54 protein-coding genes and 2 tRNA genes (2 of these 56 cut by a window edge) are annotated in these 55,854 nt (G+C 62.0%); 25 read left to right on the top strand and 31 right to left on the bottom strand.

Translation table 11 applies throughout. The features are described 5' to 3' along the window. The 7 genes from AB7F10_RS19320 to AB7F10_RS19290 form a co-directional block, all read right to left on the bottom strand. Nucleotides 1–754, bottom strand: the 5' portion of a protein-coding gene (locus AB7F10_RS19320) for an ABC transporter ATP-binding protein (protein ID WP_428563561.1). 104 nt of this gene lie to the left of the window's left edge; only the first 754 of its 858 coding nucleotides appear in the window; its start codon is at nt 752–754; the stop codon falls past the left edge of the window. A 146-nt stretch (nt 755–900) separates the two neighbouring features. Further along, the gene (locus tag AB7F10_RS19315) at nt 901–1,806 is read right to left on the bottom strand and encodes an amidohydrolase family protein (RefSeq protein ID WP_428563563.1); all 906 of its coding nucleotides are present in this window, start codon (nt 1,804–1,806) and stop codon (nt 901–903) included. Between the two features lie 2 nt (nt 1,807–1,808). Continuing rightward, nucleotides 1,809–3,137 (bottom strand): class-II fumarase/aspartase family protein, encoded by a 1,329-nt coding sequence (locus tag AB7F10_RS19310; protein ID WP_428563565.1) that lies wholly within the window; start codon nt 3,135–3,137, stop codon nt 1,809–1,811. 74 nt (nt 3,138–3,211) lie between these two features. Beyond that, nucleotides 3,212–3,928 (bottom strand): protocatechuate 3,4-dioxygenase subunit alpha, encoded by a 717-nt coding sequence (pcaG, locus tag AB7F10_RS19305; RefSeq protein ID WP_428563567.1) that lies wholly within the window; start codon nt 3,926–3,928, stop codon nt 3,212–3,214. 116 nt (nt 3,929–4,044) lie between these two features. Beyond that, a complete protein-coding gene (folP, locus tag AB7F10_RS19300) occupies nt 4,045–4,860 on the bottom strand; it encodes a dihydropteroate synthase (RefSeq protein ID WP_428563569.1) in 816 nt (271 codons plus the stop codon). 551 nt (nt 4,861–5,411) lie between these two features. Continuing rightward, complete coding sequence (locus AB7F10_RS19295) at nt 5,412–6,440, bottom strand: hypothetical protein (RefSeq protein ID WP_428563571.1); 1,029 nt, start codon at nt 6,438–6,440, stop codon at nt 5,412–5,414. 9 nt (nt 6,441–6,449) lie between these two features. After that, on the bottom strand, nt 6,450–7,805 hold the full coding sequence (locus tag AB7F10_RS19290) for a hypothetical protein (RefSeq protein ID WP_428563573.1): 1,356 nt from the start codon (nt 7,803–7,805) through the stop codon (nt 6,450–6,452). A 141-nt stretch (nt 7,806–7,946) separates the two neighbouring features. Between AB7F10_RS19290 and AB7F10_RS19285 the strand changes: the two genes are divergently transcribed. The 4 genes from AB7F10_RS19285 (at nt 7,947) to AB7F10_RS19270 (ending at nt 10,252) form a co-directional block, all read left to right on the top strand. After that, on the top strand, nt 7,947–8,297 hold the full coding sequence (locus AB7F10_RS19285; RefSeq protein WP_428563575.1) for a hypothetical protein: 351 nt from the start codon (nt 7,947–7,949) through the stop codon (nt 8,295–8,297). After that, complete coding sequence (locus AB7F10_RS19280) at nt 8,294–8,665, top strand: helix-turn-helix domain-containing protein (protein ID WP_428563577.1); 372 nt, start codon at nt 8,294–8,296, stop codon at nt 8,663–8,665. The genes AB7F10_RS19285 and AB7F10_RS19280 overlap by 4 nt, the downstream gene beginning before the upstream one ends. 5 nt (nt 8,666–8,670) lie before the next feature. Beyond that, nucleotides 8,671–9,657, top strand: coding sequence for an ImmA/IrrE family metallo-endopeptidase (locus tag AB7F10_RS19275; RefSeq protein ID WP_428563579.1), 987 nt, complete (start codon nt 8,671–8,673; stop codon nt 9,655–9,657). Nucleotides 9,658–9,922: 265 nt separating this feature from the next. Further along, nucleotides 9,923–10,252 carry a DUF3768 domain-containing protein gene (locus AB7F10_RS19270; protein WP_428563581.1) on the top strand — a complete coding sequence of 110 codons (330 nt, stop codon included), beginning with the start codon at nt 9,923–9,925 and terminating at the stop codon, nt 10,250–10,252. A 17-nt stretch (nt 10,253–10,269) separates the two neighbouring features. On the opposite strand, the gene AB7F10_RS19265 is transcribed toward AB7F10_RS19270, so the two are convergent. Continuing rightward, nucleotides 10,270–10,512 carry a helix-turn-helix domain-containing protein gene (locus AB7F10_RS19265; RefSeq protein ID WP_428563583.1) on the bottom strand — a complete coding sequence of 81 codons (243 nt, stop codon included), beginning with the start codon at nt 10,510–10,512 and terminating at the stop codon, nt 10,270–10,272. Between the two features lie 163 nt (nt 10,513–10,675). Here AB7F10_RS19265 and AB7F10_RS19260 point away from each other — a divergent pair, with 163 nt between their 5' ends. Together AB7F10_RS19260 and AB7F10_RS19255 are read left to right on the top strand one after the other, a co-directional pair. Further along, entirely contained in the window at nt 10,676–11,116 is a 441-nt protein-coding gene (locus tag AB7F10_RS19260) for a hypothetical protein (protein WP_428563585.1), read from the top strand. 235 nt (nt 11,117–11,351) lie between these two features. Continuing rightward, complete coding sequence (locus tag AB7F10_RS19255; RefSeq protein ID WP_428563587.1) at nt 11,352–12,329, top strand: tyrosine-type recombinase/integrase; 978 nt, start codon at nt 11,352–11,354, stop codon at nt 12,327–12,329. Nucleotides 12,330–12,346: 17 nt separating this feature from the next. Here AB7F10_RS19255 and AB7F10_RS19250 read toward each other — a convergent pair. Together AB7F10_RS19250 and AB7F10_RS19245 are read right to left on the bottom strand one after the other, a co-directional pair. Further along, nucleotides 12,347–12,422: transfer RNA gene (locus AB7F10_RS19250), tRNA-Ile, on the bottom strand. A gap of 90 nt (nt 12,423–12,512) precedes the next feature. Beyond that, nucleotides 12,513–13,478 (bottom strand): amidohydrolase family protein, encoded by a 966-nt coding sequence (locus AB7F10_RS19245; RefSeq protein ID WP_428563589.1) that lies wholly within the window; start codon nt 13,476–13,478, stop codon nt 12,513–12,515. A gap of 169 nt (nt 13,479–13,647) precedes the next feature. On the opposite strand from AB7F10_RS19245, the gene AB7F10_RS19240 reads away from it, so the two are divergent. After that, nucleotides 13,648–14,379, top strand: a complete 732-nt coding sequence (locus AB7F10_RS19240) for a hypothetical protein (RefSeq protein WP_428563591.1) — start codon at nt 13,648–13,650, stop codon at nt 14,377–14,379. Here AB7F10_RS19240 and AB7F10_RS19235 read toward each other — a convergent pair. After that, the gene (locus tag AB7F10_RS19235) at nt 14,373–14,954 is read right to left on the bottom strand and encodes a transglycosylase SLT domain-containing protein (protein ID WP_428563593.1); all 582 of its coding nucleotides are present in this window, start codon (nt 14,952–14,954) and stop codon (nt 14,373–14,375) included. The two genes, AB7F10_RS19240 and AB7F10_RS19235, sit on opposite strands and share 7 nt — an antisense overlap. A 165-nt stretch (nt 14,955–15,119) precedes the next feature. On the opposite strand from AB7F10_RS19235, the gene AB7F10_RS19230 reads away from it, so the two are divergent. Together AB7F10_RS19230 and AB7F10_RS19225 are read left to right on the top strand one after the other, a co-directional pair. Further along, entirely contained in the window at nt 15,120–16,415 is a 1,296-nt protein-coding gene (locus AB7F10_RS19230; RefSeq protein ID WP_428563595.1) for an MFS transporter, read from the top strand. Between the two features lie 76 nt (nt 16,416–16,491). Then, entirely contained in the window at nt 16,492–16,788 is a 297-nt protein-coding gene (locus AB7F10_RS19225; RefSeq protein ID WP_428563597.1) for a DUF1330 domain-containing protein, read from the top strand. Nucleotides 16,789–16,798: 10 nt separating this feature from the next. On the opposite strand, the gene AB7F10_RS19220 is transcribed toward AB7F10_RS19225, so the two are convergent. Together AB7F10_RS19220 and AB7F10_RS19215 are read right to left on the bottom strand one after the other, a co-directional pair. Beyond that, nucleotides 16,799–16,948: a hypothetical protein gene (locus AB7F10_RS19220; protein ID WP_428563599.1), complete on the bottom strand. Its 150-nt coding sequence runs from the start codon at nt 16,946–16,948 to the stop codon at nt 16,799–16,801. A gap of 117 nt (nt 16,949–17,065) precedes the next feature. Beyond that, the gene (locus tag AB7F10_RS19215) at nt 17,066–17,278 is read right to left on the bottom strand and encodes a hypothetical protein (RefSeq protein WP_428563601.1); all 213 of its coding nucleotides are present in this window, start codon (nt 17,276–17,278) and stop codon (nt 17,066–17,068) included. 412 nt (nt 17,279–17,690) lie between these two features. Between AB7F10_RS19215 and AB7F10_RS19210 the strand changes: the two genes are divergently transcribed. Then, nucleotides 17,691–18,644, top strand: coding sequence for an OmpA family protein (locus AB7F10_RS19210; protein WP_428563603.1), 954 nt, complete (start codon nt 17,691–17,693; stop codon nt 18,642–18,644). Nucleotides 18,645–18,647: 3 nt separating this feature from the next. Here AB7F10_RS19210 and AB7F10_RS19205 read toward each other — a convergent pair whose 3' ends face one another. Both AB7F10_RS19205 and AB7F10_RS19200 read right to left on the bottom strand, forming a co-directional pair. Beyond that, nucleotides 18,648–19,334, bottom strand: coding sequence for a nitroreductase family protein (locus AB7F10_RS19205; protein WP_428563605.1), 687 nt, complete (start codon nt 19,332–19,334; stop codon nt 18,648–18,650). Between the two features lie 11 nt (nt 19,335–19,345). Continuing rightward, nucleotides 19,346–19,732 carry an acyl-CoA thioesterase gene (locus AB7F10_RS19200; RefSeq protein WP_428563607.1) on the bottom strand — a complete coding sequence of 129 codons (387 nt, stop codon included), beginning with the start codon at nt 19,730–19,732 and terminating at the stop codon, nt 19,346–19,348. Between the two features lie 95 nt (nt 19,733–19,827). On the opposite strand from AB7F10_RS19200, the gene AB7F10_RS19195 reads away from it, so the two are divergent. After that, the gene (locus AB7F10_RS19195; RefSeq protein ID WP_428563609.1) at nt 19,828–20,454 is read left to right on the top strand and encodes a hypothetical protein; all 627 of its coding nucleotides are present in this window, start codon (nt 19,828–19,830) and stop codon (nt 20,452–20,454) included. A gap of 35 nt (nt 20,455–20,489) precedes the next feature. On the opposite strand, the gene AB7F10_RS19190 is transcribed toward AB7F10_RS19195, so the two are convergent. Beyond that, nucleotides 20,490–21,353: a DUF4344 domain-containing metallopeptidase gene (locus AB7F10_RS19190; RefSeq protein ID WP_428563611.1), complete on the bottom strand. Its 864-nt coding sequence runs from the start codon at nt 21,351–21,353 to the stop codon at nt 20,490–20,492. Nucleotides 21,354–21,499: 146 nt separating this feature from the next. Here AB7F10_RS19190 and AB7F10_RS19185 point away from each other — a divergent pair, with 146 nt between their 5' ends. From AB7F10_RS19185 to AB7F10_RS19175, 3 genes are all read left to right on the top strand, one after another. Then, a complete protein-coding gene (locus tag AB7F10_RS19185; RefSeq protein WP_428563613.1) occupies nt 21,500–21,775 on the top strand; it encodes a hypothetical protein in 276 nt (91 codons plus the stop codon). Nucleotides 21,776–22,796: 1,021 nt separating this feature from the next. Continuing rightward, entirely contained in the window at nt 22,797–23,600 is an 804-nt protein-coding gene (locus AB7F10_RS19180; RefSeq protein WP_428563615.1) for a hypothetical protein, read from the top strand. Then, nucleotides 23,597–25,456 carry a hypothetical protein gene (locus tag AB7F10_RS19175; protein ID WP_428563617.1) on the top strand — a complete coding sequence of 620 codons (1,860 nt, stop codon included), beginning with the start codon at nt 23,597–23,599 and terminating at the stop codon, nt 25,454–25,456. Before AB7F10_RS19180 ends, AB7F10_RS19175 begins: the two co-directional genes overlap by 4 nt. A gap of 119 nt (nt 25,457–25,575) precedes the next feature. Here AB7F10_RS19175 and rpoD read toward each other — a convergent pair whose 3' ends face one another. The 5 genes from rpoD to AB7F10_RS19150 form a co-directional block, all read right to left on the bottom strand. After that, nucleotides 25,576–27,810 carry an RNA polymerase sigma factor RpoD gene (gene rpoD, locus AB7F10_RS19170; RefSeq protein ID WP_428563810.1) on the bottom strand — a complete coding sequence of 745 codons (2,235 nt, stop codon included), beginning with the start codon at nt 27,808–27,810 and terminating at the stop codon, nt 25,576–25,578. Nucleotides 27,811–28,290: 480 nt separating this feature from the next. Then, the gene (dnaG, locus tag AB7F10_RS19165) at nt 28,291–30,261 is read right to left on the bottom strand and encodes a DNA primase (protein ID WP_428563619.1); all 1,971 of its coding nucleotides are present in this window, start codon (nt 30,259–30,261) and stop codon (nt 28,291–28,293) included. A gap of 160 nt (nt 30,262–30,421) precedes the next feature. Beyond that, nucleotides 30,422–30,877 (bottom strand): GatB/YqeY domain-containing protein, encoded by a 456-nt coding sequence (locus AB7F10_RS19160; protein ID WP_428563621.1) that lies wholly within the window; start codon nt 30,875–30,877, stop codon nt 30,422–30,424. Between the two features lie 102 nt (nt 30,878–30,979). Beyond that, complete coding sequence (locus AB7F10_RS19155) at nt 30,980–31,390, bottom strand: carboxymuconolactone decarboxylase family protein (protein ID WP_428563623.1); 411 nt, start codon at nt 31,388–31,390, stop codon at nt 30,980–30,982. A gap of 92 nt (nt 31,391–31,482) precedes the next feature. Further along, nucleotides 31,483–32,607 carry a cupin domain-containing protein gene (locus tag AB7F10_RS19150; RefSeq protein ID WP_428563625.1) on the bottom strand — a complete coding sequence of 375 codons (1,125 nt, stop codon included), beginning with the start codon at nt 32,605–32,607 and terminating at the stop codon, nt 31,483–31,485. 154 nt (nt 32,608–32,761) lie between these two features. Here AB7F10_RS19150 and carA point away from each other — a divergent pair, with 154 nt between their 5' ends. The 4 genes from carA (at nt 32,762) to AB7F10_RS19130 (ending at nt 35,481) form a co-directional block, all read left to right on the top strand. Beyond that, entirely contained in the window at nt 32,762–33,964 is a 1,203-nt protein-coding gene (gene carA / locus AB7F10_RS19145; RefSeq protein WP_428563627.1) for a glutamine-hydrolyzing carbamoyl-phosphate synthase small subunit, read from the top strand. 25 nt (nt 33,965–33,989) lie between these two features. Beyond that, entirely contained in the window at nt 33,990–34,523 is a 534-nt protein-coding gene (locus AB7F10_RS19140; RefSeq protein WP_428563629.1) for a cupin domain-containing protein, read from the top strand. 73 nt (nt 34,524–34,596) lie between these two features. Beyond that, entirely contained in the window at nt 34,597–35,301 is a 705-nt protein-coding gene (locus AB7F10_RS19135; RefSeq protein WP_428563631.1) for a class I SAM-dependent methyltransferase, read from the top strand. A gap of 105 nt (nt 35,302–35,406) precedes the next feature. Next, nucleotides 35,407–35,481 (top strand) — tRNA-Cys (locus AB7F10_RS19130). A 54-nt stretch (nt 35,482–35,535) separates the two neighbouring features. Here AB7F10_RS19130 and AB7F10_RS19125 read toward each other — a convergent pair. The 5 genes from AB7F10_RS19125 to AB7F10_RS19105 form a co-directional block, all read right to left on the bottom strand. After that, a complete protein-coding gene (locus AB7F10_RS19125; RefSeq protein ID WP_428563633.1) occupies nt 35,536–36,237 on the bottom strand; it encodes an ABC transporter ATP-binding protein in 702 nt (233 codons plus the stop codon). Between the two features lie 2 nt (nt 36,238–36,239). Further along, entirely contained in the window at nt 36,240–37,376 is a 1,137-nt protein-coding gene (locus AB7F10_RS19120; RefSeq protein ID WP_428563813.1) for an ABC transporter permease, read from the bottom strand. Between the two features lies 1 nt (nt 37,377). Next, nucleotides 37,378–38,499 (bottom strand): efflux RND transporter periplasmic adaptor subunit, encoded by a 1,122-nt coding sequence (locus AB7F10_RS19115; protein ID WP_428563635.1) that lies wholly within the window; start codon nt 38,497–38,499, stop codon nt 37,378–37,380. Between the two features lie 329 nt (nt 38,500–38,828). Beyond that, nucleotides 38,829–40,031, bottom strand: coding sequence for an ABC transporter substrate-binding protein (locus AB7F10_RS19110; RefSeq protein WP_428563637.1), 1,203 nt, complete (start codon nt 40,029–40,031; stop codon nt 38,829–38,831). Between the two features lie 35 nt (nt 40,032–40,066). Further along, nucleotides 40,067–41,110 carry a Rieske 2Fe-2S domain-containing protein gene (locus AB7F10_RS19105; RefSeq protein WP_428563639.1) on the bottom strand — a complete coding sequence of 348 codons (1,044 nt, stop codon included), beginning with the start codon at nt 41,108–41,110 and terminating at the stop codon, nt 40,067–40,069. Nucleotides 41,111–41,326: 216 nt separating this feature from the next. Here AB7F10_RS19105 and AB7F10_RS19100 point away from each other — a divergent pair, with 216 nt between their 5' ends. From AB7F10_RS19100 to greA, 3 genes are all read left to right on the top strand, one after another. Further along, entirely contained in the window at nt 41,327–42,040 is a 714-nt protein-coding gene (locus tag AB7F10_RS19100) for a TetR family transcriptional regulator (RefSeq protein ID WP_428563641.1), read from the top strand. 174 nt (nt 42,041–42,214) lie between these two features. Continuing rightward, nucleotides 42,215–45,514, top strand: a complete 3,300-nt coding sequence (gene carB, locus AB7F10_RS19095; RefSeq protein ID WP_428563643.1) for a carbamoyl-phosphate synthase large subunit — start codon at nt 42,215–42,217, stop codon at nt 45,512–45,514. 240 nt (nt 45,515–45,754) lie between these two features. After that, entirely contained in the window at nt 45,755–46,228 is a 474-nt protein-coding gene (gene greA / locus AB7F10_RS19090; RefSeq protein ID WP_428563645.1) for a transcription elongation factor GreA, read from the top strand. A 66-nt stretch (nt 46,229–46,294) separates the two neighbouring features. Here greA and AB7F10_RS19085 read toward each other — a convergent pair whose 3' ends face one another. From AB7F10_RS19085 to AB7F10_RS19070, 4 genes are all read right to left on the bottom strand, one after another. Then, entirely contained in the window at nt 46,295–47,482 is a 1,188-nt protein-coding gene (locus tag AB7F10_RS19085; RefSeq protein ID WP_428563647.1) for an MFS transporter, read from the bottom strand. A gap of 158 nt (nt 47,483–47,640) precedes the next feature. After that, the gene (locus AB7F10_RS19080; RefSeq protein WP_428563649.1) at nt 47,641–48,963 is read right to left on the bottom strand and encodes an amidohydrolase family protein; all 1,323 of its coding nucleotides are present in this window, start codon (nt 48,961–48,963) and stop codon (nt 47,641–47,643) included. A 248-nt stretch (nt 48,964–49,211) separates the two neighbouring features. Next, the gene (locus AB7F10_RS19075; RefSeq protein ID WP_428563651.1) at nt 49,212–50,231 is read right to left on the bottom strand and encodes an alpha/beta hydrolase; all 1,020 of its coding nucleotides are present in this window, start codon (nt 50,229–50,231) and stop codon (nt 49,212–49,214) included. A gap of 64 nt (nt 50,232–50,295) precedes the next feature. Beyond that, the gene (locus tag AB7F10_RS19070; RefSeq protein ID WP_428563653.1) at nt 50,296–50,757 is read right to left on the bottom strand and encodes an Lrp/AsnC family transcriptional regulator; all 462 of its coding nucleotides are present in this window, start codon (nt 50,755–50,757) and stop codon (nt 50,296–50,298) included. Nucleotides 50,758–51,039: 282 nt separating this feature from the next. Here AB7F10_RS19070 and trxB point away from each other — a divergent pair, with 282 nt between their 5' ends. Together trxB and AB7F10_RS19060 are read left to right on the top strand one after the other, a co-directional pair. Further along, complete coding sequence (gene trxB, locus AB7F10_RS19065; RefSeq protein ID WP_428563655.1) at nt 51,040–52,002, top strand: thioredoxin-disulfide reductase; 963 nt, start codon at nt 51,040–51,042, stop codon at nt 52,000–52,002. A 23-nt stretch (nt 52,003–52,025) separates the two neighbouring features. After that, the gene (locus AB7F10_RS19060) at nt 52,026–52,919 is read left to right on the top strand and encodes a LysR family transcriptional regulator (RefSeq protein WP_428563816.1); all 894 of its coding nucleotides are present in this window, start codon (nt 52,026–52,028) and stop codon (nt 52,917–52,919) included. 214 nt (nt 52,920–53,133) lie between these two features. Here AB7F10_RS19060 and AB7F10_RS19055 read toward each other — a convergent pair whose 3' ends face one another. Then, nucleotides 53,134–53,283 carry a hypothetical protein gene (locus tag AB7F10_RS19055; RefSeq protein WP_428563657.1) on the bottom strand — a complete coding sequence of 50 codons (150 nt, stop codon included), beginning with the start codon at nt 53,281–53,283 and terminating at the stop codon, nt 53,134–53,136. A 167-nt stretch (nt 53,284–53,450) separates the two neighbouring features. On the opposite strand from AB7F10_RS19055, the gene AB7F10_RS19050 reads away from it, so the two are divergent. Both AB7F10_RS19050 and AB7F10_RS19045 read left to right on the top strand, forming a co-directional pair. Then, nucleotides 53,451–54,326: a dioxygenase gene (locus AB7F10_RS19050; RefSeq protein WP_428563660.1), complete on the top strand. Its 876-nt coding sequence runs from the start codon at nt 53,451–53,453 to the stop codon at nt 54,324–54,326. A gap of 250 nt (nt 54,327–54,576) precedes the next feature. Beyond that, on the top strand, nt 54,577–55,854 hold the 5' portion of the coding sequence (locus AB7F10_RS19045; RefSeq protein ID WP_428563663.1) for a L,D-transpeptidase family protein. It continues 687 nt past the right edge of the window; 1,278 of the gene's 1,965 nt are visible here — the first part of the coding sequence; the start codon lies at nt 54,577–54,579; its stop codon lies off the right edge, out of view.

Raw genomic sequence — 55,854 nt, 5'->3', positions numbered from 1 at the left:
GGCGCAACTTGAGAAAGCGCGGATCTTCTCGCGTCTCCAGTTGGTCCCTGGGAAAGGTGAGGCTCACCTTGAAGTCGGCGATGACTTTTGAGGGCCGACGAGAGAGAACGCACACGCGGCTGCCCATGTATATGGCTTCCTCGATGTCGTGCGTAACCAAGATGCAGGTTTGCTTGAATTTTGCAAATACCCGCAGCACCAGGTCCTGCATATCTGCTCTTGTTTGAGCGTCAATCGATGCGAAAGGTTCGTCGAGCAGAACCAAATCCGATTGAGATGCCAACGCGCGCGCTATCGCGACGCGCTGTTGCATCCCGCCTGATACCTGCCAAGGATAGTGATATTCAAACGACTCAAGCCCAACAGTTTTCAAAAGTTCAGCTGCGATATCTCGCTTTTCGGACTTGCTCAGACCCTCAAGGCGCCGCATCCCAAACAGAACGTTGTCGATATTGTTCCGCCACGGAAAGAGACTACGACTGTAGTCCTGGAATACAACGGCTACACCCTTTGGTGATCCGCGAACGACTTCGCCTCTGAATAAAATTTTGCCACTCGTTAAGGCCTCAAGCCCAGACAAACAGAGCAGCAGAGTTGTTTTGCCACATCCGGACGGCCCGACGATTGATACGAATTCGCCCGCGCAAATCGAGAAGTTGAGCTGTTCAAAAATTTTGATTGGCGCGTCGACAGCGCCAAAAAACTTGACCGCATTGTCCGCCACCAGCAGTGCCGGTTTGTTGCTTGCCACCATTCTCAGCACGCCGCCTCTCCGCCTAGGAATGTTCGATATACGAACATTTGTCCGTTATATGAAGTTAGTATGACCGTGATCGCTGTACCGTCAAGAGGATGTTTAGTACCGTTCGCGGCTTCTTAGAATTTCGCTCGCCTGAATTTTCAGCCCCCAAATAACCGACGAGGGTTATCAATAAGGATCTGTTTTTGTTGCAGGTCGGTTGGGACGGCATCGATCAGAAAATCAAGCAGTTTTCCGTCGTCTGGCACTCTCGCTGAATCAAAATAAGCCGAGTGAGGCCAATCTGAGCCCCAGATGACACGCTGCGGCGATGCCTCAATTAACGCGCGCGCAAATGGCTTCACGTCCATGTAGGGCGGGCCTTCTTTTGTGATTCTATCCGCCCCACTCATTTTCACCCAAACGTGGTCATAGGATACGAGTTCGATCAATTCTCGGAATGGCTGCTGCTGCAGGCCAAGTACGGGGTTAACGCGAGCCATGTGGTCGATAACGACATTAGCGCCTGCTCGGGAGATGACATCGCAAAGGGGACCAAGGTCAGATGGCGCAAGGTGTAGATCCACGCACCAGCCCAGGTCGCCAGCCCAAAGGCAAACTTGTCGGAAAAGTTCGCTATCGAATTCGCCGCCATGCTCTGGATTGAACGCGAATCGCACACCGCGTGCGCCCCGGCGATGGAGTTGCTTAAGCTCAGGAAACGTTACGCTGTTCTCAACTTTAACAATTGCAAGAAAACGGCCATCAGACCGCTCCACGCAATCGAGTGTCACGCTGTTGTCTGCACCGTGCAGGTTTGGCTGGACGCAAACGCCACGTTCGATGCCAAGGAGATCGCAGAGGGCCTGAAACGACTCGAGCGTCGCTGTCGGCGGCGTATATTTTCGTTCAGAATAGTACGGAAACCGTTCGGGGGGGCCGAAAATATGAAAGTGCGTATCCCAACTTCCACGTGGAGCTCGAATACGCGGCGGAGTCGGTCGCGCAACGGGGCCAAGACACGTCGGTGGCTCACTGCGGGCTGGTTCGAAGGATGCTATTGTCATTATCACACGTTTAGCGTTGCTTGAGCTGCGGCGATTGCACGATCGATCTCGTCCGCAGTATCGCCAAGGTAGTTTTCTGGCTGCGTGATCTCATCGATCGCGGCTATTGATAAATGCTTTCTAATTGTTGAATGCGCCTTGATTTCTGCAACAAAATCATTGCCATTGACGCTACAATGCTTTGCGATTTCATGAAGGATGTCATGCGCACCAAGGCGGCCAACATGCGGTGCAAGTTTCATCATCACCGCTTCGGAAAGTATGGATCCATTTGTTAGTCTTAAGTTCGCCCGCATACGCGTAACGTCAACTTTCAATCCAGCAAGCAATTGATTAGCGCAATTGAGCGAGGACAGCGTGAGCACGCAGCACTGCGGGACAATCTCGTCCTCAATATAGCCTTGAGGCCCCCTCTCATGATCGTGCTGGAAGCTATCAAGGGACATCGACGCATAACGCGCCGACAGTTTTGAGGCAGCTATAATCTGACTACATGCGACCGGATTGCGCTTCTGTGGCAACGTGCTGCTTGTATCGCGGCCCGCCAAGTCTGCCTCAAAAACCTCACCTACCTCGGTCGACGAAAGCGCAGAGATATCAGCTGCAACCTTTCCGAGGGTCGTCATTACAAGCCCGAGGACACATACGGCCTCCGCGATAGAGTCGCGCGTTGAATGCCAGGTCGCGACCGGCGCCGACAAGCTGAGCCTTTGCATCAATTTCCGTCGTGTCTGCTCTCCGTGCTTACCTAGCGAGGCTGTAGTACCAACCGCCCCTCCGAGTTGGCCGACGCAGACACGCGGCAGACACTGTTTAATGCGAGAAGAGTGCCGACAAAGGGCCGCAAGCCATCGCGCAACTTTGCCTCCAAAGGTAATCGGTAAAGCGTGGCCACCAAATGTACGACCCACCATGACTGTCGCGCGGTGGGTGTCTGCCAATGCTACTGATGTTACAATTAGACGTGACAGTTCCTCCTGAACAATTTCAAATGTTGCCTTCAGTTCTATCGCAAGCCCGGTGTCCATAATGTCTTGGGTTGTTGCACCCCAATGGACAAAGCCTGCGGTTTCCTTGGAACACAATTCGGTCAATTGACGTACGAGAGGAGCAATTGGATACCCGATACGATCCGTTGCAGTTTTTAACTTATCAAGATCAATGTTTGCAATTTTCGCGACGGTGCGAATTTCTCTAGCTACTGAATCTGGCAAAATACCTAGTTCGGCTTGAACCTCGGCGAGCAATGCCTCGATTTCAAGATACCGTTCGATTCTCGATTGCTCGGAAAACAGCTGGCTAACCGCCGGCGGAGTTTTGGGTAGAGACATAACTTACTGTTACTCGAGGAACATCGTCACAGCATTGCCATTTGGACTGCGATGAAGTGGAATCTTGCGTCAAGCTATTCGTCGAAGAACGGAGTTTCATTTGTACCGCGCAGCACGATATCGAACACGTACTCGTCGCAGTTTTCGCCGCGTTCAACGATCGTTCTTGATGGACTAACAATCAACCGGTCTCGGGCGACCTGCTCGCTGACCGCATTGAGGATCATATCGACGTCGTTAAGGGGCTCCCCTGCGAAGTACATTTGCGTGATTAACCGCTGCATGACTCCGGCACCAAAGACCGAGAAGTGTATATGCGGCGGCCGCATCCAATCTTGATAGGTTGGAACAGGGTATGGACCCGGTTTAATTGTAAAGAACCGATACTGTCCGCCACTGTCGGTTAGGCAACGACCAAACCCCCTGAAATTGTCGTCCAGCGGCGCTTCATGCTCATCGTCAACCGGATGGCGGTATTTTCCATGGCGATTCGCTTGCCAGATTTCAACCAGCGCATATCGCAATGCATTGCCGTCTTCTCCGAGGACACGACCGGTAACGCTGATCAATTCACCTTCGGCACGCGTCGCATGACCAGACATGAATGCGAGATTGCTTTCCTCTGGATCAACGAGGCGCGGCGGAAAGTAAGGGCCGCTCGTCTGTGATGCAGTTGGCTCAAGATGGATAAGCGGCGCCGCGGGCGTCCGCAATTCGTTGAGCCCATATCCCGGAACGGTACCAATTCGCACGGTCCCTGATACCGGCGATTTTCCACGGCGGGTCGACATCCAGCACCTCAACGTTCGATATACGCACAATCGTTCATTGGACGAACAGTGTAAAGTCCTCTTTTGCACTGTCAAGCGCTACACACGCACTTCGCTTTATTCCGACTTTTTGGTCGTTATTGCGATTGCGCGCGGCGATCGCTTAACGCCCTCGTGACCAAGAGAGCATCACGCAGTGGAGCGGGCTCGTGCGTGCGCAAATAGCTAGCCCCGTGATTTGCGGCCCAGATTTCCGCGGCCAGTGTTGCGGCACCGGATTCGTCCACAGTACGGCTGACAAGATTACGAAGGAAAGATTTTCGCGATACCGAGATCAATATCGGCAATTGAAAGCGATCACAAAGGCGTCTCAAGTTTCCCAACACGAAGGCGGATGCCTCCGGGTTGCTGCTTAGGAAATAGCCCATGCCAGGATCAAGAATTATTCGTTTGGAAGATATTCCAGCCTTAAGCAGAGCGTTTGTCCGCTCAGAGAAAAAACGAATGATGTGATCCCACACAACGGACGGAGTTCTATCGTCTCGAGTTGCGATGCCGTCGCGCTGCATGGAATGCATGACAATGAGCTGGCAATTGCTATGTGCCAATTCTGGATAGAACCAAGCATGCGGAAACCCCCTAATATCGTTCAGAAAATGCACTCCTTGTGAGATTGCAAAGCGTTGCGTTTCGGGATGGAAACTGTCTACTGAGATCTGAGCTCTCTCTTCATGCAAAAACTTGATGAGCGGCGAGATTCGTTCGATCTCCTGCTGAACGCTGACTTTCTGAGCATCTGGATTGCTCGCAGCTGGACCTAAATCAATGATATTGGCCCCTTCGGCAATCAACGCCCTCGCATGAGCTAGTGCAGCCGTTGGCGTTACATATCTTCCGCCATCGGAGAACGAGTCCTCTGTAATATTAAGAATACCAAGAACTTGAACGTTCATGGACGAAGCAATTTTCTTGTTCGAGACCACATTCTCAATCGTCGAAAAATACTTGAGGTCCAATTACCGACTAGAAAAGTTGAGTGGCGGTTCATCTCTATCCGCTAATTGCCACTAAGTACCTTGTCAACTAACGTCGACCGGTGACGTTTGTTGTTTGCCAGCCCCTCAGAGACCGGCAGTAGTGGGCTTGAATGAAGTCGTCTCGGAATTAATGTCCGTCAAATATTGGAAAGTGAATTTACTGCGCGGCTTCGACATACTCGCTCCAAGCCTCGGCATATCCGCGCGACGAGCCACAGTTGAATAGTATTGAAGCTTAGCTCTTCTATTCACAGGCTGTACTGAAGGCCTCAAATACACAACAAGGTCTGCTACACTCGTGAACAATTGCTACTTTGTTCACGGCTTCAATAGATAAATAAAGACTGTTCGCCTGCAATATGATTGCGTGTTCGCCGCTTTTGCCAAATCGTTGCAGACTAGCCCATTCATACAGAAGGGATCGCAAGCTCAGTACCGCTGAATCCACTTTGGTCTACTGGAAAACTTCATATCGACTGCGCTACCCATTCCGCAGCTGGAGTCGAGACCCACTCGCAACGAGCGTGCGGCCCTGCAACTGATTCGATACGAACGGCAGCAGCGCGGTCCGGATTGATAATCGTTACTTCTGAAATGCCCGTCGCCTTTGTCCTCTTTCCATTAGGCTGCATTGCGCCACGCACTTGGTAATCGAACCCACAGCGCAAAATAAATTGAGCATGGATATCTGCCGTAGGCATTGAATAGCCCACAAACACAACCCTCTTTGCTGTGCTCAGCGTTGACGTGCATTTACGCCATAGGTTTCTGAACACAGGCTGCTCGAACCGCTTTAGGTGATGCGGGGGAACAATCAAAGGGAAATATGTACGCTTTGCAGAGATCGGTGACCTGAATTTAAGAAACGCGTGAACGGTTTCCCCCGCTTCCTTGTAAAGTACGGTCCGGCGATCGGATCCGATAAACTTGGCGCTCGGACCCGCAAACCAGTTTAACGAGCCATGCGGTTTGAGCAGAACGGGTGAGGACCACAAGTCGCCTCCAAAACCATAGCTACTTGCGTCAAGCTGAGAAGCGAAGAGAAGTTCATCAAGAATCAGATCCCAATTAAAAGAGATAATTGCCGCGTTTTCTGCGCGCACGAGGTTGCGAAATTTAACCAGCCATGCGGCGTCGGGCTTTTTTGGATTCACTTTTTTCGATAGCTCGTGAAACCATGCAGCAATCTGAGTTAACAGCTCACGCTGAATTTCTCGTAGATCGTTTATCGTGAATGATCCGTCGTATTCACGGCTCGCCTCAAACAGCTCCTCGTTCACAAACATTTCAGACAGAAGTTCCTCGACGTTCGGGAACGAGGAAAAGCGCCTCTCATCAAACCGTGGATGATGAAACTGAATGACTTTGACAAGACGCTTTTTGAAGTTGGCATCGAGACGTGGCCACAAACGTTGCAATAAATCATATGTTAGCGGGTACCCAAGTCCCGCCGAGAAACCGGCTCCAACTACATAAACACATTCTCGTCTGTCCATCTTGTTGCCTTACCAGTTACCGAGAATTTTCCTGAGCAATTTCCGAAATCTGACCACCAGGTGTGAAATCATGATCTCAAAGCGGATGTAGAAGCGGCTTCGATAGGTTTCAGCTCCAATGAGCTGCGCAAATTGACGATCCGATAGCGTATCGTGAAATGCGGGATAGTCAGCTGGATTGGAAGAAAAGCGTGATTTGGTATTGAAATATCCAAAAGCTGGGGCACCGATACCTTGAGCGGACTCAATGAAGCCGCGATATGGAGAAATATGTATTCCGGTAACATGCGAAGTTTCCGATCGCCGAAATAGCGCACCACAAAGGATTTCAGCTCGTCGTCGGAGGCTTGGGCTCAACAATTCATCGGGTGACAAGTCGTTAAACTGTACGGCAATGAAACTAGCTCGCGACCCTGAGAATTGCGTTGCAGCCTTCTCCATAGCTTCTAGCCAGGGCTTTGAGGTGTCGTCCTCAAGAGTGCTGCGCATAACGACGATACAGATACCTTCGTCTGTTATTGGACCGGCGACGTGAAGGCGCTCGCCATACAGACGGATGCAGGCACCGTATAAAGCGCGTTGCCCTTTTGACCTAGCAATCTCAATTGAGCTGTTAACTTTCTCACGTGTAAGGATAAAAAAATCGCCGACTATGCTGGGTAAATCAGTGCCCGAAACTGCGCGCAGTACCGCATCGACAAGAGTCTTCTGCTTTTCCGCATCAGAAGGCAATCGCTCGCTCAAGGTAATTAGCAGGACTTCCTTCGCGCCGGTCGCAGCGCGCCGTTCAAGTGCTTTCTCAATTTTATCAATGAATCTGTAAAAGTCCTTCCGATGTATTTTTCTTCCAGCATCTGCAGATTGGCTTTTGCATTCTACCTCACCCGAGACACCATTTCGCGAAAAACGGATGTCGTATTGTGCCGTCCCCTCCAGATCCGGAAAATCAACCTCATTGCCGCTGTCAAAAAGACGACGAGCAATATCCATTTCAAGGTAGAGAGCTGCGAACCCTGTCTCAGCGCCAAGCGCCGACCGAAGGCGGCCCTGCAACACTTTCTGCCCAGACGGCGTAAGGCGCGCGTGGACTTCGACCACCATCGCGATGAAATGTAAGACGGCCAAGTCCTCTACGATTAGAGGCGGGTTGAGATGTCCATACTTCGCGAGTGCCGCAGCTTGGTCGTTCAGAAGCAGCTCGAGCCAATGGTAGTCAGCCACAATCTTCTGTTGTGCGGGAGAACGTTCAAAATCACGCTTAAGTTGGTGCCACCGCTTGTTCCAGGCATCCTCCCCCGCCAACGCAAGAAATCGCGGAATTAACGACGACAACGCTTCCACATCAGGCGGTAAAAAAATTCGCATGAAATCATTAGCTTAGTTAGGGGCACAGCCTGGTTTTACGCATATCTAGGCGTCCGCAACTCCCAGAGAACAAAATCCTTGCATGTCTGATTTTCAGACATTATAACTATCCCAAAGTCGCCAATTGACACAGAGGGTCCTATGGCGGTCGGTACAGTCAGCAAGCCAGGAAGCACAACTTTAGCGTTTCCAAGGGGCACCGTCGAAGCAAAGCTTCGGGACTTACTTCTCGACGCTGCCCAATCTGATGCGGCTCTAAAAGGCACTACGCTTCCAGCGGACACGCCAGGCAAATGCCAGGCAGGAGTTCAGCTCGACTCACTCAATGTGGTCTCGCTGCTGTGCGAACTTGAGGACCTCGTCAAGTTCGAGCTGAAAGACAGCCTCGTCCGCGCTGGTGGCTACACCTCAGTCAATCAGGCAATGGATCATTTAATGCCGCGCATCGAACAAGCGTGGGTAAAAAATGGACCTAAAGGAGCCAAAAAATGAATGATCAATTCGCTCAGACAAATGAAGTCGCTGAGCGGCAACGGCTCGGCGAGCGGTTACGTGAAGCAAGGAAATATCTGGGACTAAAGCAAGAAGATGTTGCCTCGTACCTGAAAATTCCGCGCACTGCGCTTGGAGACATTGAAAGCGGCCAGCGACGCGTGGAGGCCATCGAGCTGACGCGTCTCGCAAAACTATACAAACAATCCATCAGCTATTTCACAGGCGAAGATGCTGCAGCCTCGGCACTACCTACAAGCGTTTTGTTTTTGGCAAAGCAAGCGGCTGATCTCTCAGATCGAGATCGAGAAGAGCTAAGCCGATTTGTCGAATATCTGCGAGCCCGGTCTCAGACAGCGGGACAGTGATAGCTATGGCGGACACCTACGCAGAGGCAGTTAGAAACGGAACGATGGCAGCGGCCCGACTGCACGTTCAATCCGATACGCGCGCCAAAATGCAAAAACAGGGAGGAAGTATCGACGTATTCAATGCTGCAGTTGCCGAAAACTTGCCGCTACTTCTGCGACCGCTGAAGGGCCTTTTGGGCGCGTATTTGCCTGAACCAACCCCCGGTGTCCTCATCACCACCGAACGTCCGTTGTCAATTCAGCGGTTCACCGCAGCGCACGAACTCGGTCATTTTCGCATGAGGCACAAGCCAAGCTTAGACAACGAGAACATCTTGCGTCGAATGGCGATGGCAAACCTGCCGAAATCAGAAGACCCAGAGTATCAGGAAGTCGAAGCGGATGCTTTCGCTGTCGCTTATCTAATGCCGCGATGGCAAATCGAATGGCACTGCGTGAAGCAAGGTTGGTTGGCGATCGACCTCAAGAAAGCCGATGTTGCGTATCAGCTCGCGTTGCGCTTGGGCGTTAGCTACGAAGCTATGACTTGGACCTTGCAAAGATACAACCTGATTTCAAGAGCTGATGGCAACGCACTGCGACGTATCGAGCCTAAGAGATTGAAGATGGAACTTCTGGAAGATCATCAGCCGAAAGACTATCGCGGCGACGTATGGCGTTTGACTGAGCGCGACGCGGAGACAAGGATTGACGGCAGCCGCAATGATCATTTCGTATTACGACTGAACGAGCATAGTGGCGGCGGTTACCTGTGGAACATCGATCAGTTGAGAGAAAGTGGATTCGCTATCATCCGGGACGGCCGCGAGAACTCGGACACAGTAGGGATCGGTGGACCCGTTGTTCGCCATGTTACGGCAGGTATGGAGCAGGGTCAGCGGGGCGCGGTTTCGCTCAATGAATGTCGGCCTTGGCAAGCCGTTCCAGCGGCATCGCAACACCCTTGCCCTGATGCACACCCCCGAGGCGACGCTGAAGGCGTCGGCTAGCAAATCGAAGGGTCCGAAGTCCTACCCCGCCGACTGGTCGTCAGTCGCTCCGCAGCACATCGTTCTCGCCAAGGAGGATGGCCCGTGTGAGCAGTGGTGGGAAGCGCGCGTCACCGAACAGTCTGCGGATACGCTGGTCCTCACCTGGCTGAACTTCCCGGCCCTGCCGCCTATTCGCCGCCCCCGCACTGACCTTGGCCTGATGCATCCGGCGCCCAAGACACGCTGAGCCGCTTCCTTTCACTCCCTCATCTGGAAACCGCACATGTCCTCACGGGCTGAACGGATCGCCGTACTCAACGATCAACTCCGTAACAATCTCGGAAAAGGTCACGCCCTCATTACATCAGGCGTTGCCGCTCTTGGCGATCACACCGTCTCTCAGATCCTAAAAGCCGTCGCCAGCTTCGATGAATTCTGCGAGGACAATGACCCGCATGGCGAGCGCGATTTTGGCAGCCTTGACGTTCAGGGGCACTCGATCTTCTTCAAAATCGACTACTACGACCTGAGCATGACCATGCACTCGCCCGACCCGGCGGACCCGAACGTTACGTGCCGGGTCATGACGCTGATGTTGGCTGACGAATATTGATAAGCCGCGAACAACGGTTACTTGCTAACCCTTCGTAGCTTGCGAAGGAAAGAAGCCGGGTCAAACCCAATCGCTTCGGCAAAATCGAGCAACTCAACAACATCGACCCGCCTCTGGCCAGTCTCAACTGTAGCAACAAAGGACTGATGTCGCCTTAGCGCCCTCGCGACATCTGTTTGCGTCATTTGAGCCTTACGGCGAGCTTCGATTAAAAGCCGCCGAAACGCTTCATGCCGGGGCGTACCTAGGGTCCTAGGCATCAGTTCGACCTCAGAAAACGGAGGTCAGAACCAATAATCGCGATTCCAGATTATCTAAAAATCAGATATTTTGAAAAGGAGACCATGCACCACCGAATCTCAAGTCGTCGAAAAAACGTACTCAAAATCAATCCTTCTCATCTGCGCTCCGGGGGAGAAACAAATGAAGCCCATTACCGTCATCACACTGTGCATCCTTGCAATTGCTGCAACGACGTCGGCCAACGCAGCCGGACATGCCGTACCGGCAAAATTGAAGTGCTCAAGCCTGTCTTCCGATTCCAAGAAGAACCCGGCGTTCGCCCGGCCCATCAAGCTCGTGATCGACGGTCAATCTTTGACTGGAGAACGCAACACCAAGAAACGTCCGGGGAAGGAAACATACACAGGTATCATCAATCCTGACGGCTCCGCACGGCTCGACGGCAAAGGAAAATTCGATGCGAAGAGAACCGGTTGGACAACGCGCCTGACCGGAGCTGTCAAGCCGAACGGCAAATTGGTTCTATTTCCGGCCTTCGCCGCGAAGCGGCACGAGGTCGCCTCGCGATCGAGCGCATCGCCGGCAAAGACTACACGACGCTCGCAAACATCGAAGAAATGAGGAAGCTATGCCGCGTCCAGGCAAAGGGCCACGGCTCTATTTGCGCGCCGCGAGACCAGATATCGGACGCAAGGCAGTCTGGATCATCCGGGATGGCTCTCGCGATTACGCCACAGGGTGCACTGGAAAGTCGACTTCTGGCGGACCTCCAGAACCTGCCCAAAAAGCCCTAGCGGAGTACATCGCGCGAAAATATCGCCCTGCCCGAAAGCACCGCGAGATTGAAGACATCGATGTGGCCGACGTGTTGGCGATCTATCTGCAGGATACCGAGAGCCGTCAGGCTAACCGCCGTCGATTCCTTGGTCGCATTTACCGTTTGAACGCGTTTTGGGGTGGTATGAAGTTGTCCGAGGTATCTACCGCAACATGTCAGGATTACGCGAGAAAGCGCGGAAACGTCGGCGGCGCTCGTCGTGATCTGGAGGATCTTCGCGCGGCGATCAAGCATCACGCCGCTGAGAATCTCCACCGCGAAGTCGTGTCGATTTGGCTCCCCCCAAAGGGAATGCCTCGCGACCGTTGGCTGACCCGTTCCGAGGTCGCACACCTTATCTGGACCTGCTGGCGATATCGCGAAGTGCAGCGACGGTATCGCGGGAACGAAAAAGGTCTCAACCTGCCGACCACAAAACGGCCGCTCCGGCATCTGGCGCGGTTCATTCTCATCGGCGTTTACACGGGCACGCGCGCGGGCGCGGTAGCATCGGCGTCACCGATCCAAGCCGAAGGTCGGTCATATGTCGATCTCGACCAAGGGGTCTTCTATCGCTTGGCACAGGGGAAACGGGCGACCAACAAGCGCCAGCCGCCCGCCCCTATCCCGCCTCGCCTGCTGGCCCATATGCGGCGGTGGCAGCGAATGGGCTTGGTCGGCGGCCACTTCGTTGAGTTCAACGGAAAGCCAATTTTGTCGGTGAAGACGGCTTTTGCACGGGCAGTCCGTCTCGCCAGACTTTCGACGGAAGGCGGCAAGATCGTCCCTCACACGCTCCGGCACACCGCAGCCAGTTGGTTATTACAGCGGGGTGTGCCGGTTTGGCAGGCGGCGGGTTATCTCGGCATGTCGGCTGCAACGCTCGAGCGCGTCTACGGCCACCATAGCCCCGATCACCTGAAAGGCGCTGCCGAGGCCATAACGAGAAAGGAACGGGAACGGGTTTCTGTGGTCGTATCTGTGGTCGAAGCATCGACCAAGGCCAAGCAGCAGTGACAACGCATTGAATTCATTGGTGGGCCCGGGAGGACTCGAACCTCCAACCAGACCGTTATGAGCGGTCGGCTCTAACCATTGAGCTACAGGCCCCGGAGGACTTATAGCGGAGAATCGCGGGAAACCGCCATGCCGGCCGGAGCCGGCCAGGACCGCGCCGGCCGGCGGGAAGCCGGCGTCCGGTCACATCTTCAGAAGCCGCCGGGCATTACCGCTCAATATCTTGATCCTGTCCTCCTCGGACAGCGGCACGCTCTTGATCCAGTCCATCGCCGGCGGGTTCATCACGAACGGCCAGTCGATCGCGAACAGGATGTGGTCGACGCCCATCTCCATCGCGGTACAGAGCAGCGCCGGCGTCGAGAAGAAGCCGCTGGTCGTGACATAGAAATTCTTCGAGAACACGGCGCGGAAGTCGATACTCTTCTGGCCCGGCCGCTTCAGCGCCTCGTCGATGCGCCCCAGCAGAAACGGCAGCGTCTCGCCGAGATGGCCGAGGATCACTTTCAGATTCGGATGCTTGTCGAACACGCCGGACAGCACCAGGCGGATCGCCTGCGTCGCGGTTTCGACCGTGAAGCCCCAGGCCGGGCGGATCACCATCGGGAAGTCTTTGACGTAGTCTTTATAGTAAGCCTCGGTCACCGCCGGATGCGGGAACGCCGGGTGGAAGTAGATCGGCACATCGAGCGCCTCGGCGCGCGCGTAGATCGGCCAATATTTCGGCAGATCGAGAAACTCGCCGTCGGTCATGCCGTGCAACATCGCGCCCTTGAAGCCGAGCTTCGTCACCGCGCGCTCCAGCTCGTCGGCGGCGGCCTGAGGGTTCGCGGTCGGCAGCGCGGCGAAAGCGGCGAAGCGCTTGGGATTGGCAGCGATCTTTTCGGCGAGGCGATCGTTGACCGCGCGGATCGTCGCGGGACCGGTGTCGGCAGGCTGCCGCTGGCCGGATGGCGCGCCGTGCGAGATCACCTGGATGTCGACGCCCACGGCGTCCATCTCCTGCAGCCGGACGCCGCTGAAATCGTATAGCCGCTTCTGAAGCTCGGCATCGGCGTTGAAGCCCGCCGCGCCGACCGTCTTCATCAACTCGGCGTCCCAGTAATGCTCCTCGATCGCGATCACTGGACAGTGCGGCAATGCTGGCATGTGTCCCATCCGGTCCTGTCGGTTGCAGCGCCTGTCCTAGCAATGGCGGCCGTGGCTGTCACGGCGCGGCGCGAGACCGGCCCACGGGACTCGTCATGCGTGTGGCCGGTTGCGCAGGATTCATGGTGGTTGGTTCACGGCGATTCCGCGACTCAGCTATGAGTTGCGCATGCTGCCACTGCTAAGAGTGACGCTGCTGGGTTGTGTGCTGATCGCCACGCTCGGCCTCGCAGCTGGATTCAAGATCGCGCCTGCGCCGGAGCCGAATTTCGCGCGGCTGGACCGGCCGGCACGCGGCGCCTTGATCGATCCCGACCAGCACCCCGAATGGAAGCAGTTCGTGGTGCGCGCCGCCTACCGGCGTGCCGAGGAGCTCGACCGGCTTCGCACCCTGCACGACCAGCAGGTCGCCGTGCCGCCGGCGGCGCCACAAGCCGAACCGGCGCCGGCCGACACAACGCAAACTGCCGGGTTGCCGGCCACCGGCGCCGACGCTCTGCCGGAACCGGACGAGGACGTCACCGGCTCCGTCACCGAACGCGCCATCAACGACGTGATCCCGATCGATATCGGCGAGACATCATCGACCGAACTTCCGGTCGGCCAGCCCCCGGCCACGATCGCCCCCCAACAGCCGAAGCGGCTGCAAATGCCCGACGAGAGTTCGGCATTGCCGGAGGAGAAACCGGACGCGGCGGCCGCGCCGGAGACAAAGGCATCCGACGAAGCCAAAGCGGCGGACGTAAAACCTGCTGCCGCGGCGGCGGCGAAGCCGCGTCGCACGTCGCACCGCAAGCCAAATGCAAAATCGGCCACCAAGCCTGCGCCGGTGGCCGATCAAAATCCGCTGGCCGCGTTGTTCAGCGCTTTCACGCCGAACGACGGCAAGGCGCGTCAGTAATTCTTGTTCTGCCGCTGGAAGTAAGCCGGGTTCGGGCTCTTGTCGGGACCGGCGGCTTTGGTCTCCGGGCCGGCCTTCGCCGAAAGGGTTTCGTTCGCCGAAGCGAGGCTCGCCAGCGCCGTGGTGTCGTTGCCGTCGATCATGCCCTTGCGCTTGGCGGCAAAATAATAGCCCGCCGCATAGTAGCGAACCGCGAGATCGTGATTGCCGTGCGCGACCTTGTAGGCGCCGGCGAGATACTTCACCGCATAGGTCATGTTGGTGTCGGCGTCGAGCAGCCCCTGCGCGCCGCCGCGATAGCCCATCGCGCGGGCGGTGCCGAGACGGATCTGCATCAATCCGTAATTGCCTTTGCTGATGACGCGCGGATTGCCACGGCTCTCGCGATGGATGACGCGGCGAACCAGCAACTCAGGAACGCCGTAAGCCGCCGCGTGTTTCGAAATCAGCGCCTGAATATTGCCATTGGCATCGACGATCTTGTAACGATGCGCATCTTGCGCAAGCGCGGGCGCCGCGAAGGCGACCGGCAGCGCTACGCAGGCGGTAGCGAGACAGGCGGCGAGACGGGTCATGACAACTCCAAAATTTTGTCGGGATTTGCGCCTTGATCGTTTCCAAGTGAGGCCAGAATGTGGCTTGATAAATCGGGTTCCTCGCTGCCGGCATCACAAAATGAGTCTTAGTGTTACCGGTGCTGGTTAATCTGTCCGCGCTGATAATTTCGAGGCCGCAGCCGCGTGGGTTCGAATATCCGTCCGATCTCCTCCCTCCTCCTCGGCGTCGCATTTCTGCTCGCCGGCAACGGCCTGCAATTCACCTTGCTGCCGTTGCGCGCGATCCATGAAGGTTTCAGCGCGCTTGCGCTCGGCTTGATCGGCTCGGCCTATTATGGCGGCTTCGTGGCAGGCTGCCTGCTCGGCCCCTATCTCGTTCTGCGCGCGGGCCACATTCGCGCCTTCTCCGCGATGATCGCGCTCGCGGTCACGGTGTCGCTCGCATATCCGCTGGTCGCTAATGTGCCGGCCTGGACGCTGTTTCGTCTCGTCACCGGCTTCTGCATCGCCGGCTTCTATCTGGTGATCGAAAGCTGGCTCAACGACCGCACCTCGAACGACAACCGCGGCCTCGTGATGTCCACCTACGTCATGGTGAACTTCGGCGCGCTCACCGTGGGGCAAATGCTGGTCTCGGCCTACCCGATCGATCAGGCCGGAAATTTCATGGTCTCGGCGATGCTCGCCTCGCTCGCCATCGTGCCGGTCGCGCTGACGCGCTCGGCGCAGCCCGCCCCGATCACCATCGTGTCGTTCCGCCCGCGCGAGCTTTATCGCGCCGCTCCCGCCGGCCTCGTTGCAAGTTTCGCGATCGGCCTCGCGAACGGCGCATTCTGGTCGCTCGGCCCGGTGTCGGCCGTGGGCGGTGGACTCGCAATCCATCAGGTCGCGCTCTTCATGAGCGCGGCGACGCTTGCCGGCGCCGCGGCGCAGTGGCCGATCGGCCGCCTGTCCGACCGGCTCGACCGCCGCCTGGTTCTGCTGGTCACGCTGATTGCGGCGATGGCGAGCGGGCTTTGCCTGTGGCTTGCGCCGGTCAGCGGCGCAGGTTTCATCGCGCTCGCCATGCTGTTCGGCGCAACTACGCTGCCGGGCTATTCGCTGGCCGCCGCACATGCTTACGACAAGACCGAGTCGAGCGACATGTTGCCGACCGCGGCGACCATCCTGCTCGCCAACGCGCTCGGCGCGGCGATCGGGCCGTTTCTCGCCTCGATGCTGATGACCGCGGAGGGCCCCCGCGCGCTGTTCCTGTTCACGGCCTTCACGCAGGCGCTGCTCGCCGCCTACATCGCCTACCGGAGATCGGTGCAGGCGTCGCTCACCGAACCGGAAAAGACGGACTTCGACCTCGCCGCCACCGCGCCGGTCGGCGCCATCGTGCCGACCGAAACGCTCGATCCCGCGAGCCCCTCGGTCATCGCGCCGGAACCGCCGCCCCTCGATCAGGATCGGGACAGCAACGCCGCTGCGTCCTGAGTGGGACGGCGGCCGAGGGCTGGCTTTTCGGAATCATCCCGTAACCTCCACGCGCCAAGTCATGCGAGGAGCCGCGATGCCCAAGACCTATTGGATTACGACCTACAACGCCGTGAAAAACCCGGACGCGCTGGCGGCCTATGCCAAGCTTGCAGGCCCGGCGATTACGGCGGGCGGCGGGCGCATGCTGGTGCGAGGCATGCCGGCGAAGACTTACGAGGAAGGGCAGAATACCCGGACGGTCGTCATCGAGTTCGAAAGTCTCGACAAGGCGATCGCCTGTCACGATTCGGCGGGCTATCAGGAGGCGCTGCGCGCGCTCGGCACGGGAAATGTCGAGCGCGACATGCGCTTCGTCGAGGGTCTCGAGTAACCCGGCCGGATTACTCGACGAACGGCCAGCGCTTGCGCGCGATGGCGGCCTGGGCCTGGGCCTCGGCGAAAGCTTCGAAGAAGATCTTCACCGCTGCGACGGCGCGAGAGGCGGCGCCGGCGAAAGGTGTGTGGGTCAGGGTTGCGATCAAGGCAGTCATCTTACTCGTTCCTCATGTTCACTGGTTCGGCCCCGCCGGCTCACGAGGCCGGCGCGGTCAGGTTGAATGTGTCGGAGCCGTCCGCCGGGCCGCCTGAGCGATCCGGCTTCGTCCGTCTCAGCCCTTCAGAAAACGCCGCTCGATGTTGCGTTCGACGTCATCGGTGAGCTTGCCGCCGGTCAGCTTCAGGTACTGGGCGATCTCACGATCGGCATGACGCTGGCGCGACTCGATCAACGCGTTCAGGACGCGCACGAAGAAGCTGCGGCGCGGCACGGTGTTCGCGGGGACGGTGGCAGCAGATGAAACAACGCCGGTGATAAACGCCATGGTCTCGATCCTTTCGGGTTCGGCCGACCTTCAGCGTTTCCAGACTTTGTTGTTTTTGTTGTCCGTTACATAAGCGGATTCGCTGCACTGCAACAGAGCCAATCGGACATGATTCCTATGCGTGTCCAGCAAACCTCCCGTCGTTCCGCTGTCATGGCCGTATGCAAATGCTGTGCGATTAACCACCGGACGCCGAATGGTTGGGCATCCAACCTTTTGTCCCGTGCGACGGCGCACTGCTTTCGCCTGCCCCGCGGCGTCGCCGCAAATCCGCCACCGCTCTTAAAGCCCTGTTAACCAGGCAGTTCCCGGTTGCGATAGCGCCGGCTCCGGAGCCATGCATAATGACCGGCTGGGGATGCACGGACCCGGACCTTGGACAAGTCCGCCCGACAACCGAAAGGCTTCCATCGTGATGCGCACGTCACCGCATTCGTCGACGATTCGTTTCGCGCTGTTCTCCTCCCTCGCAGCTTTCTGTCTCATCACCTCGGCGCAGGCCCAGACCCGCGATGTGCGCGGCGCCCGCGACTATCCCGGCATCGGCCGGTTCGCCGGCAGCGTCATCACCGGCTATGAGGCGAAGGACTTCGACGCGGTGAAGCTGCAGGCCGCCCCGTTCAAGGACGGCAAGGCGACCGACGCCCGGCGGCTCGAAGGCCGCGTCACCCGCGTCGCCTACCGCACCGAGCCCGGCCCCTCGATCCTCGAGGTGTCGCGGAACTTCGAGAACCAGCTCGCCAAGGCCGGCTTCCAGACGCTGATCGCCTGCGACACCGACCAATGCGGCGGCATACCCTTTACGGAGGGCGTCGATATCCTGCCGATCCCGGCGATGTGGGTCGACGGCTTCAACTACCGCTACTACGCCGGCGTGAAGAAGGACGCCGCCTCCGAAACCTACGCCGCGGTGCTGGTCAGCAAGAACAACGACAACGTCACCGCGCAGCTCGTCGTCGCCGTGGTCGGCGCGATGGACAACAAGATGGTCGACGCCGCCGCCATGAAGAAGGGCCTCGGCGAGAAAGGCCATATCGCGCTCTATGGCATCTATTTCGACACCGACAAGGCGATCATCAAGCCGGAAAGTAAGCCGACGCTCGACGAGATGGCCAAGCTCCTGAACGGCGAGCCCGGCATGCGCGTCTTCATCGTCGGCCACACCGACAGCCAGGGCTCCTACGAGCACAACATGAGCCTGTCGAAAGCGCGGGCCGACGCCGTTGCCGCAGCGCTCGCCAAGTCCTACAGCATCCAGCGCAACCGGCTTTACACCGCCGGCATCGGCTACCTCGCTCCGGTCGGCTCCAACGCGACCGACGAGGGTCGCGCGCTCAACCGGCGCGTCGAGCTGGTGGTGCCGTAAGAACTACTCAAAGAACGTCGCGATCTCCGACAGCGGCTTCTTTTCGGTGGCGTGGCGCGGAATATGCGCGCCCGCCGCCGGATAGCCGGTGACGACGAGGAGATAGGGCTTCTCGGCAGCCGGCCGGCCGCAGATCTCGTTGAGAAAGCCCATCGGCGCCGGCGTATGAGTGAGCGCAACGAGGCCGGCGCGATGCAGCGCGACCAGCAGAAAACCGGCCGCGATCGAGACCGACTCCGGCACGTAGTAATTCTTGCGCATCACGCCGTCCGCGCTCGAGCTCTTGCGCGCGCCGAACACGCAGATGAGCCACGGCGCGACCTCGAGAAAGCCCTTGTCGGCATCGGTGCCGAGCGGACGCAGCGCCTCGAGCCATTCCGCGCCGGCGCGGCCGGCATAGAAGGTCTGCTCTTCCTCCTCCGCCGCGGCGCGGATACGCGCCCTCATCGCGCGATCGCCGATCACCGAGAAATGCCACGGCTGGTGATTGGCGCCGTTCGGCGCGGTGCCGGCCGCCATCAAACATGTCTCGATCAGCGCGCGCGGCACCGGGCGCGGCGAGAACTCGCGCACCGTGTGGCGCCGCCGGATATCGGCGAGGAACGCCTCGGCCCGCGCCTGCATCTCCTGCGGGGTCAGCTCGGCATAATCCGGCAGCGGGATCGGCTCGAAGTCTTTCGTCACGGCCATCGGCGTTCGACCTAGTTCCGGGGAATCGGACGCGGCTTGCCGTTGTCGTCGATGGCGACGAAGGTGAAGTTCGCGTCCGTCACCTTCTCGTGGATCTCGGTGCGGAAGCGACGCGCCCAGGCCTCGATGTGGATCTTCATCGAGGTGCGGCCGATCGAGGTGACCTCGGTATAGACCTCCAGCACGTCGCCAACCCAGACCGGGCGGATGAAGGTCATCGCCTCAATCGCGATGGTGACGACGCGGCCGCGGGCGCGCTCGACCCCGGCGATGCCGCCGGCCTGGTCCATCCGCGACAGCACCCAGCCGCCGAAGATGTCGCCGTTCGCATTGGTGTCGGCGGGCATGGCGCCGATGCGCACGGTCAAGACGCCGCGCGGCTCGCTGTTCTGGCTCATCGGCAGACCTGTCCCCCGCAACCTTCTTTCCGCATCATAGTATAATGGCGGCGCGACGCCAGAATCGCACCAGGATCGCCCGAGCGAGAGCCCGCATGGACACCGCCGCGCCGACACCGCAGAGCCCGACCGGCGAGACGCCGAGCCGGCATTACGACCTCACTTTGATGATCGGCCAGCCGCGCTTCGTGTTCCGCAACCCGAACCGGGGCGTGACGCTGCAACCCGACGCAGTGCTGTGGACGCAGGACGGGCAGGAGATGCGCGCGCCGCTCAACACCATCCAGGAAGTGCGGATGCAATCCGGAGGCGACTGGCGCAACGCGCTGAACCAGTGCCAGATCACCTTCACCGGCGGGCGCATGCTGACCGTGACCGACGGCACCGCCTATGGCGCGGTCGACGACGCGCAGACGCCGATCTACCGCGGCTTCGTGCGCGACCTGCACCGCTGCCTCGAGCGTGCGAAGCTGACCTCCGCCATCCGCTTTATCGCCGGCTACAGCGAGGGCCGCTACATGGTGGTGCTGGTGTGCGCCATCATCCTCGGCGCGATGGGGGTCGTCGCGCCGCTGGTGCTGCTGGTCATCCTGCGCAAGCTCGAGGTGCTCGGCGTGCTCGCCGCCGGGTGCGCGATGTGCTGGCCGCTGGCCAAAATGGTGATGGCGAACCAGCCGCGCAGCTATAACCCCGCCTATCCGCCAAATGAGCTTCTTGAGTGAATTGATGGAATGAGCGCCGCGGGCATTCGGTGAGGTCATCGCTTCGGGCGGCCTTGCGGCCCGCCCCCTCCCGCCGGACCTCCGACCGAGAGCCAGCGCCGCTCGCGCACTTGCGCAAGCAACACCTGGTCAATATGCGGCTCGATCAGGGTGCGAAAGGCATGATCGAGCTGCCTATATTCGCCCTCGCAGCTTTCGGCGCGTGAAGCCGGCAATCCCCACACCGTCACCGCGTCCGCGAACATGACCGGATCGGAACCGAAGGCGACGCACAGCACGTTAAAATAGCGCTGGCCGGCAAGCCCGTGCTCGTCGGCGTAATGCTTGACCTCGACCGGCTTGCCGAGCACGCCGCGCGCTTCGACGCGGCCGAGATGCACGGTGCCGAGGATCAGCGCGCGGGCGTCCGCACCGCCGGCCTTGAGCTGGATATAGGCGGAGATCAGATCGGCGGCGTCCTCCTCGCGGCCAAGCACGGGAATCTTCAGCAGGTCGATCAGCGCATGCGCCATCTCGTGCAGAAACACGTCGATGGTCGGTCCTATCACCGCGTCGCGCCGGCGCACGCCGTCCTCGTTACGCCCCTGCGGCGCGTTGTCGAGGATGAACTGGAGATATTCGTAGCAGACCTTGACGACGTCATCCTCGTAATAGGCGTTGACGTCGCCGTCGCAGCCTTCGACCTTGAGCCGCACCTCGCGCGGCAGCCGGAACGGCGACAGGAACCGCGCCAACCGCTCCAGCATCTGCATGCGCTGGAGCCGGTCGTGGATGGTCTGGTGCGCGGGATTTTTCGGCGCGGCGAGTTCGGTGCGCACGCGGTCGGTGCGCGGCTCATCGGCAGCACGCGCCGGCGCGACGGCGAGAACAACCAGCAACAGCAGGATCAGAATACGCACGGGATCGGCGGGTCCGATGAGAACGGCGCAAGTCTCGCACGGGCGGGCGATCCTCGAAAGCGGCTGGCCTTTTGCCGGCGAAGGGTGTAGCACGCGGGCCAACAGCCGCCCCGAAGCGGGCCTCCCTTTCAGACAGGACAATCGCGATGGCCAAGAAGCCGGGGACCAACCCCAAGGGCGAATTCGTCTTTTTCGACGTGGTCTATGAAGACGGCTCGCAGCGCTCGAACCGGCGCGTGCCGGCCGAACTGCTCGGCGGGCTGGAGAAGGACGAGCCGGCGCGCGGCTACATCATCGAGCAGGACCGCGAGATCGCGGAGAAATCCGGCCGCCCGCCCCTCGCCATCAAGAGCCTCGCGCGAACCGGCGCCGACAAGAAGGCCGAGCGCAAGGCCGAGAAGAAGAAAGCGATGGCGCGATAGTCTGCATCGCGCGTCGAGCATAGTCCGCGCGCTATGCGAGAAAATGCCGGCGGGTTTTTATTGCGCATATCGGCTTTTGAAACTTGCCCAAATCGGGCAAGCCCGACGTGGGCTCCCGACATGCGCGTGCGCGTCGAGCGCAGTCCGCGCGCTATGCGAGACAATGTCCCGCGCCGCCCCACTCAGCCCTTCTTGTTCGCGCTGGCCTGCGCGGCCTTGTAAGCCGAAACGGTCTTGGGCGCGTTCTTGTCGGCCTTCGGCTTCTTGGTTTCCTTCTTGCTCTTCATCTGACCTTTCGCCATCGCGATTTCTCCCTGCTTTGCTGCGGCCGGCGCGCGGCCTGAGACAGCATTTTAGCAGATCGTATGGCCGGTCAAGATGCCCGCGCGCGGTGTGGGGGAAATGCAGACGCGCGCATTTTAGTTTGCCGCATATCCGGTAAACCGGACATGCGGAGACGCCCGTATTTTGATCCGGCGCCGGGTACGCCGTCGTCCCGTTCCCCTCAGCGTGCCACCCGGAAGAACCGGGGCGCGCGGAGTGCCGGGCGTCAACCACGCCCGAGGCCTCGTGTGGGATATGAGTTCATCCACACGAGCGAAGTCACCACGGACGCGCCGGCACCCGGCACTCCGCGCGCGGTGATGGAAGGCTTTTTCCCTGCGTGCCCCGGCGGGGGAGCGTTGTACCCGCCGCTGCGCCGGCCGACCTGCCGGATGGGGACGCAAGGCTTGCGCCTGCCGCGCGATGCTCCGCGTCTCGAAGCGCCGCACGGCCACCGCATAACGACCCGCGCAATATGAGGCGCGGACCGCGGCCTTTTCGGCTGGCCGCCGGGGCGAACCCCGCGCGGCATCACCGATCAGACCCCCGCCCCGCGTCAGATGACGCTGATCAAACGCCCCCGGTTAGACGGGGCGGGATGAATAGGAATATAGTCTCCTACTTTTGCTTTTTCAAGAAAAAACAGCCGCTTCTTGGTCGGTTGCACGATCGAGGCAAGACACGGAATAATTGGCCTATGGGGCACACTCGCTTAGGCAAGATTCCGACCACGCGACGATGGCGTGATGTCGTTGGAATATTCGCTTCGTCGAAGTCGAGCATTGATGAAGCTTCCGACTCTGGAGAAATCGCGTCACTTGCGGGAGCTACAGTAAAAGCTTCCGCGGCGGCCCTTAAAGAGGGCGTCAAGGACGGTGGACTCTCGTTTATCTTTTTCTTTCTCACCCAAATTGCCCTCGCTGCTCGAACCCCCAATGCTGCCGCTGAGCTAGAGAATCTCGGCCTTCAGCTTTCGTCGGCAAAGACTCACATGGACCTCACTATCGAGGTGCACCGAGTCATCGACGATCATTTCAGGCAAGCAAAAGGAAAGTCTGACGTTGCTGAAATGGCGCAACTCGCAATCGGCGAGACACTAACAGCCTATTTTCGTAGCCAGCCGCGCGATCTATTTTCTGGTGCTCAAGAACAACTCTTAACCGACCTTCGCGATCTCGGAACGCAGAAAAACTTTGGCAGCATCGCACGGTCTTTTTTTTCCAATTTTATGAGTCGGATGCTCGGATTTTATCTGAGTAAATTCATAAAACCGGGCGGCAGACAAAAACTAGTTAACAGCGCAGAAGACCTAACGCGATTCAATGCAGAGCTTCGACAACACGCCTATCAACGCGCTGCAATTGTCCACGAATTTGCAGAAAAGTGGTTTTCTAAAACAGAGTTTGAACAGGGAATTGACCGAAAAAATACCCAGCGTTTCGTTTCATACGCGTGTAAAAAACTTCAAGACGAATTTTTGCACGGAATGGACGGTGAATGAAAAGAACATTCACCTTCCGCTGCAATCTGGAAAAACGAGCTGCCAAAAAGTCAGACGGCAAACTCGCCGAACTATACACGTTTGGACCGAAGCAAAATCTAAACGTCGTTTTCAATGACATTGCCGCAGTCTTCCAGCGGAACCTCACCGACAGAATTGCCGATATTCTGGAAATCGCAGCGTTCGTCTATTCCGCAGACTCTACCGTGCCGCGCGATGGAGGTTGGCTCAAAGGCGCCATTGAACCTTGGTCTCGTTCCTTCAAACTTGAGATCGGCGTTCGCGACCCCAACTTCTGGAATCAGTCGCACGTTAAAGGACTGATCGTCGAAGCACTCAGCTTTCTATCGGACGACCAGTACGAACTTCGATTTTCGAAGCTCAAGGATAGCCGGATTGTTCAGGGCTATTTGGACCTTAAGCCAGCCTCCGAGAGAGATTGGCCGTTTGATAATCCTTCAAGAGTTATATTGTTTTCTGGTGGGCTAGACAGCCTCGGCGGCGCGATTGAATGCGCCTCCAACGGCGAAAAGCTTGTGCTGGTTTGTCACCGATCTATTCCGGTTTTGGATAGTCGACAACAGGAGCTGTTTCTTCGGTTAAAGGAGACGTTTCCAAAAATCCCAATTCTGCGGGTGCCGGTGTGGGTCCACAAGGTCGGCACGGAAGCTCGGGAATACACTCAAAGGACTAGGTCATTCCTATTTTGGGCGCTTGCACTAGCTGTCGGCCAGTCGATTCAAGCTAGCGGCACTTCGTTCTATGAGAACGGCGTCGTTAGCTTGAATCTACCCATCGCTGACCAAGTGCTAAGAGCGCGCGCTTCGCGCACGACTCACCCCGTAACACTTCATATTTTACAGCGGCTAGCAGCTGAAATTGTTGGAAGGCCGTATACTGTCGATAATCCGTATATTGACCTCACTAAAACCGACGTCATTGCCAGAATTAGGAGCTTGGGCGGTGGCGATTTGATCCGGAGCTCCTGCTCCTGCTCAAGAACTAGGAGCGGACGCGCTATCGCGTGGCACTGCGGACGGTGCAGCCAATGTATTGACAGACGCCTCGCGGCACTTGCCGCTGATGCGGCCGACTTAGACCCCGAATCTGACTATGCGACCCCTGTCTTAACTGGCGCGCGAAAGGAGGAGCGTGATCGGATCATGGCCATCAATTATGTTCGACACGCCTTAGAGCTTGCAAAAAGTTCTCCAGAGGAAATCGCAGAGAAGTTTAATACTGAAATTGCACGCGCAGCGCGCGTGTTTTCTCAACCGACAGACGCTAGCCGTCGTCTCATCGAAACGCACCTTCGTCATGGCAAGTCTATCGAACGAGCAATTGCTTCGGCGGTTTCGTCTTCGACATCCGAAATCATGGACGGACGCATCGATTCAACTTCGCTGCTGGGGCTTGTAATTGACCGCCAACATCTAACAGACTCTTGGCAAACATTTGCTGAGCGAATTGGCACCATTCTAGAGAGGGGACTCCCCGCCGCGTGTGCGACGACAAAGCCGGAGAATGAACCTAGGCTTCAAGAAATATGTGACGGCCTACTTAAGGCCGGCAACGAAAACTTAGCACGCGAGTATCCATTTCTCCGTTGGGGATCCCGACTTACCAAGCCGGATTGGAGCGATCCGGCATTGTGGGTCGAACTCAAATATGTGCGGTCGTCGTCCGATGTACGCAAAGTGGGTGAAGACATTGCGGCAGATATCACGAAGTACGGTGACAACGGCCAAAATACACTCTTTGTGGTCTACGATCCTAGTCATCACATAATCGACGAAGACGCCTTCATCACCTCAATCGAGAAGCATCCCGGCAACATCGTCAAAATAATCCGCTAACAAAAAACCCCGGCTTTCGCCGGGGTTTTGCTTTGAAGGCGTGGATGGCCGGGACAAGCCCGGCCATGACTTTTATTGAGATGGATGGATCCCCGCCTTCGCGGGGATGACCCGTTGAGCTAGTTATCCAGGAACGACCGCAATTTGCGGCTCCGGCTCGGATGCTTCAACTTCCGCAGCGCCTTCGCCTCGATCTGGCGGATGCGTTCGCGGGTGACCGAGAACTGCTGGCCGACTTCCTCCAGCGTGTGGTCGGTGTTCATGCCGATGCCGAAGCGCATGCGCAGCACGCGCTCCTCGCGCGGGGTGAGCGACGCGAGCACCCGCGTCGTCGTCTCGCGCAGGTTCGACTGGATCGCGGCGTCGATCGGCAGCACCGCGTTCTTGTCCTCGATGAAGTCGCCGAGGTGTGAGTCTTCCTCGTCGCCGATCGGCGTTTCGAGCGAGAGCGGCTCCTTGGCGATTTTCAGGACCTTGCGGACCTTCTCGAGCGGCATGCCGAGCTTTTCGGCCAGCTCCTCCGGCGTCGGCTCGCGGCCGATCTCGTTGAGCATCTGCCGCGAGGTGCGCACGATCTTGTTGATCGTCTCGATCATGTGCACCGGGATGCGGATGGTGCGCGCCTGGTCGGCGATCGAGCGGGTGATCGCCTGCCGGATCCACCACGTCGCGTAGGTCGAGAACTTGTAGCCGCGGCGGTATTCGAACTTGTCGACCGCCTTCATCAGGCCGATGTTGCCTTCCTGGATGAGATCGAGGAACTGCAGGCCGCGGTTGGTGTATTTCTTGGCGATGGAGATGACGAGGCGCAGGTTCGCCTCCACCATTTCCTTCTTGGCCTGGCGCGCCTCACGCTCGCCCTTCTGCACCATGTGGACGATCTTGCGGAACTCGCCGATCTCCACGCCGGTCTGCCCGGCCAGCTCATGAACCTGGCCGCGGATGTCCTTGATGCGGTCCTTTTCCTTGGCGACGAAACCCTTCCAGCCCTTGGCGGAAAGTTTCGAGACACGATTGAGCCAGCGCGCGTCCAGCTCGTTGCCCATGTAGTGGCGCAGGAAGTCGTCGCGCGCGACGCCGTAGCTCTCGGCGAGGCGCATCAGCCGGCCTTCGTTCGACACCAGCTTCTTGTTGATGTCGTAAAGCTGCTCGACCAGCGAGTCGATGCGGGCCTGGTTGAGCCGCAGCGACTTCAGGTGGGTGACGATCTCTTCCTTGAGCTTCTTGTATTTGCGCTCCTGGTTCGGCGACAGCGAGCCGGAGCCGCTGGAGAGCTGGAACTGGATGTCCTGCTCCTGCAGGCGGCGCAGCTTCTTGAACTCGCTGGCGATGGTGTCGAACGTCTCCATCACCTTCGGCTTCAGCTCGGCCTCGATCGCGGCGAGCGACAGCGAATTCTCCATGTCGTCTTCGTCGTAGTCGGACTCGGCCGCCGACTCGCCCGGATCCTTCGGCTCGCCGTCCTCGTTGTCGGAGGGCTGCGTCGCCGGCGCTGCCTTGTAGGGCGGCGGCGCGGCGGCCGCCGGCTGCGCGGGAGCCGCGGGCGGGACGACGCGCAGCTGCGGGCCGCCATTCGCACCATTGGGAGCAGCGCCGTTCGGCGCGGCGCCGTTCGGCGCGGCGCCGTTCGCGCCATTGGCACCGTCGGCCTGCGGGATCGGCTTGCCGTCCGGCCCGATCTGCGGCGGCGGCTGGTTCTTCGCGTCCGGCCCCGCATAGGTCGCTTCGAGGTCGATGATGTCGCGGAGGAAGACTTTTCCGTTATTGAGTTCGTCGCGCCAGATGATGATGGCCTGGAAGGTGAGCGGGCTTTCGCACAAGCCAGCGATCATCGCCTCGCGGCCGGCCTCGATGCGCTTGGCGATCGCGATTTCGCCCTCGCGCGACAGCAGTTCGACCGAACCCATCTCGCGCAGATACATGCGCACGGGATCGTCGGTGCGTTCGGACGGCTCTTTCTTCTCGGTGGTGGCGAGCGGCTTGGCCGAGGTCTCGACGAGATCGCCGCCCTCCTCCTCGTCGTCCATCTCGTCGGTGGCTTTTTCCTCGCCGTCCTCGTTGTCGGCGTCCTCGTTGTCGATGACGTTGATGCCCATCTCGTTGAGCATCGCCATGATGTCTTCGATCTGCTCCGGAGAGGTGGACTCGGACGGCAGCACGGCGTTGAGCGCATCGAAGGTGACATAGCCGCGCTTCTTGGCGGCCTTGATCATCTTCTTGACGGCGGCATCGGAGAGGTCGAGCAGCGGCAGCGGCGTGTCGGGCGCGCCCTCGCCGTCCTTCTCGCCCGCGTCGTCCTTGCCCGGCGTCTTCGCCTTGGTGGCGACGGCGGCCTTCGCTGCGGCAGCCTTCAGCGGCGCGGGTTTCGCCGCGGGCTTCGCGGCAGCCTTGGCGGCGACCTTGGCCGGCGGGGATTTCGCAGCCGGCTTGCCGGCGGCCTTGGCCGGCGTCTTGTCGGAACTTTTGGCGGCTTTCGCGGGCGCGGACTTGACCGGCGCGGATTTGGCGGCGGTCGCCTTCGAGGCCGCCTTCACCGCGGGCTTTGCCGCCGTGAGCTTGGCCTTCTTTTTCTCTTTGTCCTTGTCCTTCTTGCCCATTCGCTTCTCCTGAAGCCGCCGCGCCGGAGGCGTCCCGCGGCCTTGCTACACCACAAACTGAGTCCATCGCAGACCGCGGATGGACAAAAGGGCCGCGCCTCCACCGGCACAGCCCGAATCAGGCCGACTATCGCTCCGGGCCGCTTAAGCCCCGATTAACCCTGAACCCTGCGGAAACCGGCCAGAATTCCCGCTGTTTCGTCCGCGCTCCCCCGAAAGCCCGCAATTTCCGCCGATTTACAGCGCGCTACCGCCGGACGACCGGCCCGATGACGAACCAAACCCCTCCACGAGGGCTTCAGTTCCATCCATCTTGGATAGCCGCGCCTTCACGTCGCGCAAGCGCAAAAAATTGGCCTCGGTGGCGTCCTGGCCCAGGGCCTGCTCGGCATCCTTCAGCTCCTTAATTAGTGAATGCCACTGGCGATGCAAGCCGACAAGCTGGCCCCAGGTGATGAGAACGTCCTGCGGCCCGGCCCCCGGCCCGGCCCCCCAGACCCCGCCGGTGGTGATCGCCCGCTCGACCCGCTCCATCACCTCGCCCAGCCCCCGCTCGCGTAAGGCAGCGGCCAGCGCCTCCGGCTCATGCGCGTGGTCGTGCGCGGCGAGGTCGATGATCGCGCCCTTGAGCCGCTCGGAGTCCGCGTGGCGGAACTCGAGCGAGGCGAAATCCTCCATGTGGTCGTGCAGCAGCCACGGATGGTTGAGCGCGGCCTGCAGCAGCAGCGCCTCGCGGCGCGGAATGGCGGTGCGGTGGCCGCGATGCAGCGGGCTCGCGGCGAGCTGCTGGCTGACGACGAGATAGGGCGTCGCGCGGTTGCCGGGATTGCGCGAGGGACCGCGCGCATCGGCCCGCCAGTTCCGCTCCCCGCCGCGCTCGCGGCGCGGGCCGCCGAATGCACCGCCCTGCGGCCTGTCATAGCCGCCGCTGCGTTGCGGCGGCACGAAGAACTGCTGCAGCCGCGCGCTGAAATCTTGCCGGTAATATTTGCGCACCGACTCGTCGGCGATCTGGTTCATCATTTCGCCGATGCGCGCTTCGAGCGCGGCGCGGCGCTCCGGCGTCGTGAAATCCTGTCCCTCGGTCTCGCGCACCCACAGCATCTGCGCGAGCGGCTGCGCGGCCTTGACGACCTCCTCGACCGCGGCGCGGCCCGCCGAGCGCAGAAGGTCGTCGGGGTCCTGCCCTTCCGGCAGCAGCGCGAAGGACAATGACTTGCCGGGCTTCAAACGCGGCAGCGCCAGCTCGGCGGCGCGGAACGCGGCGCGCAGGCCGGCCTTGTCGCCGTCGAAACACAGCACAGGCTCGTCGGCCATCTTCCAGAGCAGGCCCAGTTGATCTTCCGTCAAAGCGGTGCCGAGCGGCGCGACGGCGGCGGAGAAACCCGCCGCCACCATCGCGATGACATCGACATAGCCTTCGACGACGACGACCGGCGCGCCATCGTGAGAAGCCTGCCGCGCGGCGGCGATGTTGAACAGCGTGCCGCCCTTGTGGAAGAGCGGCGTCTCCGGCGAGTTCAGATATTTCGCCGGCACGTCCTTCTCGAGCGCGCGGCCGCCGAAGGCGATGACACGGCCGCGAATGTCGGTGATCGGGAAGATGACGCGGTCGCGGAAGCGATCGTAAGGAACCGGAATGTCCTCGCCCGACACCAGCAGGCCGGCCTCGACCATGTCGGGCACCGGGATGCCCTGCTTGCCGAGATGTTCTTTCAGCGCGTGGCGGTCCGCCGGCGCGTAGCCGAGGCGAAACTTCAACTGCGTCGCGGAATCGAGGCCACGGTCGGCGAGATAGCCGCGCGCCTTGGCGCCCGCCCTTGAAGCAAGCGTCGTCTCGAAGAACTTCGCCGCAAGCTCCATCACGTCATGCAGCGTCTTGCGATGCGCGTCGCGCGCCTCGTCCTCGCGCGACACTTTCGGCAGCGGCATGCCGGCCATCTGCGCGAGCCGCTCGACCGCCTCGGGGAAGGTCGTGCCCTCCGTCTGCATCACGAAATCGAAGATGCTGCCGTTCTTGCCCGACGAGAAGTCGAACCACGCCTGCTTCTGGTCGTTGACGAAAAACGACGGCGTCTTTTCCTTGTTGAACGGCGACAGGCCCTTCCACTCGCGCCCGGCGCGCGTCAGCTTCACGCGCTTGCCGACGACTTCCGAAACCGGAAGCCGCGCGCGCAATTCGTCGAGGAACTGGGGCGGGAAACGCATCGCTCCGTGCGGTCTGCTTTGCCTGATGGGGGCCGAATCGTCCCCGATCATAGGCCCGCCGACCCGGCGAAAGGACGACATTCCGGGACAGCAGCCGAATCCCTTGAGGTTGCGAGCCTTTTCCTAGTTATCCACAGGTGCGGGATACCACGCCGGCGGATCAGCCACCGAGCTTGCCCTTCACCGCCGCGCTCGCCTTGGCCATGTCCATCTGCCCGGCATATTTGCCGCGCAGGACGCCGATCACCTTGCCCATGTCTTTCACGGCAGCGGCGCCGGTTTCCTTGATGGCGGCGTCGATCGCGGCGCCCATCTCGGCCTCGCTCATCTGCTTCGGCAGGTAGGCCGAGCAGATCGCGATCTCTTCTTCTTCCTGCTTCACCAGATCGTCGCGGCCGCCTTTCTTGTAAAGCTCGACCGACTCCTGGCGCTGCTTGATCATCTTCTGCAAGAGCGCCAGCACGGCGGCGTCATCCAGCGGCGGCTTGCCATTGCCGCGCGCCTCGATGTCGGCGTTCTTCAGCGACGAGTTGATCATGCGAAGCGTGGAGACTTTCAGCTCCTGCTTCGCCTTCATCGCTTCGGTCAGAGCCTTGTTGATGTCGTCGCGCAGCATGTCACGTCCTGTCTGTTTTCTCCCGCTCATTCCCGCGAAAGCGGGAATCCAGTTTTTCTTTGGACTGGGTCCCCGCTTTCGCGGGGACGAACGGAGAAATAATTACTTCACCTTGCCCATCTCTTTCAGCGTCTCGTTCGCCGCCTTGAAGGCGTCGAGGCCTGCCGGGATGCCGCAATAAGCGGTGGCATGGATTAAGACTTCCTTGATGTCCTCGACGGTGAGGCCGTTATTGATCGCGCCGCGGACATGCAGCTTGATCTCCGGCGTCTTGCCGAGCGCGGTCAGCATCGCGAGGTTGAGCATGCTGCGCGTTTTCTTGTCGAGCGTCGGCCGGCCCCAGGCATAGGCCCAGGCCCATTCGGTCGTCATGTGCTGGAACGCCATCATGAAGTCGTTGGCGTTCTTCAGCGAGCCGTCGACATATTCGGCACCGAGCACTTCGCGGCGCAGCTTCAGGCCGCGCTCGAACACCTCGCCCATGGTTTCTTTCGGATCGTGCTGGTGACCCATCGGGGTAATTTCCTTTGCTTGCTATGCGTTGCTATTTTTTCTTTCGAGCATGATCTTGCCCGAAAACCGGTTCCCACTTTTCGGGATCATGCTCAGTTGACAGGCTGATGGCCCTGGTTCTCGCCGAAGGCTTCCTCGCGATAGAGGCCGAGGGCGCGCATGACGGGAAGATCGTTGAAGCAGAACAGGCAGGCGTCGTCGCTCTTCGATGCATTGCCGTGCTCGTGGAAAGCCCAGGCCGGCACGCAGAAGATGTCGCGCTTCTTCCAGTCGAATCGCTTGCCGCCGATGATCGAGTAACCCTCGCCCTTGGCGACCTGATAGATCGATGAGCCGGTGTGACGATGCGCGCGGGTCTTCTCGCCCGGACGCAGCAACTGCATCGAGGCGCCGATGGTCGCCATCACCGGGCCGCCGGTCTTCGGGTTCACATATTCCATCAGCACACCGTCGAACGGCGAGCCGTCGGTCGACTTCGCGTATTTCGTGAGCGCCTCGTAGGTCGGCTCCCATTCGTATTTCAGGAGCGGCGAGTAGTCCTTGGTCCAGTCGTGGCCGACCGGCTGCAGGCCCGGCGCGCCCCAGGCGTAGCTCGAGTCGTCGACCGGATAGGCGACCGGCTGCTGCATGTTGGGATGCACTTTGTAGAAATTGGCTTCGAGCGCGTTGACGAGCGGGATGTCGAGGCCGTCCTGCCAGATGCAATGCGTGCCGTCCGCTTCAACACCATGCTCATGCCACGAGCCGTTCGGCGTCAGCACGAAATCATTTTCGCCGAGCGTCATCTTGTGGCCGTCGACGATGGTGTAGGCGCCCTTGCCTTCCATGATGAAGCGCAGCGCGGAGGCCGAATGCTGGTGCGCCGAGGCGACCTCGCCCGGCTTCATCACCTGCAGGCCGGAATAGAGCCAGCCGACTGCGGCGGCGACGTCGCGCCGACCGGGATTGTTCAGATAGATGACGCGGCGGCCGGCCTTCTCCGGCGAAACCAGCTCGACCGAGCGCAGCACCGGCTCGCGCAGATCCGCGTAGCGCCACAGCACCGGCTGCGATTCGGATTTCGGCTCCCACGGCTCGATCTTGTTGGCGACCGTCCACAGGGCGGCCGCCTCGAAGCGCTCGAGGTCGCCGTAGTAGGCCTTCAGCTCGGCGGTGTCCTCGACATTGGCGCGACCCGCCACGTCCTCGCGGTAGTTTTCCCTCGCCGGACCCGTCATTTCTGGACTCCTTCCACCGGGGCATTTTCGAAATTCACCCCGAAACCTGACCTTCAATACAACACGAAACAGACGGGGCCTTGCAGCCCCTTTTGGGGCGAATAGGGCGTCAGCGCCCCTTGCCTCTCACCCTATAATACGCAACTAAGAGGCCATGACCCAGACTCAAGGAACGTCCGCGGCGGGGTGGGCCGAGCCCAAACCCACGGCACTTTTGGTGCTGGCCGACGGAACGGTTCTGGAGGGCCACGGGCTCGGCGCGACCGGCCAGGCGGTCGGCGAAGTCTGCTTCAACACGGCGATGACGGGCTACGAGGAAATCCTCACCGACCCGTCCTATGCCGGGCAGATCATCACCTTCACCTTCCCGCATATCGGCAATGTCGGCACCAATGACGAGGACATCGAGAGCCTCAACATGGCGGCGCGGCCGGGGGCGTGCGGCGTCATCCTGCATGCCGACATCACGCAGCCGGCGAATTACCGCGCGACGCGCCACCTCGACGCGTGGCTGAAGGCGCGCGGCATCGTCGGCCTCGCCGGCATCGACACCCGCGCGCTGACCGCGCTGATCCGCGAGAAGGGCATGCCGAATGCCGTGATCGCGCACGCCGCCGACGGCACATTCGCCCTCGACGCCTTGAAGAAACAGGCGCGCGAATGGCCGGGTCTCGTCGGCATGGATCTCGTGCCGCAGGTGACCTCGAGCCAGCGCTTCACCTGGGACGAGACGCCCTGGGAATGGAACAAGGGCTACGGCCGGCAGACCAACCCCGAATTCAACGTCGTCGCGATCGACTACGGCATCAAGCGCAATATCCTGCGCCTGCTGGCCGGCGTCGGCTGCAAGGTGACGGTGGTGCCGGCGACGACATCGGCCGACGACATTCTCGCGCTGAAGCCGGACGGCGTGTTCCTGTCGAACGGCCCCGGCGATCCGGCGGCGACCGGGCAATATGCGGTGCCGGTGATCCGCAAGGTGATCGACACCGGCGTACCGACTTTTGGAATTTGTCTTGGCCACCAGATGCTCGGCCTCGCGGTCGGCGGCAAGACCGCCAAGATGCATCAGGGCCACCACGGCGCCAATCATCCGGTGAAGGACCTCACCACCGGCAAGGTCGAGATCACCTCGATGAACCACGGCTTTGCGCTCGACGGCAAATCGCTGCCGCCGAACGCGACCGAAACGCATGTATCGCTGTTCGACGGCTCGAACTGCGGCATCGCGCTGAAAGACAAGCCGGTGTTCTCCGTGCAATATCACCCCGAAGCTTCGCCCGGCCCGCGCGACAGTCATTATCTGTTCCGCCGCTTCGTCGAGATGATGCGGCAGGCCAAACGCAAGATTGCCTGAGACCGAAATCGCCCGAGACCTTGCAATGTCGGCACGACGTCCTGTTCCCGAGACCTATCTCTTCAAGGACGACGGCTCGATCCCGAACAATCCCGCCTTGCCGCTGCTGATCTATCGCAACGGCATCAGCCTCGCCGGCACGCCGGACGCCGAGGCGCGCATCTCCGACGTGCTGAAGGACAACGGCTGGGTCGGCATCTGGCGCAACGGCATCTATCCTTACGTTCACTACCACTCGCAGATCCACGAAGCGCTCGTGATCGCGCGCGGCCGCGCCAAGGTGCGGTTCGGCGGCGAGAAGGGCGAGGAGCTGGATGTCGCGCCGGGCGATGTGATCGTGCTGCCGGCCGGCACCGGCCACCAGTGCCTCTGGGAAAGCCCCGACCTCAGCGTGATCGGCGCCTATCCGCCGAGCGGCAAATACGACCTGTGCCGCGGCAGCAAGTTCGAGCGCGAGCAGGCGCTGGCCTCGATCCCGCAAGTGCCGCTGCCGGAAACCGACCCGGTCACCGGCGGCGACGGCCCGCTGATGCAGTTGTGGCGCGACAAGACGGCGTGAGACCGGCCCGATAAGGCCACATTGACCGCGTTATTTCCGGCACCACGACGTTTCGACCTAAAAGTTTCAAGACATGAATCAGCATCACGACTGGGTCAGCTTCTGGGACAGCCAGCACTCGATCTACGTCAACGCCCGGCACTTCGATGTGCACTACCGCGACATCGCCGACGGCATCGTCGCGCTGCTGCCGCGCGAGGGATTGCGCGTGCTCGACTACGGCTGCGGCGAGGCGCTGCATGCCGGCACCGTCGCCGCGAAGACCTCGCATCTGACGCTGTGCGAGTCGGCGCCGCATGTCCGGGACCATCTCGCCGCGCGCTTTGCCGGCCAGGGGAAGATTGCCATCGCATCGCCCGATGAGGTCGCGGCGATGCCGGCCGGCAGCTTCGACATCATCGTCGTCAATTCGGTGTCGCAGTATCTGACGCCGGACGAACTCGACCGGCTGCTCGGCGTCTGGAAGCGGCTGCTCGCGCCCGGCGGGGCGCTCATGATCGGCGACGTCAATCCGCCCGGCGTCAGCGCCGTCGCGGATCTCGCGGCGCTGCTGCGCTACGCCTGGCGCAACGGATTTCTTGTCGCCGCGCTCGCCGGCATGGCGCGCACGCTGTTTTCCGACTACCGGGCGCTGCGGCAGAAGCTCGGCCTCACCACCTACGGCGAGGCGGAGTTTCTGGCGAAGCTTGCCGCCGCGGGCTTTGCCGGCGAACGGCTCGCGCGCAACCTGGAGCACAATCCGGCGCGCATGACCTTCCGCGCAAAAACTTCTGCCTGAAACCGCCGGCCTAATCGCCCCATAGGCAGCTCCTGCCGCCGACGCTTAACGTTACTGTAAGACGGGTGCTGCACATCTTGTCGCAGTAGGTATTCTCCTACTGACGGCCCGGTGGCGGAGCGGCGACGCAGAGACCCTGCAAGGTCTCACACCCTGGTTCGAATCCAGGCTGGGCCTCCATTTCCTCAAAGAAAACAGTAATTGTGACAAAGATTTAGACAGGGGATGCGACCGTCAGGCGGCGCGATCCCGGTCCGTTTCCAGCGCGCCGTCGCGCAGCGCAAAGATGTGGTCGAAGCGATTGAAGATCTTCTCATCGTGCGTGACCACGATCACGGCGGTGCCGTGCTCGACCGCCACCTTGCGAAGCAGGTCCATGACCGCGCCGGCGCGCTGGGAATCGAGCGCCGCGGTCGGCTCGTCGGCCAGTACAATGCGCGGATCGTTGGCGAGCGCCCGCGCGATCGCCACCCGCTGCGCCTCACCGCCGGACAATTGCCCCGGCATGGCGTCCTTGCGGCGCTCGATCCCGAGATAGGTGAGCAGTTCGAGCGCGCGCGCTTCGGCCTCCGGCGCCGCCGCCCCGGCGAGAATGCGCGCAATCGCAACGTTCTCCCACGCATTGAGGAACGGCAGCAGATTGTGCGACTGAAAGATGAAGCCGATCTTTTCCAGCCTCAGGCCGCGCAGATCCGAGCGCAGCCACCTGTTGTCGTAAACGAGTTCGCCGCTCAACTTCATACTGCCGCGGTTCGGCTCGAGAATGCAGCCGATGACATTGAGCAGCGTGCTCTTGCCGGAGCCGCTCGGCCCACGCAGGCCGATCACGGTGCCGGGATAGATATCGAGCGAGACGGAACGCAAGGCATCGACACGCGTCGCACCCTCGCCGAAATGCTTGCTGATCTCTCTGAGCTCGACGACCGGTGCGACCATGGCTATCCCGCCAACGCCGATGCCGGATCGATCTTCAACGCCGTGCGCACGCCGAGGCCGCTCGCGATCAGGCAAACCACAAGCACGACGGCAAACAGCATTCCGGCGTCGGTGTTTTCCAGCACCAGCCGCCGCGGGAAGTAGTCCTGCGCGGCGTGGATCAGCGCGGCACCCGTGACGAAGCTGATGAGGCCCAACGCCAGCGCCTGCTGAACGATCAGACCGACAATGCGCCGGTCCGGCGCGCCGATCAGTTTCAGTGTCGCGATCGACTTCTTCTTGTCGATCGTCATCGTGTAGATGATGAGTCCGATGATGACCGTCGAAACGATGAGCAGCAGGCTGGTAAACAGACCGATCTGACGGCGGGCGCGCTCGATGACCGAACGCGACAGGATCGTTTCCTGCTCCACCTGCGTGATGGCCGACAGATGCTTCCAGCGGGCAATGCTCTTCGCAAATTGCGCGGCATCGATACCCGGCATCAAACGCACCAGCACGGCATTCACGGTGTCGGTGCTGCCGGCCGCGCCGTTGGTACGCACCGCCTCGCGACGCGCAGCGGCCGGGGCCAGGTCGAACTGGAGCTTCTGGCCGTCGCGCAGAGTGATGAAAACGACCGGGTCTCCACCGGAAGCGACCTGATTTTCAGTCAAACCGACCACTGTGAAGGTGTCGCGGCCGAGCGCGATCATTTCGCCGAGCGCGAACCCGGCGCGCCGGTCGGCGACCGCTTCATAACGGCTGCGCAGCAACGGCCGGCCTTCGACGATATTCAGCGCCTCGCCCGGACGGCCGATTTCGGACGCGACGACCAGCAGGCGCCTGATCGTATCGCGGTGCCGAGCCTCAACATTCTGGTAAGCCACCGCGCCGGCCGCAGCCACGCCCCATTGCGCCGCGATGGCATCACGAAGGTCGCCGGACAGGCGCGAAGATTCCGCGAAAGGACCGCGCGTGCCACCCTCGACCACCCAAACGTCGGCCTGCGCCGCGCGGGCAAGCCCAAGCGCTTCGAGGACGAGGCCGCGATAGATACCGACCATCGCAAAGACGATGCCGAGCAGCAGGCTGAGGCCGAAGCAGGTCAACAGGAAGCGGCCTACATTGTGCCGGATGTCCTTGAGCGCGAGGTTCATGTCACGACCCGCTCGCTTGCATCGCGTAGGCCGCGCGCCCCTCGCGCAGATCGGTGCGCGAATCGACGACGAGCGCAGACCCTTGCGGCAGCGGCGAAACGAGTTGCAAGCGGCCGTCCAGCAGGCGTTCGCCGAATTCGACCCGCAAGCGCGCAAGCCGTCCGTTCTCCAGCAACCAGACGGTGCCGAAGCGTCCATCGTAGCCGGTCACGAATTTCAGCGGCGCAAAAATGCCGGACGGGATGACACGCTTGACGATCTCGACTTCGGCCTGCTCGCCGAGAATGCGAATCTGATGCCGAGGATCGCAGCCGCGACAGCGCACATAGACGCGCCGCTCCTCGGTCAAGCGATCGTTTTCCTGATCGATGCGAACGATCCCGGCTTCGAAGGTGCGGTCGGGCTCGGAACGCAACCGCACGAAAACGGTCTGACCGATCTCGAGCCCGCCGGCCAACGCCTCGTCGATATAGGCACGGACCCAGATCGACTGCGGCTCGATCAATGTGAAGACCGCCTCGCCGGCATTGGCGACGCTGCCAAGTTCCTTGTGGCGGGCAATGACGCGCGCCTCGAACGGCGAACGAAGCTCGTGTTGGGCCAGCACGACATTCTCGATTTGCAACTGCGCAGCAGCGTCATCGCGCAGCGCCGCCGCAACGCCCGCGTCCGCGGCTGCAACCCTGACGTCGCTTCCCGCCAGCCCTTCCGAAGTCTGGGCGTCGTCCGCCTGCTCCTGCGACACCGAACCACGGCCGGCAAGCGCTTGCCGCCGCTCGCTGACAAGCTTCTTCTGTTGATAAGAAATCTGCGCCCGGGCCTGCTGCGCTTGCGACCTGGCGAGATTCGCGGCGGCCTGACGCTCCGCGGCCTGCGTCTTCATCACTTTGGCGCGCTGGGCCGCATCGTCGAGTTTGGCAAGCAGGGCACCTGCGGCGACGCGATCGCCCTGATCCGCAGCGAGGGCGACCACCTTGCCGCCGATCTGGAACCCGACTTTCGAAAGAACCTGCGCCTCGACCGTCCCGATCCCGAACACGCGGACTTCGATATTCGACGCCGGCGCGGCGGTGCGCACCGGGATCGGCCGCGTCGCGCGCCAGAACAGGCCGCCCGCGGCCAACACGGCAATCGCCGCCAGCGCGGCAATCCATTTGATCCGGTACGACATGGCTCGCGCGACTCCGAATGACCGTCCTATCCTTCCCTTTATGGCCGGTCCGAGACGCGCTGAAATTGCCCGAAATCAATTGCGGGACGGGATGCCGAACCGCGATCCTCCCACGCCCTGCTCACCCGGCCAGATCGGGCTTTTCGCAGAGTTTTCCGATGTTTCGACATCCACTGCGGATGGCACGGGTAACCTTCCCAGCCCGAAATCTGGTCTAAGCAACCTCGCACGCGGGGCCGAAAGAGCCCCGCAGGGTCCCAAGGACGCGCGGAATCCCACAATCAGCTGCCGCTGCGGAATTTCTTCACCTCGGCATCGCTCGGCTGAAGCTTGTGACCGTCGACATACTCGAACGACGTCATATAGCCCTTGCCGTCCTTGATGCCGGTGCGTCCGACATAAAGCCCGAGCGTCGACTGGTGGTCCTGCGGGCGGAACGTCACCTTGCCGGACGGGGTGTCGAACGTCAGACCGTTGAAGGCGTCCGCCAGTTTCTCGGCGTCGGTCGAGCCGGCCTTGGCGATGCCCGCGGCGATCGCCTTGTAGGTCGCGTAGCCGACCAGCGAGGCGATGCGCGGATAGTCGTTGAATTTCTTCTGGTAGGCGGCGAGGAACTTGTCGTGTTCCGGCGTCTTGATCGCGTACCAGGGATAGCCGGTGACCACCCAGTTCTTCGGCGCGTCGCTGCCGAGCGGATCGAGATATTCCGGCTCGCCGGTCAAGAGGCTCAAGACCTCGCGGCCCGCGAACAGGCTGCGCGTCTCGCCCTCGCGGACGAACTTGGCGAGGTCGGAGCCGAACAGCACATTGAAAATCGCGTCGGGCTTGGCGTCGGTCAGCGCCTGCACCACGGCACCGGCGTCGATCTTGCCGAGCGGCGTCGCCATGTCGGCGACGAATTCGACGTCGGGCTGCTTCGCCTTCAGCAGCGCCTTGAAGGTCGCGACGGCGGCCTGGCCGTACTCGTAGTTCGGATAGACCATCGCCCAGCGTTTCTTCTTCATCTTCGCCGCCTCGGGCACCAGCGCCGCGGCGTGCGAGTAGGTCGAGGGGCGCAGGCGATAGGTATAGCGGTTGCCTTCCGACCAGACGAGCTTGTCGGTCAGCGGCGCGGACGCCAGAAAGAACACCTTGCGGGCTTTCGCGTAGTTGGCGACGGCGAGGCCGACATGCGACAGGATCGTGCCGCTCAGCAGATCGACCTTCTCGCGCGTCATCAGTTCCTCGGCCGCGCGCACCGCCTCGCCCGGATTGGCGCCGTCGTCGCGCTCGATCACGACAAGCTTGCGGCCGAGCACGCCGCCTGCCGCGTTGACCTCCTCGAGCGCCAGCTCGACGCCGCGACGATAATGGGTGTTGCTGGCGGCCATCGCCTTGTAACTGTTGATGTCGCCGATCTTGATGGCGTCCGCTGCACCGGCGGCTGCGCCGAAGGACAATACGGCCGTGACCAGCGCCGCGAAGGCTACCGGGGATTTCGTCATGACGGTCGCTCCTGTTTGATCGCGTGAATGGAGAATTACGCGGCGGTCGCCCCGGCAACCGCCGTTTCCTGCTCGATCATGTGATCGATGATCCGCCGCATCTGCACCGGCGAGGCGTCGATCTTGATGCGCATCGGACGCCGCGCACCGGGACGATCCTCGTTCTTCTGGATCGCCTCGAGGATGTCCTTGTCCTCGTTGAAGGCGACGCGGAACTGATCGCTCATCGCCTTGGTGGTCGGCTCGTCCGACTTGAAGTTCTTCACGTAGAGCCAGTGGTCGATGCAACGGCTCTCGTCGACCGGCGTGATGAAATGGCAGGCGAAGAACTGGATGCAGTTGTCGCGCCGACCGTCCATCGCGCCGGCGCCGACCGGCGCGCTGCCGAAGTCGATCACCGCGATGCTGGGGGCGTGATAGTGATAGTAGTGCCAGCGGTCGACATTGCCGGTGAAGTTGCCGAATTTCTGGAACAGCGGGATCGCCGGCGCGTCGGGAATCCACCGCCAGGTCAGCACGCCGTCGTCGGTGCGCTTGTGCTCGACCGGGATGTCCTCGCTCGCCGCGTTGCCGAGCGTCGACAGATGAACGAAGCTGACATGCGCCGGGTCGCACAGGTTGTCGGCGAGCGACAGGTAGTTGCAGTCGATCGGCAGCGCGTCACCCTCGACCGCGCTCCAGGCCGGGTCATGGTACTGCCCGAGGTCATAGAGCTTCGCGGTATCCGCCTTGTCGGCGTCGCCGGTCCAGATCCATGCCAGGCCGAGCCGTTCCACGATCGGATAGGCGCGCACCTTGGCGGTGCGCGGAATGATCGGCTGGCCGGGGATGCGCACGCATTGCCCGGCGCAGTCGAAGGTCATGCCGTGATAGCCGCATTCGAGGTTGTCGCCCTTAAGCTTGCCCATCGACAGCGGGGCGAGGCGGTGCGGACAGACATCCTCCAGCGCCGCGACCGAGCCATCCTGCTTGCGATACAGCACGACGAGGTCGCCCAGGATTTCGCGGCGGGTGAGCGCGCGGCCGATGTCCCGCGACCAGGCCGCCGGGTACCAGGCATTTCGCACGAAGTTCGCCATCGCGACCCTCCTTCCGCCCGGTCCGCAAGCCGGCCCGGGCTTGTGAAAGAATGTAGTAAGTACTTAACTCATTCTAATGCTAAACGAGCGGGTCCGGGTCTGGCAAGCGGTTTTGCCGCGCCATGCGCGCGACGAACGGCAAAGCGGCCGCTCCGGTTCTTGTGTCGCCGGAAACGGTGGAGCATAGAGAGCGCCGGCAGGCGGACCGGAAGTCTCATGACAGAACGCAGCGGCGGCAGCGGCAAGACGGCCTCGTTCGAGCAGGCTCGCGGCGCGAAATCCCGGCCCGGCCCGCGCCGGCGCGCGGCAAAACGTCCCTACGACAGCGAAGCGACCCGCGAGAACATTCTCAACGCGGCGACCCGGATTTTTGCCGAGCGCGGATTAAGCGGCGGGCGGATCAACCTGATTTCGCGGGCGGCGAAATCCAACGACCGCATGATCTACTACTACTTCGGCAGCAAGGAGCGGCTGTTCATCGAGGTGCTGGAGAAGGTCTACCGGGACATGTGGGAGGCGGAAAACGCCCTCGCGCTCGATCAGGCCGATCCGGTGGATGCGCTGACGCGGTTCGTCCACTTCACGCTCGACCATTATCTCGCCCATCCGGAAATGCTGACCATTCTCAACAACGAGAATCTGCACAAGGGCCGCTACGTCCGGAAATCGAAGAAACTCAAGGAACTGTCGTCACCGGCGCTGCGCCTGATGGAGCGCATCTACCGGCGCGGCGTCGAGCAGGGCGTGTTCCGCAAGGGCGTCGAGCCGCTCAAGCTCTACCTGTCGGTGCTCGCGCTCAACTATTTCTACGTCTCGAACATCCACACGCTGTCGGCGTTTCTCGACGTCGACCTGACCGGCAACAACCTGCCGGCGTGGCGGGACTGGGTGGTGGACGTCATCCTGCGTTCGGTCGGTCCGGGGCGCTAAAAGCGCTGGAAACCGGCACTTTTCTGCCTTGTGACCAAGAGCCAGGACGCCCTTTCCCCTCCGGCGATTCTGGTCTAAGCAACCTCGCGCGCGGGGTCATAAGAGCCCTCGCCGGGGGGCCAAGGACACGCGCGCAAGCGCGTCTTTTTTTGCGCGCAGACAACCCGGAGACCCATGCCCAAACGGACCGACATCACATCGATCATGATCATCGGCGCGGGGCCGATCGTCATCGGCCAGGCCTGCGAGTTCGATTACTCCGGCACCCAGGCCTGCAAGGCGCTGAAGGAGGAAGGCTACCGGGTGATCCTGGTCAACTCCAACCCGGCGACGATCATGACCGATCCCGATCTCGCCGACGCGACCTATATCGAGCCGATCACCCCGGAGATCGTCTCGAAGATCATCGAGAAGGAGCGGCCGGACGCGCTGCTGCCGACCATGGGCGGCCAGACCGCGCTCAACTGCGCGCTGTCGCTCAAGAAGATGGGCACGCTCGACAAGTTCAACGTCCAGATGATCGGCGCGACCGCCGAGGCGATCGACAAGGCGGAAGACCGCGAGCTATTCCGCGAGGCGATGACGAAGATCGGCCTCGAGACGCCGCGCTCGCATCACGTCAAGGATCTCGGCAGCGCGCTCAAGGCGCTCAACGACATCGGCCTCCCCGCCATCATCCGGCCGTCGTTCACGCTCGGCGGCACCGGCGGCGGCATCGCCTACAACCGCGAGGAATTCATCGACATCGTCGAGGGCGGCATCGACGCCTCGCCGACCAGCGAGGTGCTGATCGAGGAAAGCGTACTCGGCTGGAAAGAGTACGAGATGGAGGTGGTGCGCGACAAACGCGACAACTGCATCATCATCTGCTCGATCGAGAACCTCGACCCGATGGGCGTGCACACCGGCGATTCGATCACCGTCGCCCCCGCGCTGACGCTGACCGACAAGGAATACCAGATCATGCGCGACGCCTCGCTGGCGGTGCTGCGCGAGATCGGCGTCGAGACCGGCGGCTCCAACGTGCAGTTCGCGGTGAACCCGAAGGACGGCCGTCTCGTCGTTATTGAAATGAATCCGCGCGTGTCGCGCTCGTCTGCCCTGGCCTCCAAGGCGACCGGCTTCCCGATCGCCAAGGTCGCGGCCAAGCTCGCGGTCGGCTACACGCTCGACGAGATCGCCAACGACATCACCGGCGGCGCGACGCCGGCTTCGTTCGAGCCGACCATCGATTACGTCGTCACGAAAATCCCGCGCTTCGCCTTCGAGAAATTCCCCGGCGCATCGAACGTGCTGACCACCTCGATGAAGTCGGTCGGCGAAGCGATGGCGATCGGCCGCACCTTCCAGGAGTCGATGCAGAAGGCGCTGCGCTCGCTGGAGAACGGCCTGACCGGTCTCGACGATACGATCATTGACGGCTTCGATCCGGCCGAGAGCCTCGACTCGCCCGACAACAAGAACGCGATCCGCACCGCGCTCGGCCGGCCGACGCCGGACCGGTTGCTGAAACTCGCGCAGGCGATGCGCGCCGGCGCGACCGACGATTTTATCTATGACGCCTGCGGCATCGACCGCTGGTTCCTCGCCCAGATCCGCGACATCATCGACACCGAAGCCGCAATCAAGACCAAGAGCCTACCGGCGACGGCGGGCGCGTTCCGCCGCCTCAAGGCGATGGGCTTTTCCGACAAGCGTCTCGCCGCGCTGACCAAGGCGAAGGTCGAGGACGTGACCGCGCAGCGCCGAAAACTCGGCGTGCGGCCGGTGTTCAAGCGCATCGACACCTGCGCCGCCGAATTCGCCTCGCCGACCGCCTACATGTATTCGACCTACGAGGCGCCGTTCGCCGGCAAGCCGGCCGACGAAGCGAGGCCGTCGGACGGCAAGAAGGTCGTCATTCTCGGCGGCGGGCCGAACCGCATCGGCCAGGGCATCGAGTTCGACTATTGCTGCTGCCATGCCTGCTTCGCGCTGAAGGAGGCGGGCTACGAGACCATCATGGTCAACTGCAATCCGGAAACGGTGTCGACCGATTACGACACCTCGGATCGCCTCTATTTCGAGCCGCTGACCGCGGAAGACGTGCTGGAGATTCTCGAAACCGAACGAACGAAGGGGACGCTGCATGGCGTGATCGTGCAGTTCGGCGGCCAGACGCCGCTGAAGCTCGCCGACGCGCTGGAGAAAGCCAAGATCCCGATCCTCGGCACCTCGCCGGACGCGATCGACCTCGCCGAAGACCGCGACCGCTTCAAGTCGCTGCTCGACAAACTCAAGCTGCGCCAGCCGCAGAACGCGATCGCGCCGAGCCCGACGGCGGCGCGCGATGCCGCCGACCGGATCGGCTATCCGGTCGTCATCCGACCGTCCTATGTGCTGGGCGGCCGCGCGATGGAGATCGTCTACGACAAGGCGCAGCTCGATCGTTATCTCGCCCGCCTCACGTCGGACCTCAACCGGCCGAGCGAACTGGTGGTGTCGAAGAAGAGCCCGCTGCTGATCGACCGCTACCTGACCGACGCAACGGAAGTGGATGTCGACTGCCTCTGCGACGGCAAGGACACGTTCATCGCCGGCATCATGGAGCACATCGAGGAGGCCGGGATTCATTCCGGCGACTCGGCCTGCTCGCTGCCGCCCTATTCGCTGAAGACGGAAACGATCGCCGAACTCGAACGGCAGACGCGGGACCTCGCGCTCGCGCTCAATGTCGGCGGGCTGATGAACGTGCAATACGCGATCAAGGACGGCGCAATCTACGTGCTGGAGGTCAACCCGCGCGCCTCGCGCACGGTGCCTTTCGTCGCCAAGGTGATCGGCCTGCCGGTCGCCAAGATCGCGGCGCGCGTCATGGCCGGCGAAAGCCTCGCCTCCTTCAAGCTGAAGCCGCCGGTCTACAAGCACGTCGCGGTGAAGGAAGCGGTGTTCCCGTTCGCGCGCTTCCCCGGCGTCGACACCGTGCTCGGACCGGAAATGAAATCGACCGGCGAGGTGATGGGTCTCGACCACGAGCACCACATCGCCTTCGTCAAAAGCCAGTTGGGCGGCGGCTCGCGCCTGCCGAAGAGCGGCACCGTGTTCGTCTCGGTCCGGGATGCCGACAAGCCCCGCGTGCTCGACGCGGTGAAACTGCTGGGCGACCTCGGCTTCAAGATCATCGCGACGTCCGGCAACCAGCGGTTTCTGGCCGAACACGGCATCCCCGCGGCGCGGGTGAACAAGGCGACGGAAGGCCGCCCATCCATCGTCGATGCCATCAAAAACGGCGAAGTTCAGCTCGTTTTCAATACAACCGAGGGTGCTTCGGCGCTGGCGGACAGCCATTCCCTGCGCCAGGCCGCCCTCTTGCATAAAGTGCCGTACTACACCACTCTTTCAGGTGCCGTCGCCGCGGCGCAGGGCATCAAGGCCTATCTCGGGGGCGATCTCGAGGTACATGCGCTGCAGAGCTACTTCAACGGCCGCGCCTGACGGGTTTTCCTGACGGCGGGCCGCCACTGGCGGTGAACCGGTCCGGCGGGTTACGATCAGTGCGCGGGTTCCGCCCCGCGCCGGATCGAAACTTTTGTCCGGCCCATTTGCAAGGACTCCGGAAGACGGAAACCCGTCGCCGGAGTCGAATTTCGAGTCGATTGGAGCGATCCGGTCGACCACTTGGCGGCAGCGGCGCAGTTCCAAATGCGTCCCGCGCGCGCCAGGAGGAGACGAGAGATGGACAAGATACCGATGACGGCCGCCGGCTACACGGTCCTCGAGACCGAGCTGAAGCATTGCCAGCAGGTGGAGCGGCCCCGCATCATCCAGCAGATCACCGAGGCGCGCTCGCACGGCGACCTGTCGGAGAACGCCGAATATCACGCCGCCAAGGAGCAGCAGTCGATCAACGAGGGCCGCATCGCGGAGCTTGAGGACAAGCTCGCGCGCGCCGACGTGATCGACGTTTCGAAACTGTCGGGCGACACCATCAAGTTCGGCGCGACCGTGACGCTGATCGACGAGGACACCGACGAGAAGAAGGTGTGGCAGATCGTCGGCGAGCCGGAAGCGGACGCGAAGTCCGGCAAGATCTCGATCACCTCGCCGCTCGCGCGCGCGCTGATCGGCAAGACCAAGGGCACCAGCGTCGAGGTGAACGCACCGGGCGGCGCCAAGGCCTATGAGATCAAGAAGGTCGACTGGCGCTAGGATGCGCGACCGCTTCAAGACATGAAATGGCCGGGCAACCCCCGGCCATTTTGTTTTTGAGGCCGGTCAGCGCGCGGCGGAGATCGTCGAGCGCCGCAACAGCGCCGCGATCACGAGGCCCGCGACGGCGGCGACCGCGCCGACGAGGAAGATGCTGCCGTAGCCGGCCCGGTCGGCGAGCAGCCCGACCACCGGCCCGGTCAGCCCGTAGGCGACATCCTGAAACGCGGCATAGCCGCCGAGCGCGGTGCCGCGCAGATGCGGCTCGACGAGATGCACGACCTCGCGCCCCATCGCCGGAAAGACCATCGAGCAGCCGAGCCCGGTCAGAAATGCGCCGGCGAGCGCAACGGAGGGATCGGTCGCGCTCCAGATCAGCAACTGGCCGACGGCTTCGACACCGAGCGAGCCGATCGCAACGGGAAGACCGCCGACACGGTCCGGCAGCCGGCCGAACAGCAGGCGCGCGAGAACGAAGCCACCGCCGAAGGCCGTGAGGCCGAGACCCGCATGGCTCCAGTCGCGGTCGAGGAAATAGAGCACGAAGAACGCGCCGATGACCGCGAAGCCGATGCCCTGCAGGCAGACGACGATGCCGTGCCACCAGATCTTGCCGATCACGCCCCAGAACGGCGGGCGCGCCGCGCCGGATTGCACGGCGAAGTCGCTCATGCGCCAGATCAACAGCAGGCCGAGGCCGGGCAGCAGCGCGCTGATCGCCATCGCGCCGGTAAAGCCGAACCGGTCGTACAACAGCAGCCCAACCGGACCGCCGACGGCAAGCGCGGCGTAGATCGCGGAGCCGATCAGCGCGAGCACGCTCGCCGCGCGCGCCGGGCCGACCAGACCGACGCCCCACGCGCTGATGCCGACGCCGACCAGGCTTTCGCCGAGGCCGAGCAGCAGACGGCCCGCGAGCAGCACCAGATATGCCGTCAGCGGCGTCGCGGACAGAAAGCCGGCCAGCGCGGTGATCAGCGTGCCGGCGATATAGACGACAAGGCCGCGCGACACCGCGAGCTTCGCGCCGCGCCGGTCGGACAGCGCGCCGCCATAGCCGCGCGTGAGGATGGTGCTGAAGAACGCGATGCCGACGGCAAGGCCCGCCCACAGGTTGCTGAAGCCGAGCTGGCCGGTGACATAGACCGGCACGATCGGCAGCGGAATGGCGACGCAGAGATAAGCGACGAACAGAACGGCCGTCAGCAGCAGAAGACGGCTGCGTTCGGGACCGAGCGTCGATGAGGGAGCCACGGGGTATTCTCCAGGCCGGAACCCGTCGGCGGAGGCGTAAAAAAACGCACTCCGATCGACGTGGATCGTTGAGTGCGTTGCTTGACGTAAAACGCTTACGGCCGATGTGACGGGCGCGTCTTACGCCCGGCGACAGGGCGAGTCAACTTGACGAGAACCTAGCGCCACTTCGCGCGGGTGCGGATGCCGGCGAGCGCGGTACGCGCATCGGCGATCACCGCCTGCGGATCGATCGCGGTGAGCTTGCCGGCGCGCTTGAGAATGCGGCCGTCGACCATCACGGTGTCGATGTTTTCCGGCAGCGTGCATTCGAGCACGGTGTGCGCGACATCGGTGACGACGCCCATGTTGAGCGTGTCGGGATCGATCATGATGAGATCGGCACGCTTGCCCGACGTGAGCGAGCCGATCTTGTCGGCCAGCCCCATCGAGCGCGCGCCTTCGATGGTGCCGATCTCGAGCGCCCGCCGCGCGGCGAGCTTGAACTCGCTTTCCCAGACGCCGTTCTCGACATCGCGCATCAGCTTGAGGATCGCGAACATGCTGGAGGCGCCGGTCAAGGCCGAGGTGTCCATCGACGCACCGACGGGAATGCCGGCCTCGAGGCATTGCGACAGCACGGTGAGGCCGAAGCCGATGCGCAGTTCGCTGCCCGGCGAGAAACTGATCGCCGCGCCCGTCTCCTTCATCGCGGCGATCTCGTCGGGCGACGCCGCAAGGCCGTGGATGATCTGGACGTCGGGGCCGAGCAGGCCCTCGCGCGCGAGCTTGGCGATCTGGTCCTTGGCGCCGCGCGCGCTGCCGCAATGGACGGTGACCGGCAGGCCGAGCCGGCGCGCGTTCTCGAATTCCGCGCGGTAGAATTTTTCCGCGATCGGACCGGCGCGGAACGGCCCGCGCCACGCCGCGCCGAGGTCGATCAGCCCCTCATGGCCGCAAGTCTTCCAGCCCATCGCGAAGTCTTCGAGCGGCGCCTGATCGACCGGCTCATCGTCGGGCAGACCCTGCCGCCAGCCGCAGGAGAAGCGCGCGCGGATGCCGCTTGCCGCGAGCGCGCCGAGATCGGCGTCGGCATGCGCCTTGCTGCGCACGTTGTGGCACCAGTCGTGAACGAAGGTGGTGCCGGAATTGATCGCCTCGGCGGCGGCGAGCGACACGCTCGCGGCCATGTCCTGCGGCGTCATCTGCATGCCGAAGCGCGCCACCGTCGGGAAATAGCCGTGCTCCGGCGTATCGCCGGAAAAGCTGCGGAACAGCGTGTTCCAGCAGTGCCAATGGGTGTCGATCAGGCCCGGCATCACGATCTTGCCGGCGCCCTCGATCACCTGAGCGCCCGGCGCGTCGATCGCCTCCCCGACCGCGACGATGACGCCATTGCGGACATGGACGGAACCCGGCGCGAGATCGCCGCGCGCGGCATCCATCGTCATCACATAGGCGTCGCGGATCACGACATCCGCGCGTGGAGGAAGTCCGGTCACTGTCGTTCGTCGTCCTGAAGCCATGACGCCGGGCCACGGTGCGGCCCGGCGCGGCTTCTATGGCCGGACCGCGGCCTGCCGGTCAACGGCGCCGGACGAATGGGTCGAATGCTTTCCGGCAATGAAAGTCACAGCATGAAATTCACGAGGCCAAAATTAATAGGTGAAATTCCATGGATGAAATTTCACCGGAGATATTTCGCGCCTTCGCAGCCGCCGGTGGGCCACTGTCCTCGCCTCGCCTCGCGCTACTCCGGCGCGGTCACGCGCTTGAGGAATCCCAGCATGGCGTCGAGCGCCTGCTTGCCGCCGGCGCTGTCGAGATCGAACTGGTATTCGTGGCGCAGCGGCGGCTGGCGATCCTGCGGAAAGAACAGCCGCTCGACGCGAACGCCGCGCGCGGCGAGCCGGTCGGCCAGCGCGACCGACTGCGGTGCCAGCGCATCGGCATTGCCGACCGAGATGAAGGCCGGCGGGAAATCGCGCCCGACGAAGTTCAGCACCCAGGCATTGGCGAAAACCGGATCGTCGCGAAAATCGGCATTGCCGCTGAACGACCACAGCATGGTGCGCACCATCTTGCCGAACGGACCCGCGAGCCGGAGCGTATCGAGCGCATAAGGCCCGCAGAACAGCACGACGCCCGCCAGTTGCGCCCGCGCGATCGCCGGCGTCACGCCGATGGCGTCGGCATATTCCGGCACCGCGATGGCGTTCGCCGTGACCGCCACGAGATGCGCGCCGGCCGAGTCGCCGGCCAGCACGATCCGCCGCGGATCGAGCCGCAACCGCTGCGCATTGGCAGCGAGATATTTGAGAGCGGCATTGATCTGCCGCACCGGCGCCGGGAACGTCGCGCCCGGCGCCAGCGAATAGTCGAGACTGGCGACAACATAGCCTTTGGCCGCGATGATCTTGGCGTAGTTCGCGACGTCGCTTTTGCTGCCGGACAGCCAGCCGCCGCCATGAACCCACACGACCAGCGGCAGCGGACCCGCCGCGCCGGACGGCGTGGGCGCGAACACATCGAGATAAGCGTCGCCGTCGGCGGGATCGTAGTGCTGGTCGGTCAGCGCCGTAACGCCGGGTGGCACATGCTTCTCGAGCGCCTGCGCCATCGCGGCGCCACCTTTGTTGAAGGCGTGGCGCAACAGCAGCGCGGACGGCCACGGACTGACCTGAAACGCAATATAGACGACCGAGGCCGCGACCGCGGCGACGATGACGGCGATGACAACCGCCGCCTTCAGACCATTCCTCGCGCGCATTGCGTCCGCCTCCGCAATCGCCCCCGTCCCAGCCTGTGCGCGCGGCGTCGCGCGCCCGACCGCCCTACATCGGGACGATCGGTTCGTCCTTGGCGTTGCGCAGCGTCAGCGATGTCTTGACGTTGCGCACATTCGGCGCGGCGGTGAGCCGGTCGACCAGCGACTGAAAGGCTTTCAGGTCGGAGGCCACGCATTTGAGCAGGAAGTCGGTTTCGCCCGACAGCATCCAGCTCTCGCGCACCAGCGGCTCGTTGCCGATGTATTTCATGAAGGCGGCGAGGTCGGCTTCGGCCTGACTCGCCAGGTTCACCATCGCGAAGGCGGTGACCTCGTAGCCGAGCAGCTTCTCGTCGAGCAGCGCGCGGTAGCCGCGGATGTAGCCGTCCTCCTCGAGCGCGCGCACGCGCCGCAGGCACGGCGGCGCCGAGATGCCGACGCGGCGCGCCAGCTCCACATTGGTGATACGGCCGTCGGCCTGAAGCTCCCTCAGAATCTTGCGATCGATTTCATCGAGGCGGGACGACAAGCGGCAGCTCCGGGCTGAATTCCTGCGGCACATCATCCATACCGCGAAACAATGTTTCGCGAAAGATTATTGCGCGACGGAATAGCGAGCATTGCGCGCCGGAATAAGCGGCGAGAAACCCGCTATTCAGGCTCTCCACCGCCAGATCACGTTTGTGCGTCCGACGGGTTGCGTATCTTGCATAGCTCGGCAAAGACCCTAGATTGGAGCCTCCATAAAGGGCCGGTTCCGTATGGTCGGGATGCAGGCCAAAATGGCGCCAAGCCGGGGGGCGCAAGCGTTATGTCGAAAACCACTCACGCCAAGGTCGTGATCATTGGCTCGGGCCCTGCGGGCTACACGGCCGCGATCTATGCGGCGCGCGCGATGCTGCAGCCGATCCTGATCCAGGGCATCCAGCCCGGCGGCCAGCTCACCATCACCACCGACGTGGAGAACTATCCGGGCTTTGCCGACGTCATCCAGGGCCCCTGGCTGATGGAGCAGATGCAGAAGCAGGCCGAGCATGTCGGGACCCGGATCGTCACCGATCACGTCAACAAGGCGGACCTTTCCAAGCGGCCGTTCCGGCTCGAATGCGACTCCGGCGACGTCTATCTCGCCGAGACGCTGATCGTGGCGACCGGCGCGCAGGCGCGCTGGCTGGAACTTCCCTCCGAGCAGAAGTTCAAGGGCTACGGCGTGTCGGCCTGCGCGACCTGCGACGGCTTCTTCTATCGCAACAAGGAAGTCATCGTGGTCGGCGGCGGCAACACCGCGGTCGAGGAGTCGCTGTTCCTGACCAACTTCGCCGCCAAGGTGACGGTCGTTCACCGGCGCGACCATTTCCGCGCCGAGCGCATCCTGCAGGACCGGCTGTTCAAGCACCCCAAGATCGAGGTGATCTGGGACACCGTGCTCGACGAAGTCATGGGCGACGACAACCCGATGAAGGTCAATCGCGTCCGCCTGAAGAACGTCAAGACCGGCGAGACCAGCGAGCGCACGATCGACGGCGTGTTCATCGCCATCGGCCACACGCCCTCCTCCGAACTGTTCGCCAGCCAGTTGAAGATGAAGCCGTCGGGCTATATCGAGACCGCGCCGCATTCGACCGCGACCTCGGTGACCGGCGTGTTCGCCGCCGGCGACGTCACCGACGACATCTACCGGCAGGCCGTCACCGCCGCAGGTCAGGGCTGCATGGCCGCGCTCGAGGCCGAGCGCTTCCTTGCCGTGCATGAGGAGCGCCGCGCAGCCGAATGACAATACCGACACGCAACAACTCGATGGACTGGGACAAGCTCAAGGTGTTCCACGCCGCGGCCGAGGCCGGCTCGTTCACCCACGCGGGCGAGCGGCTCGGCCTCTCGCAATCCGCCGTCTCGCGCCAGGTGTCGGCGCTCGAAGCCGAGCTTTCGGTGTCGCTGTTCCATCGCCATGCGCGCGGCCTGATCCTCACCGAACAGGGCGAGTTGCTGTACCGCACCGCGCATGAAGTCTTCATGAAGCTCGAGGCCGCGCGCACCAAGCTGACCGACAGCCGCGAGCGGCCGAACGGCGAACTGCGCGTCTCGACCACGCAGGGCATCGGCGTGCACTGGCTGACGCCGCGGCTCGGCGAATTCCTCGACCTCTATCCCGACATCCAGATCACGCTGATCACCACCGACGAAGAGCTCGACCTCGCGATGCGCGAGGCCGACGTCGCGATCCGCCTGCGCCAGCCGACGCAGCCGGATCTGATCCAGCGCAAGCTGTTCTCGGTTCGCTTCCACGCTTACGCCTCGCCCGATTATCTCAAGCGCGCAGGCACGCCGCGCACGCACGAGGATCTCGACAGCCACCGCATCGTTCTCTTGGGCGGCAACACCGTGCCGGCTTATCTGCAGAACCGCCGCTGGCTCACCGAAATCGGCCGCGAGGGCAAGGACCCGCGCGTCGCCGCGCTGAGCGTCAACAACGTGCTCGGTCTGCTGCGCGCGTGTCAGCGCGGCCTCGGCGTCGCGATGCTGCCGGATTATCTGGTCGAGGAAAACGGCGGACTGGTGCAGCTGTTCGGCGAGCAGGATGCGCTCGCGATCGACGCCTATTTTGTCTACCCGGAAGAGTTGAAGTCGGTTGCGCGCATTCAGGTGTTTCGTGACTTTCTTGTGGCAAACGCGCAACGCTGGAATTTCTGACGGCGGCACAAACGCGACGGTCCGCGGTATTTCACCGCATTCGCGAAACGACATGGCAGACATGCGGCTACCCCGATTGTTCCGCCGTCGCATCTCCGCATAATCAACCTCGCTGCAACGCCAGCCGTATCCTCCCAGATCAAGCGGCGTGCAGTTTGTTCCCCTCTGGTAGATGTAGCCGGCCCCCCACGCCGGCTCTCTAAAACCGGGCTCCTCACGGAGCCCGGTTCTTCCTTTTGGCGACCCGGTTTTCGGCGGGCGTCGTTTCCGACAACCTGACAAATTCGACCGCCGGCGACGCTTTTTGCGCGGCCTTGCCTTTCAAGTCATGCAAAGAAAGCAAAACGGCGGGAGTGGGCAGCATTTCGCAATCCCCGGCGCCGTAACGCGGCCCGCGCTATTGACCGCGACCGGCGGGGGCCGGATACACTCGACATTAGAATTGTGGGAAACGCCGCGCGACGAACCGTCTCGCCCGACATCTCTGGCTTTTCGCCAGCGCATCGTCGGACCGGCTTGGGAGGAACACATATGACTTATGTCACCGAAGAGAACCTGACCGACGTGGTGATGAAGCGCTGGCAGGACATCGACAATCCGCGTCTCAAGCAGGTGATGCAGTCGCTCATCAAGCACGTTCACTCGTTCGTGCGCGACATCGAGCCGACCGAGGCCGAATGGGCCCAGGCGATCGACTGGCTGACCCGCACCGGGCAGATTTCCAGCGAGAAGCGTCAGGAGATGATCCTGTTCTCCGACGTGATGGGCGTCAGCATGCTGGTCGACTCGATCAATCACCGGCTGCCGACCGGCGCGACGCCGACCACGGTCGAAGGACCGTTCCACATTCCGAATTCGCCGGACATCGCCAATGGCGGCAACATGGCCGAAGGCGCGCCGGGCATCCCGACTTACGTGGTCGGAAAGGTGCGCGGGCTCGACGGCGAGCCGGTTCCCGGCGCGCTGCTCGACCTGTGGCAGACCGACGGCGAAGGGCTTTATGAATCGCAGCGCGACACCTCGGAGCCGTGGATGCGCGGCAAGTTCCGCAGCCAGGGCGACGGCTCCTACGCGCTGCGCACGGTCGCCCCGATCGGCTACACGATCCCGATGGACGGCCCGGTCGGCGAACTGGTCAGCAGCACCAACATCAGCCACATGCGCCCGGCCCATATCCACTTCTGCGTCGAAGCGCCCGGCTATCACAGAGTCGTGACGCACCTGTTCCAGCAGGGCGATGAGTACATCGACAGCGACGTGGTCTACGGCGTGAAGGAGCCGCTGATTGTGGATTTCAAGAAGAAGTCCGGCGGTAAAACCCCGACCGGGGAAACGCTGAACGAACCCTTCTATGTCGTCGAATATGACTTCGTGTTGAAAAAGCTGGCAAAAGCGCAAGCTGCCTGACGCCGCCGCAATTGCGGCCGGTATCCCGTTAGCGGTGCAAAATAGTCACGCCGCGGCGTCATGTTGCTGCGCACCCGTGTCAATTGCACCGGCTCTGTGGAATAATTAGCTAACGGTTCGCCCCCATAATCGGGGGCGAACGGCTTTTTGGAATCTTGGAGAAGCCCCGGTGCGTGCCCGATTTGACGGCTTTCTGACTGGAACTGCCCTCGCCCTCGTTTTGATCAGCGCCCCTGCCAGCATCCCTGCCTTGGCGCAAACCACACCGGCGGCATCCGAAACCACTCCGGCCGCGACCGACAGCGCCAAGCCTGCCGGTACAACGGCCGCGCCGAGCGGCGACGCCGCTGCGCCGGCCGCTACGGCTGCGCCGGCACCGTCATCCGACAAGCCGGCCGACGCCGCAGCGGCGAAACCCGCCGAGCCTGCGCCGGCGCAGGCTGCAACGCCCGCCGCGACCGACAAGCCCGTGACGCAGACGGCCGCGCCCGCACCGGCCGCCGTCGACAAGAATGCCGAGATCGCCGCGAAGCTGCGCGAACTCGTGCCGGCAAAGGCCGACCGCCTGGGATTGCGCCGCGACGAGCGCACCGCGGTCGAGGCCTTCTACAAGGCGCGCGCCTTCGCGCCGGTGTGGCTGACCGACGGCGCCGTCAATGCAAAGGCCAAGTCGGCGATCGACTATCTCGCGCATGTCGACCGCGACGGTCTCGACCCGAGCGAATATCCGACGCCCGACTTCGCCGCCGCGAGCGGCGCCGACGCGCTTGCCGACGCGGAGATGAAGCTTACCGCGGCGGCGCTGACCTATTCGCGCCACGCGCTTTACGGCCGCGTCAACTACACCCGTGTCGCCGCCGACATCAGCTTCACGCAGGATCGGCCCAGCCCCGAAGACGTGCTGAAGCAACTCGCCGCGAGCGACGACGCCGCCAAGACGCTCAACGGCTTCGAGCCGCAGCATCACGCCTATCAGGCGCTGAAGCAGGCGCTGGCCGACGCGCGCGCCGGCAAGCACGACCCGAAGGACGAGCCGAAGAAGGAAAAGGTCGTTCGCATTCCCGCCGGCAAGGTGATGAAGCCCGGCATGAAGGACGAGCGCGTCGTTCTGCTGCGCAAGCGGCTGAAGATGGCCGAACACCCGGACAGCAACGTCTATGACAACGACGTGCAGGCCGCGGTGACCAAGTTCCAGAAGGACTCGCGCATCGGCGTCGACGGCAATGTCGGCCCCGCCACGCTCGCCGCGCTGAACGGCGAGGAAAGCCCGGCCGCCAAGATCGGCAATCCGGTCGACATGATCATCGCCAACATGGATCGCTGGCGCTGGTACGACCGCGACCTCGGCAACCCGCGCGTGATCGTCAACATCCCCGACTATCGCCTCACCGTCTACAACGACGAGAAGGTGTACTGGACGACCAAGATCGTGGTCGGCCTGCCGGGCAAGGCGACGCCGCTGATCTCGGCGGACATGAAGTTCATCACGGTCAATCCGACCTGGAACGTGCCGCCCTCGATCATCCAG

It is taken from the genome of Pseudolabrys sp., from assembly GCF_050250095.1.
Classification (GTDB): domain Bacteria; phylum Pseudomonadota; class Alphaproteobacteria; order Rhizobiales; family Xanthobacteraceae; genus Pseudolabrys.
This window is presented reverse-complemented; position numbering and strand designations above follow the sequence as displayed.

Excerpts from the sequence above, each read along its gene's own strand:
- folP (WP_428563569.1), bottom strand. The coding sequence starts at position 4,860 with ATGAACGTTCAAGTTCTTGGTATTCTTAATATTACAGAGGACTCGTTC.
- AB7F10_RS19280 (WP_428563577.1), top strand. The coding sequence starts at position 8,294 with ATGAATGATCAATTCGCTCAGACAAATGAAGTCGCTGAGCGGCAACGG.
- AB7F10_RS19245 (WP_428563589.1), bottom strand. The coding sequence starts at position 13,478 with ATGCCAGCATTGCCGCACTGTCCAGTGATCGCGATCGAGGAGCATTAC.
- AB7F10_RS19205 (WP_428563605.1), bottom strand. The coding sequence starts at position 19,334 with ATGGCCGTGACGAAAGACTTCGAGCCGATCCCGCTGCCGGATTATGCC.
- AB7F10_RS19110 (WP_428563637.1), bottom strand. The coding sequence starts at position 40,031 with ATGACGAAATCCCCGGTAGCCTTCGCGGCGCTGGTCACGGCCGTATTG.
- AB7F10_RS19160 (WP_428563621.1), bottom strand. The coding sequence starts at position 30,877 with ATGCTGCGCGACGACATCAACAAGGCTCTGACCGAAGCGATGAAGGCG.
- carA (WP_428563627.1), top strand. The coding sequence starts at position 32,762 with ATGACCCAGACTCAAGGAACGTCCGCGGCGGGGTGGGCCGAGCCCAAA.
- AB7F10_RS19125 (WP_428563633.1), bottom strand. The coding sequence starts at position 36,237 with ATGGTCGCACCGGTCGTCGAGCTCAGAGAGATCAGCAAGCATTTCGGC.
- AB7F10_RS19075 (WP_428563651.1), bottom strand. The coding sequence starts at position 50,231 with ATGCGCGCGAGGAATGGTCTGAAGGCGGCGGTTGTCATCGCCGTCATC.
- AB7F10_RS19060 (WP_428563816.1), top strand. The coding sequence starts at position 52,026 with ATGGACTGGGACAAGCTCAAGGTGTTCCACGCCGCGGCCGAGGCCGGC.
- AB7F10_RS19055 (WP_428563657.1), bottom strand. The coding sequence starts at position 53,283 with ATGCTGCCCACTCCCGCCGTTTTGCTTTCTTTGCATGACTTGAAAGGC.
- AB7F10_RS19120 (WP_428563813.1), bottom strand. The coding sequence starts at position 37,376 with ATGAACCTCGCGCTCAAGGACATCCGGCACAATGTAGGCCGCTTCCTG.
- AB7F10_RS19290 (WP_428563573.1), bottom strand. The coding sequence starts at position 7,805 with ATGCGAATTTTTTTACCGCCTGATGTGGAAGCGTTGTCGTCGTTAATT.
- AB7F10_RS19270 (WP_428563581.1), top strand. The coding sequence starts at position 9,923 with ATGTCCTCACGGGCTGAACGGATCGCCGTACTCAACGATCAACTCCGT.
- AB7F10_RS19195 (WP_428563609.1), top strand. The coding sequence starts at position 19,828 with ATGGACACCGCCGCGCCGACACCGCAGAGCCCGACCGGCGAGACGCCG.
- AB7F10_RS19265 (WP_428563583.1), bottom strand. The coding sequence starts at position 10,512 with ATGCCTAGGACCCTAGGTACGCCCCGGCATGAAGCGTTTCGGCGGCTT.
- AB7F10_RS19315 (WP_428563563.1), bottom strand. The coding sequence starts at position 1,806 with ATGACAATAGCATCCTTCGAACCAGCCCGCAGTGAGCCACCGACGTGT.
- dnaG (WP_428563619.1), bottom strand. The coding sequence starts at position 30,261 with ATGCGTTTCCCGCCCCAGTTCCTCGACGAATTGCGCGCGCGGCTTCCG.
- AB7F10_RS19185 (WP_428563613.1), top strand. The coding sequence starts at position 21,500 with ATGGCCAAGAAGCCGGGGACCAACCCCAAGGGCGAATTCGTCTTTTTC.
- trxB (WP_428563655.1), top strand. The coding sequence starts at position 51,040 with ATGTCGAAAACCACTCACGCCAAGGTCGTGATCATTGGCTCGGGCCCT.
- AB7F10_RS19180 (WP_428563615.1), top strand. The coding sequence starts at position 22,797 with ATGGGGCACACTCGCTTAGGCAAGATTCCGACCACGCGACGATGGCGT.
- AB7F10_RS19105 (WP_428563639.1), bottom strand. The coding sequence starts at position 41,110 with ATGGCGAACTTCGTGCGAAATGCCTGGTACCCGGCGGCCTGGTCGCGG.
- pcaG (WP_428563567.1), bottom strand. The coding sequence starts at position 3,928 with ATGTCGACCCGCCGTGGAAAATCGCCGGTATCAGGGACCGTGCGAATT.
- carB (WP_428563643.1), top strand. The coding sequence starts at position 42,215 with ATGCCCAAACGGACCGACATCACATCGATCATGATCATCGGCGCGGGG.
- AB7F10_RS19150 (WP_428563625.1), bottom strand. The coding sequence starts at position 32,607 with ATGACGGGTCCGGCGAGGGAAAACTACCGCGAGGACGTGGCGGGTCGC.
- AB7F10_RS19215 (WP_428563601.1), bottom strand. The coding sequence starts at position 17,278 with ATGGCGTTTATCACCGGCGTTGTTTCATCTGCTGCCACCGTCCCCGCG.
- AB7F10_RS19200 (WP_428563607.1), bottom strand. The coding sequence starts at position 19,732 with ATGAGCCAGAACAGCGAGCCGCGCGGCGTCTTGACCGTGCGCATCGGC.
- AB7F10_RS19100 (WP_428563641.1), top strand. The coding sequence starts at position 41,327 with ATGACAGAACGCAGCGGCGGCAGCGGCAAGACGGCCTCGTTCGAGCAG.
- AB7F10_RS19285 (WP_428563575.1), top strand. The coding sequence starts at position 7,947 with ATGGCGGTCGGTACAGTCAGCAAGCCAGGAAGCACAACTTTAGCGTTT.
- AB7F10_RS19140 (WP_428563629.1), top strand. The coding sequence starts at position 33,990 with ATGTCGGCACGACGTCCTGTTCCCGAGACCTATCTCTTCAAGGACGAC.
- AB7F10_RS19310 (WP_428563565.1), bottom strand. The coding sequence starts at position 3,137 with ATGTCTCTACCCAAAACTCCGCCGGCGGTTAGCCAGCTGTTTTCCGAG.
- AB7F10_RS19050 (WP_428563660.1), top strand. The coding sequence starts at position 53,451 with ATGACTTATGTCACCGAAGAGAACCTGACCGACGTGGTGATGAAGCGC.
- AB7F10_RS19295 (WP_428563571.1), bottom strand. The coding sequence starts at position 6,440 with ATGGACAGACGAGAATGTGTTTATGTAGTTGGAGCCGGTTTCTCGGCG.
- AB7F10_RS19175 (WP_428563617.1), top strand. The coding sequence starts at position 23,597 with ATGAAAAGAACATTCACCTTCCGCTGCAATCTGGAAAAACGAGCTGCC.
- AB7F10_RS19275 (WP_428563579.1), top strand. The coding sequence starts at position 8,671 with ATGGCGGACACCTACGCAGAGGCAGTTAGAAACGGAACGATGGCAGCG.
- AB7F10_RS19235 (WP_428563593.1), bottom strand. The coding sequence starts at position 14,954 with ATGACCCGTCTCGCCGCCTGTCTCGCTACCGCCTGCGTAGCGCTGCCG.
- AB7F10_RS19240 (WP_428563591.1), top strand. The coding sequence starts at position 13,648 with ATGCTGCCACTGCTAAGAGTGACGCTGCTGGGTTGTGTGCTGATCGCC.
- AB7F10_RS19135 (WP_428563631.1), top strand. The coding sequence starts at position 34,597 with ATGAATCAGCATCACGACTGGGTCAGCTTCTGGGACAGCCAGCACTCG.
- greA (WP_428563645.1), top strand. The coding sequence starts at position 45,755 with ATGGACAAGATACCGATGACGGCCGCCGGCTACACGGTCCTCGAGACC.
- AB7F10_RS19220 (WP_428563599.1), bottom strand. The coding sequence starts at position 16,948 with ATGACTGCCTTGATCGCAACCCTGACCCACACACCTTTCGCCGGCGCC.
- AB7F10_RS19155 (WP_428563623.1), bottom strand. The coding sequence starts at position 31,390 with ATGGGTCACCAGCACGATCCGAAAGAAACCATGGGCGAGGTGTTCGAG.
- AB7F10_RS19260 (WP_428563585.1), top strand. The coding sequence starts at position 10,676 with ATGAAGCCCATTACCGTCATCACACTGTGCATCCTTGCAATTGCTGCA.
- AB7F10_RS19225 (WP_428563597.1), top strand. The coding sequence starts at position 16,492 with ATGCCCAAGACCTATTGGATTACGACCTACAACGCCGTGAAAAACCCG.